This window comes from Flavobacterium petrolei, assembly GCF_003314435.2.
GTDB lineage: Bacteria > Bacteroidota > Bacteroidia > Flavobacteriales > Flavobacteriaceae > Flavobacterium > Flavobacterium petrolei.
On sequence record NZ_QNVY02000003.1, the window covers coordinates 1 to 57,671 of the forward strand.

The following is a 57,671-nucleotide window of genomic DNA, read 5'->3' on the forward strand; positions in this document are numbered from 1 at the left end:
TAGCTGTGCTTACATTGGTAAAGCCTAAAGTAACCGTGATGTCTGTCGCTGATGGGTTACTCAAGCTCACTGGGAAACTCAAGATGCCGCCTTCTGCTATAATCGCATCTCCAATAGTAACTGTTGGTGCATTGTCATTGTCTGTAATAGTTCCCGTTGCCGTATCGGTTGTGGACCCTACTGTTCCTGTAGTACTTGTGATTCCTACTGTGAAGGTTTCTGTAGATTCTGCAATCGGGTCCTCTGTTGTTGCTACTGTTGCTGTAGCCGTGGTAGCGCCCGCTAAGAATGTTACTACTACTGGTGTAGTGGTGTAATCTCCGTTAGCTGTGCTTACATTGGTAAAGCCTAAAGTAACCGTGATGTCTGTAGCCGAAGGGTTACTCAAGCTCACTGGGAAACTCAAGATGCCGCCTTCTGCTATAATCGCATCTCCAATAGTAACTGTTGGCGCACTTTCATCATCCGTAATGGTTACCGTAGCGGTTTGCACACCACTTTCTGTTCCGCCTGTTACTGTAGCGATATCTACAATTACCGTTTCCGATCCTTCGAAAATAATATCATCCGTAGGGTCAACTGTTACTGTTCCTGTGGTGGATCCCGCAGGAATCGTTATTGTGGTTACTCCTGTTGCATAATCTGTTCCGTTGACAGCTGTGCCTGTATAAGCCAAGGTAATAACTGTAGCTGTTGTACTTGGGTGGCTCAACGTGGCAGTGATGATCGCTGAAGTAACTGCGTTTTCCGCAATACTTGTAGTTCCTGTTAAGCTTACCGTTGGCGCACTTTCATCATCCGTAATGGTTACCGTAGCGGTTTGCACACCACTTTCTGTTCCGCCTGTTACTGTAGCGATATCTACAATTACCGTTTCCGATCCTTCGAAGATAATATCATCCGTAGGGTCAACTGTTACTGTTCCTGTGGTGGATCCCGCAGGAATCGTTATTGTGGTTACTCCTGTTGCATAATCTGTTCCGTTGACAGCTGTGCCTGTATAAGCCAAGGTAATAACTGTAGCTGTTGTACTTGGGTGGCTCAACGTGGCAGTGATGATCGCTGAAGTAACTGCGTTTTCCGCAATACTTGTAGTTCCTGTTAAGCTTACCGTTGGCGCACTTTCATCATCCGTAATGGTTACCGTAGCGGTTTGTGTGCCTAATTCAGTTGCACAGCCACCTGAAACAATAGTAATATCAGCAATGACAGTTTCTGGCCCTTCAAATATACTATCATCCGTCGGGTTAATTGTAACTGTTCCTGTGGTTGATCCTGCTGGTATTGTAATTGTTGTATTACTTGCAGTATAATCTGAATTGATCGTTGCTGTTCCTGTGTAAGAAATAGTAACTAAAACATCAGTAAACGTTGGTGTCGATAAAGTTGCTGTTAAGTTAACTCCAGTACCAGAATTTTCATTAATTGAAGTCGTACCTATTAAGGTTACAGTTGGAGCATTTACAGCTACCGTTGACGTTGATGTCAATGGTCGACTACAAGTTCCATTACTTACATTAGTAAGATTTAAAGTAGTATTTGATGTTACTGATGGTATTGTAATAGTGACTGTTCCTCCTGATCCAATTGTTGCAGTTCCAGATGCTGCACCTGTATAATTTACAGTATTTCCTGCCATTCCAGTTATAGTGAAAATTGCATCAGCACCAGAACAAATTGGACTATTAGAAGTTAGTGTTGCTGCAACTGGTAAAGCATTTACCGTTACCGTTGAAGTTGCTGTTAATGGACGACTACAAGTACCATTACTTACGTTAGTAAGATTTAAAGTTGTATTTGAAGTTACACCAGTTACAGTAACATTAACTGTTCCACCTGTCCCAATAGTTGCTGTTCCAGATGCTGCACCTGTATAATTTACAGTATTTCCTGCCGCTCCAGTTATAGTGAAAATTGCATCAGCACCAGAACAAATAGGACTATTAGAAGTTAGTGTTGCTGCAACTGGTAAAGCATTTACCGTTACCGTTGCAGTTGCTGTTAATGGACGACTACAAGTACCATTACTTACGTTAGTAAGATTTAAAGTTGTATTTGAAGTTACACCAGTTACAGTAACATTAACTGTTCCACCTGAACCAATAGTTGCTGTTCCAGATGCTGCACCTGTATAAGTTACAGTATTTCCTGCCGTTCCAGTAATAGTGAAAATTGCATCAGCACCAGAACAAATAGGACTATTAGAAGTTAGTGTTGCTGCAACTGGTAAAGCATTTACCGTTACCGTTGCAGTTGCTGTTAATGGACGACTACAAGTACCATTACTTACGTTAGTAAGATTTAAAGTTGTATTTGAAGTTACACCAGTTACAGTAACATTAACTGTTCCACCTGATCCTATTGTCACAGTTCCTGATTGGGCTCCTGTGTATGTAACTGTATTATCCGCTGTTCCAGTAATTGTAAAGACTGCATTTGAGCCTGAACAAATAGGACTATTAGAGGTCAGAGTTGCTGCAACAGGTAATGAATTTGGCGTGGTACTGGCACTAGTTGAGTTATTAGCAGTATTAGAATCATTAGACGAACTTATTGTAGCAACGTTATTATAATTTCCTGATGCATTAACTCGAGCTGTTATTACTAAAGTAGCGCTTTGTGAATTATTTAGGCTCCCAATAGCCCAATTACCACTTGAATTAGTATAAGTACCAATACTAGGTGTTGCGGAAACAAAATTATATCCTGTTGGTAACAAATCTAGAACGGAAACCCCAGTTGCATTACTAGGACCATTATTTGTTGCAGTAATTGTAAAAACAACATTCGAAGATATACATGGACTGGAAATATTAACAGTTTTTGTTACAGAAACATCACCACAAATGTTTACCGGTACAGGCGAAGATTCTGCTATAGCGCCACACGATAAAGTTGATGAAACAGAATAACTTCCAGTTGTAGTTGTTGTATAAGTGTTTGAATTAGCCCCCGGGATAGGATTACCATCTAAAAACCATTGGTAGGGTTCAAAACCCGGTGTTGTTGACAGGATTGCACTGGTAGAGCAGCTGGATCCTGTATCAGGCACTACAGTAGGAGTTTCAGGAAGTTCAGTGAAACTTGAAAATATTGCGGCCATTGAAGAACCATTGCCCTGCTGTACTATCCCAACAGTCATTTTAGCTAAACTTTGAATGCTAATAAAATTCGGATTGGTAATTTGAGTATTGGTGAAATCAATTAAATACCAAGTAGAAGTACCTAACTGTCTTCTAACTCCCGCTATAGTTTCTATATTGACTCCATTGACATTCACCAATGCCGTAGCGCTTGGTAGAAGTATGTATCCAAAATAGTTCATACTTCCGTTATTGTAATTTAAAAATTTAGAAGTCTCAATAAAATTAGATCCACCACATTGGGATACAGGTGCAACATTTGTAACATCAACTTCACAACCCTCAGCGGTACCAGAGTAAACAGCAACTTTTTTGTTACTAACAATTCTAGATGCGGAAAAAGCTGCACCAGTTCCGTGTTTGTAAGTATAAAAACCTCCAGCGAGAGCAATATTAACAGGTAAAGTGCTTGATAAAACGCCTGTTTCTGTAAATTGTTCAATTGTTAAAACTGTATTTGCTTCCGTAGCAACAACTGTAGTTTGTTCTGCTGTTGAATTACCCCGGCCTTTATAAATTATGTATTCCTTTCCTAAATTTGATATTGGAGCAACTTGATCTAAAGTACCGTCACCACAAGCCTCGGGAGCATCAATTTTAAAACCAGTATTGACTACTGCTGGTCCAGATGTTTCAACTAATGAACCTAAAACACTTTCAAACAAATAACTTTGTCCAGCATTTAAAGTCACAACTGTGACTCCATTTATTTTAACAGAAGTGTTATTGTTTATTGCCATAACACTATAAACTGGTACTTGTACTGGATCAGTTGGTTTACTTTTGATAATGTTTCTGTAATATCCAACTCTAAAACTTATACCTAGACCTGCATCACCAAAACTGGTTAATGCGGCGTTTCCTTTGATATAATCAGCATCAGCACCACTTACTTGGTCTGACGCAATATTTCTTACATTCACCGATACGGGAGCTGTAGCGGTAATGTTTAGTCCAATTGCAGGTAATGCAACATTAAGTGCATGATATTTTAAACCTGCAAAAACAGGTTTGCCAACAAATCGATATGCAACTGGAGTTCCTTTTACAGTGCTCAATGTAACTATTAAAGTTCCATCACTTTTTTTAACAGCAACTGAAACTGCCGAAGTGGATTCCGTTGAAATAACGATTTCATTTGCATCACTGAAGTAATTCCACGGAGCTGGAGCGATATAATGTTGCTTATAATACTGCGCATGAGTACTCTGAAACGCAATTATTAGAAAAAATACAAAAAAGAAATTCTTTACAGAGGTAAAATTTATCATGTATATTTGGGTATTAGAAAATAGTATTATTAATATTTTATTTACGAAAAAAAATAGTGTTTAGTTTTTTAATCTGTCTAATTTATTGGACAACTTAAAAGCACTAAATTCTTTTGTGGATAAATATTGATGGTTTGGCAATAAGTAAAAATAGTCACGGCTAATTCGTTAGAGAATTTATGACAAATTTGTATGGAGTACAAATAGAACAAAGTTATAGTATCAAAAAATTTGTTTAAAATAAAGGTAAAATAAGACACTGTAAAAGAGATAATAAAAGTAAAGTTCTTCATATATTGAATTTTATATTTTAAATCTGTTTTGTAAACTTAATTATCACTTACAATAATTAATTGTTAAGGATTACAAAAAAAAATCCAAAATCAATGTTTAATTACACAATACCCTGCAAATGTAAGTATTTATACAATTACTAGTGATAACCCCAAAAAAAAAAAGACTAAATAAGAGCTTTATTCGACAAAATGTATTATTTATTCGTTATAAAACACCATTTTAAAGCCTCAAATTGCTAATTGAAGTAAAAATATAGGACGATTTATTAATTTACAGGCTATTAATCCCATATAAAAGCACAAAAAACTGACTCTTTATCGCTAAGTAGTCAGTTTTTTTTATAGTATTAAACTTGTAAATAATATGTTAATATGGCGTACCTTCTATGGATTAAGCTTACTATTTTTTCGGCTAAAACCAAAATAAACCACCAATCCAATCAAAAGCCAAATTCCAAAATAAATCCAATTCCAAACACTTAATTCTGCCATCATATACAAACAACAAATCAAGCCTAATAATGGAATTAATGATAAATTTGATTTAAAAGACCAAACTGATAATCCAGCTAAAACAATTAGGAAAATCCACATTGGAATTTTATGTTTAAACAAACTAAAACCACTTTCATACTTCACAGCGTCTGCAATTGGCAAACCAGCTATAATACTGGAATATTTTGCATCATCTTGGTATTGACTTAATAAAAGCTCTAAGTCAGGAGTTTCATCTGTGCTGTTTTTCGCATCGATACGTACTAAATACTCGTATACTTTTTGAGTTTCTTCTTTGTTTAACGATGTGATAATATCCGATGAACTGTTGATCTGTGTTTCATTAGTAATAAAATCCATAGTCGCTTTTTCATTGTAACCAAAAGCAAATACTAATCCAATAATAATGAAAACTGGCAATATGTATTTTGAATTTACATAAGGAGTTTTGAATTTCCCACGAGGGATATCAGTTCTGTTTTGTAACACTAAAACTCCGGCACAAACCAATACAAAGGCGAATAAAGTTCCAATACTGCACAAATCCGTAACTAGTGTTAAATTCAAAAACAAAGCCGGCACTGCTACAACAAAACCCGTTACGATTGTAGCGTAGGAAGGCGTTTTATATTTTGGATGCACTTTTGAGAAACGTTTTGGCAACAAACCATCACGACTCATACTCATCCAGATACGCGGTTGTCCCATTTGGAAAACCAATAAAACACTAGCCATAGCCACAACTGCACTTACCGCAATAATTCCCGACATCCATTTCAGATCTAATTTTTCAAATACAAAAGCCAATGGATCACCTACATTCAATAGGTCATAAGAAACCATTCCAGTTAAAACTAACGCAATTGCAATATATAAAATGGTACATATAATTATGGCCCACATCATTCCTCTTGGTAAATCGCGTTGTGGATCCTTACATTCTTCTGCTGTTGTTGAAATAGCATCAAAACCGATGTAAGCAAAAAACACTGCTGAAACTCCTTTTAAAACTCCTGTAACACCATTAGGTGCAAATGGATCCCAATTAGCAGTATCTACATAGAAAACACCAACAGCAATTACTAAAAGAACGATACATAATTTGACAACAACCATGATATTACTCGCATTTCGAGACTCTTTCATCCCGCGGTAAATTAATGCTGTGATTAAAACGATAATTAATAATGCTGGAAGATCTGCTACAAAATGAAATGAACCAATAACAGGTGAAGTTGTCCAGGCGGTATAAGCATCTTGCAAAGCAGGACTTAAGTTGGCATATTCTTTTCCTCCTTGCATTAGTGCCGTGGCATCATCAAATCCTCTGGAAGCAGACAAGAAATCCATCTGAACCCATTGCGGCAAATGAAGACCACCACTCTCCAGTAAACTTGTAAAATAATCACTCCACGATATGGCAACCGTTATATTACCAACCGAATATTCCATAATCAAAGCCCAACCAATAATCCACGCTATAATTTCGCCAAAAGCAACATAAGAATATGTATAAGCACTTCCGGAAACGGGAACCATCGAGGCAAATTCAGCATAAGCAAAAGCAGCAAAACTACACGCAATAGCAGTGAATAAGAATAAAAAGATAACCGCAGGGCCTCCATCAGCACTTGCTTTTCCAATGGTACTAAAAATACCTGCCCCTACAATTGCAGCGATTCCAAAAGCAGTCAAATCTCGTGCAGTCAAGTGTTTTCCTAGGACATTGTGTCCATCAGCATTATTTTTTTCAACTTGTTTTAATATATCTTGTACTGTTTTTTTTCTAAATAAACCTTTTAACGCCATATTGTAAATTTTATCATTAAAAATTAATATACTGTAAATTATATGTTTTTATGTTAGATATTATGCAAATAATCTTCAAAAATCAAAAGTATAAAACAAATTGAACTAATGCCGTTTCTCCAACTATTTTTTTTTATTATTTTTTAAAACCTTTAAAATGATTTATTTATTGATTTAAAAAGTCAAATAAATCAATTTCAGCACTATAAAAAATAAATTCAATAAAACTAAAAAACATTTTTCCGCTTCTGATAAATGTCTTCATTTTTTACTGACTATTTCAAACAGCTCCTTAAAATGGTCACCGGATGCAATGCTTTTCTACTCGTTCCATCAAAAATCTGGTGGCGACAACTGGTTCCCGCAGCAGCAATAGCCGTCGTCGGTTCAGTCGCTCTAATTTTTGGAAACAACGTATCTTCTCCCATTTGCATGCTGATTTCATAATGTTCTTTTTCATATCCAAAAGATCCTGCCATACCGCAACATCCCGAATTATAAATAGTAACCGAACTGTTTTTGGGTACATTCAACATCGCAAAAGTCGCTTCCATCGTACTCAATGACTTTTGATGGCAATGTCCGTGAATTTTTATTGTTTTCTTTTCTTCAGAAAATTGCTCTGCATTGATTTTACCTTTTGTAATTTCATTTTTGAAAAACTCTTCAATCGTAAATACATTTTTGGCTAATTTTTCGGCACCTTCTTTATCGTCAGCCAATCGAATGTATTCGTCCCTAAAGGTCAATATTGCCGAAGGTTCTATTCCTATCAAAGGGAAATCAGCAGTACTATAATTCGAGAAAATTTCAACATTTATATTCGCAATTGCTTTTGCTTCTTCTAGAAAACCTTTCGAGATAAAAGCTCTCCCACTTTCTTCATGATCTACCAGAATCACTTCATAACCTAATGCTGTCAATAATTCATATGCATCAATTCCAACCGAAACGTCATAATAATTAGTGAATTCATCACAAAACAAACATACTTTTCCGTTGACAAAAGAATCACTTGGCGCCTGATTCCAATTTTTCTCGTACCACTTTCTAAAAGTCTTTGGAGCCAAAAGTGGTACTTCTCTTTTGGAAGCAATTCCCATGCTATTTTTTACCAAAGGCAAATTCACCATAAAATTCGTAAACTTTGGAGTGATACTTCCCAATCCATTCAGTTTAGCATTAAAAGCAAATATTTTATTGCGCCATGAAAATCCATTTGCTTTTTGATATTGGTACAAAAACTCCGATTTCAAAGCCGCTACATCCACATTACTGGGACATTCGCTGGCACAAGCTTTGCAACTTACGCACAACTCAAATACTTTATACAATTCTTCGTGGTCGAATTTGTTGTCTTTCTCTGAATGTGTAAGGTATTCCCGCAGCGCATTAGCTCTGGCGCGAGTCGTATCTTTTTCATTTCGGGTAGCACGGTAACTGGGACACAAAGTTCCGCCAGCCGAAGGTAATTTTCTACAATCACCGGAGCCATTGCATTTTTCCGCGGCACGCAAAATTCCCATACTATCCGAAAAATCCTGAATTGTTTGTATTTCCGGTTCCACTCTGCCCGCTTCCACCCGAAGATTCTCATCCATTTTGAAAGCATTTACAATTTTACCTACATTCAAAATAGTGTTAGGATCAAAGGCATGTTTGATTCTTTTTAATAATTCATAATTCTTATCCCCAATCATAAAAGGCAAAAACTCACCACGCACAATTCCGTCTCCGTGCTCTCCACTCAAGGATCCTCTGTATTTTTTGACCAAAATAGCAACTTCGGTTGCGATGTTTCTAAATTGGTGCAATCCCTCTGTTGTTTTTAAGTTTAAAACTGGTCGCAAATGCAATTCTCCGGCACCTGCATGTGCATAATAAATCGCGCTCTGACCGTGGCGTTCCATCATGGCGGAGAATTCGGCAATATAATTGGGTAAATCACTCAACTCAACTGCGGTATCTTCAATAGAATCCGCCGCTTTATTATCACCAACAATACTTCCTAAAAGTCCAAGACCTGCTTTTCGCAACTCGTTAATTTTATCAATATCTGCTCCGTAAATTTTGGGCAAAGCATACCCAAAATTGTTTCTTTCCAAATCGGCTATTAAATCATTAGCTTGTCTTTCGGCATCTTCCAGACTGCTATGCGACGCCACTTCGAGCATGATAACTGCTTTTGGTTCCCCTTGAATAAAAAATCTGTTTTTAGCTTGCTCTCTGTTGGTTTTGGTACAATTCAATATTGTATCATCCATCATTTCGCAGGTATACAAATGATGTTTCATCGCTGTAACTACAGCTTCCAAACTTTCCTGAATCGTATGAAAATGAGCCACCACCATAACATTATATGTTGGCGGTACATGATCTGCTTTTAACGTAATTTCCGTGGTAAAAGCTAGCGTTCCTTCGCTTCCGCAAAGGAGTTTCCCTAAATTTATAGTATTTTCGGTTCCTCCAAAAAGTTCTGATTTCAATAATAAATCAATTGCGTATCCCGTATTTCGTCTGTGGATTTCAGGTTTTGGAAATTCTTTTATAATCTCTTTTTGGTTTTCTGTATTCGAAAGTTCCTCATAAATGGTTTTGTAAATAGAACTTTCAAGCGTGTTTCCTTTTGTTTTTTCAATGAATTCCGCCGAAGTCAGTTCTTTAAATACTGCCAAAGTCCCATCACTCAAAATCGCTTTGATTTCCACTATTTTATCGCGGGTCACTCCGTACCTAATAGAAGTAGTTCCCGACGAATTATTGCCTACCATCCCTCCTATCATACAGCGATTTGAGGTTGAAGTATTGGGGCCAAAAAATAATCCGTGTTCTTTTAAATACAAATTCAGTTCATCCCGAATTACTCCCGGCTGCACGGTAACCGTTTTTTTTGCAGAATCAAAAGCGACAATCTTAGTAAAATGTTTTGAAACGTCTACAATTATTCCATTACCTACTGTTTGACCAGCTAAGGAAGTTCCAGCAGTTCTGGGCGTAATTGAAATTTTATTTTTTGCTGCAAAGCGAATAATTTTAACAATATCATCCTCTGATTTTGGAATCGCTACAGCAACTGGCATAATTCGATACGCGGAAGCATCTGTGGCATACAGTGTTTTATGGAGATCATCATATAAAAGTGTTCCTTCTAATGACTGAGATAATTGTTCTAACTGAGGCGTGATTGACATGTAGTGAAGTAAATTGCTGTTGTGCTTACAAATATAAAATATCGTACCAAATAAATAACTGATTTAAGTATTAAAACCCATTGATGGATTTAAAATATTCGACTTTTAATAGCAGCCAGTGGTTTTCAAAAAAAATTTATAAGCACATGTTACCACTTTCAATAAAGTAATCAAAGAGATAAAAAGGTACAAAAAAAGAATAAATATGTTTTCAATAATTAATTTTAAAGTCATAAAATCGATTGAAATTCACAACGTAATCTAAAATAATTTTCAAGAAAAAATTAAGAAGTACTTGTGACTGCTCTATGATTTAATATGCCAATAAACACTAAACATTAAGCAAAATAAATCCTTGTAACGAATTCAAATTCAAATCGCTATGTGACATTTATCACATACTATAATTAATACTAAAATAATTATTTTCTTATGATAATTGTCACTTTAGATTAAATATGTGCCCCCTAATTTTGCCCTATCAATAATTAAAAAAACACATGATTATGAAAATCGAACAAATTTATACCGGATGTATTGCTCACGCAGCCTATTATTTAGAAAGTAACGGAGAAGCGGCCATTTTTGATCCGTTACGCGAAGTGCAACCTTACATTGATAGAGCATTTAAAGACAATGCCAAAATTAAGTACATTTTTCTGACTCATTTCCACGCTGATTTTGTTTCAGGACATTTGGATTTAGCCAATAAAACAAATGCAAAAATTGTCTATGGCCCAACAGCAAAACCGGCTTATGAAATTATTACTGCCCAAGACGGACAAATTTTTGAAATTGGAAATTACAAAGTGAAAGTGATTCATACACCGGGACACACCATGGAAAGTACTACTTTTCTGTTGATTGATGAAAACGGAAAAGAACATGGAATTATAACCGGCGACACCTTGTTTATTGGGGATGTAGGGCGCCCGGATTTAGCGCAACATGTTGTTGCTGATCTAACACAAGACAAATTAGCACGTCATTTATACCATTCGCTGCGAACTAAAATAATGCCTTTATCTGATGATTTAATCGTTTATCCTAACCACGGTGCAGGTTCAGCTTGCGGAAAAATGATGAGCAAAGAAACTACGGATACTTTGGGCAACCAAAAGAAAACCAATTACGCCTTGAACCCGAAGATGACCGAAGACGAGTTTGTTACTGCTGTATTGACCGGATTAACGAATCCTCCAGCCTATTTCCCTGCCAATGTGTTGCTGAATATAAATGGTTATGACAGTTTGGATGCGATACTAAAAAAAGCAAAAACACCATTAAATCCAACCGAATTTGAAGTTGTGGCAAATGAAACCAGAGCTTTAGTATTAGATACACGTGACGCATCTGAATTTGCTAAAGGATTTATTCCGAACAGTATTAACATTGGTTTAGATGGAAGTTTTGCAATGTGGGTGGGAGAAATGATTGCTGATATTAAACAAGAAATCTTATTAGTCACAGAAATTGGTAAGGAAGAAGAAAGTATGGTGCGCCTTTCGCGTATAGGGTACGATCATACTATTGGCTACTTGAACGGTGGAATTACTTCTTGGAAAAAGGCAGGTTTTGAATTGGATACGGTAAATAGAATTACGGCCAAACAACTGGAAGACACTGTTGATTTTGATGCAACACTAATTTTTGATGTCAGAAAGAAAAGCGAATTTTTATCGGAACATCTTATTGGAGCAATAAATGTTCCCTTAAACGAAATTAACAATCACTTGGCAGAATTTCCAAAAGACAAAAAATTTATTTTGCATTGTGCCGGTGGATATCGCAGTATGATTGCTGCCTCAATTTTAAAACAACGTGGATGGGATAATTTTGTTGACGTCATTGGTGGATTTGCCGAAATCAAAAACACCAATCTTTTAACATCTGATTATGTTTGTCCAACGACATTACTGTAAATAATTCAAAGGTTTTTAAATCAAAAGAGATTTCCTGAAAATGGCAATCTCTTTTTTTGTTATGTGATATAAGTTACCATACCTACAAAATGCGTGAGCTACTTTTGAAAAAATAATTGAAAGTAACATGAGAAATACAATCCTGACAATTGCAATTTTAAGTATGACAATAGGTTGTAAGAAAGAAGAAACTGCAACCCCGATTCCAGAAAAAAAAACACCAACAGAACAACTAATTTCCGGAAATCAACGTTTTATTGAAGAAAAATCTATTCATCCGCATCAAGACAAAAAAACAGTGCTAAAAAACCAAAATGAACAACATCCTTTTGCAGTAGTACTATCTTGTTCTGACAGTAGAGTTTCTCCTGAAGTATTATTTGACCAAGGATTAGGCGATCTTTTCGTCATTAGAAATGCAGGAAACTTAATTTCAGATATTGACATGGGAAGTATTGAGTATGCCGTAGAACATCTTGATGTGAAATTAATTATTGTTTTAGGTCACACAGAATGTGGTGCCATTAAAGCCTATATCGAAGATAAAGATAATTTATATAAAAAACATTTGAATCACATTGATGATATTGTAGCCACTCTTGCCGAGGAAAAAGAAGAACAGGCCGAAGAAAAAAAAATGCCGAAGGAAAAAAATTTATTGGGTTCTATAAATGCTAACATTGAACATTCAAGCAGGCTTATTCAGGAAAATTCTATTATAAAAGAGCACAAAACTAAAATTATTTCCATGCGCTATGATGTGCATACAGGCAAAATAATTCAGTTATAAACTGCTATGTAACATTAGTCACCAAATTTAAAGAATTCATGCATTAATTTTGTCCTATAAATTAGAAACTTAAAAATAAACGATATGTATTTTCAACACATTTACGACAAAAGTCTTGCTCAGGCAAGTTATTTTATTGGCTGTCAAAAAGCAGGAGTAGCCGCAGTTATCGATCCTAAAAGGGATGTAGATACCTATCTTGAAATTGCCAAACAGAACAATATGAAAATTACTCATATTTTAGAAACACACATTCATGCTGATTTCCTTGCAGGTTCCAGAGAGCTAGCCGCTTTGACTGGAGCAGAAATGTATCTTTCAGCGGAAGGCGGACCCGATTGGAAGTATGAATTTCCTCATGTTGACGTAAAAGATGGTGATGTTCTAAAAGTAGGAAACTTAAAAATAGAAGTAGTTCACACACCAGGACATACTCCGGAAAGCATCAGTTTTCTGTTAACAGATACGCCTGCCAGCGAAGAGCCTGTCATGTTGTTCACTGGTGATTTTGTATTTGTCGGTGATGTAGGAAGACCTGATTTGCTAGAAAAAGCCGCAGGAATCAAAGGAACGCAGGACATTGGTGCCAAACAAATGTATCAATCTATCACTAAATTTGATGCATTACCTGAATACATTCAAGTTTGGCCTGGTCATGGTGCAGGTTCAGCTTGTGGAAAAGCATTAGGAGCTGTACCAAGCACGACTGTGGGTTATGAAAAAATAAGAAACTGGGCTTTTCAACATAAAAATGATGAAGCTGGTTTTGTAAAATATTTATTGGAAGACCAACCGGAACCACCGAAGTATTTTGCAATGATGAAAAAACTGAATAAAGTAGATCGTCCGCTGCTTACTGCTGTTCCTAAATTGAAAAAATTAGATTACACTGAATTATCCGCGGATTTAGCCAAAGGCACTAAATTGATAGATGCCAGAGATAAAACAGAATTTTCTAAAGGATTTATTCCGGGAAGTATCAATATTCAGGGGAACAATTCTTTTGCTACTTGGGCAGGATGGTTTCTTACGTATGAAGAACCTTTTATCTTGCTTGCCGATGAGTCACAATTGGATGATTTGACCAGAAAACTAATGAGAATAGGACTAGACAATATTCAAGGCTACGTTCCTTCTACAAAAATATGGGAAGAAAATGGCGGTTCTTTAGAAACTGTAAATCAAATTTCATTAGAAGAATTTAAAACGCTACAACAAGAAAAAGACGTTCAGGTGGTTGACCTGCGTGGCGCTGCTGAATACAATGCAGGTCACATAAAAGGAGCTGACAATGTATTTGTAGGAACTTTAGTAAATAATTTAAACAAAATAAGTAAAGATAAAAAAGTGCTAATCCATTGCCAGGGTGGCGATAGAGCAGCAATCGCTTATTCATTATTAGCGCGAAATGGTTATAAAAATGTTCTCAATTACTCTCCAGGAATGAATGAATGGGTGAGCCAAAACAATCCAATTGAATACTAAAAAAAGAATTATGTTCGCAATTTTTAAAAATCTGTTTTCAAAAAAAGACAACACACAAATGGAAAAATTAATAAAAGAAGGTGCGTTCCTTGTAGATGTTCGCACACCAGCAGAATTCGCGGAAGGTCATGTAAAAGGATCTACCAACACTCCTTTGGATCAAGTTGCGAGTCAATTAGCAAAATTTAAAGGAAAAGAGCAAATTATTGTTTTCTGCCGAAGTGGGAATCGCAGTGGTCAAGCCAAAATGATTTTAGAACAAAATGGCTTCAAAAATGTGATCAATGGTGGTACTTGGCAAGATGTCAACGAAGCAATAAGCAAATAAACAGCAGTTGTTTTAAAAAATAGTGTGTGCAGTTTAAAACAAGAAAAGTATTTGTTTTAAACTGCACACTTATTTAATAGGCAATCAGAATTAGAGGACGATAAAGATACTTTGATTTTCCTGTAATTATTAAATACTGGAAAAACAGTTGATTTTTTAAATTGATTTAAATAAAGAAGTAAATTTGATAGTCATCTAAAAATTAGGAATAACAGACATTTTGAAAAAAATCAGAAAAATAACATACTATGGAAGAGAAAAAACCAGCAAACAAAGACTTAATTTTAAGAGAGAAATTAGCTTTGCAACGAACAACATTGGCTAATCAATCTACTTTTCTTGCCTTCTTGAGAACGGCCATGTATTTTTTGATTGCAGGCTTGAGTTTGAGAAATCTATTAAAAATTGAAAATAGTTTACTGATTGAAATCGCACTTTTCGTCACTTCATTTATCATTTTTGTTTTTGGAACGGTGAACTATTTTAAACATAAAAAATCAATTGCAGAAAATAAAAAACACATTGGTGATTATCAGTTGGAATATTACAAATTGTAAGCACCTATTCATTAAGGGCTAACTTCTATTCCAAACAGTCATTTTAATTCCTAAAAAAATCAATTGAAAACAAATACAACGAAACTTGGGCTGAAAGAAAATTGGAAACAGTTTACTATTTTGGTAATCGTCAACGCGTTTGTTGGTGGAATGATAGGAATGGAACGAACTATTATTCCAAAATTTGCTGAGATTGAATTTGGTATTGCTTCAAAAACGGCTATTCTCTCTTTTATCATTGCATTTGGAATCACGAAAGCCATTACCAATTATTTTACAGGCAAACTGGCGAATCGTTTTGGCAGAAAAAATTTGCTTTTATTTGGTTGGATTCTGGCCATACCGATTCCTTTTATTTTGATATATGCTGAATCTTGGAATTGGGTGATTTTTGCCAATATTCTTTTGGGCATCAGCCAAGGGCTCACTTGGAGCAGCACGGTAGTGATGAAAATTGATTTGGTGGGAGAAAAAGATCGTGGTCTAGCAATGGGACTCAATGAGTTTGCCGGATATTTTGCCGTTGGATTAGTTGCTTTTCTGTCTGGCTATATCGCTCAAAAATATGGTATTACGCCCTACCCTTTTTACTTGGGAATTGGAATTTCAATAATTGGTTTTTTGTTAACCTTATTTTTTGTGAAAGATACCCGAGTATTTGTACACCAAGAAAACACGACCAATACAACTGAAAAATTAGATAATATTTTTCTGGAAACCACTTTCAAAAACAAAACATTAAGCGCCATAACGCAAGCAGGATTAGTCAATAACCTAAATGATGGTATGATTTGGGGACTTTTGCCTATTGTGTTGCTTTCTTTGAATTATGATTCTCAGAATGTTGGAATTATAACTGCTATTTACCCAACAGTTTGGGGTTTTGGACAATTAGTAACCGGAAAAATGTCTGATGTTTATTCGAAAAAAAAGATGCTGTTTTGGGGAATGTTACTGCAGGGAATAGCAATACTTTTTATTCCTTTTGCGACAGCTTTCTATCAATTGGCTGCCATTTCAGCATTTTTAGGTTTGGGAACGGCTTTGGTTTATCCTACTTTTTTATCAGCAATTGCACAAGCGACAAATCTCCATCAAAGAGCTGAAAGCATTGGTACATTCAGACTTTGGAGAGATTTAGGATATGCAATAGGAGCAATTATTTCAGGAATAACAGCTGATTTATTTGGTGTAAATTATGCCATTATTCTGATTGGTGTCATCACCATTGTATCGTCACTGATTATTAAAATCCGCATGCCGAAAAACACTTAATAAAACAATAAATAGCTAAAATAGAATCGAAAATAATCTCTTTTTAGAGAATAACAATTAAAAAAATGGAATCCAAAAAATCAAAAAAATCGACTATTCAAAATATTATTTTTATCGTCTTGATAGCACTTCTTTTGTTTAGTCCTTTAGGCACTTTTGTAAAAGTACACTTAAACCGATTAATTGCTTTTTCGCCTAAAACTATAGCCGTAACAGATCAAAAAATGCTTTCCAGTTATCAATGGCAATTAAAAGACGCCACCGGAAAGACTGTGTCATTAGAAGCATACAAAGGAAAAATAGTATTCATTAATTTCTGGGCAACATGGTGTCCGCCTTGTATTGCCGAGATGCCGAGTATTCAAAAATTATATGTTGATTATCAAGATAAAATGGTCTTTTTGTTTGTGACAACGGATTCTTTCGAAAAAGCAAATGCTTTTATGATTAAAGAAAACCTGACGCTTCCTATCTATCAATCACTAAGCAATCCTCCTTTAGAAATGGAATCTTCAACCATTCCGGCAACCTATCTTATTGATCAATCCGGAAATGTAATTGTGGCCAAAATTGGAACTGCGGATTGGAACAGTGATTCGTTCCGAGAAAAGCTAGATGAGTTATTAAAAAAATAATAGCGATGGAAAACGTAATTTCTGTATCGGTCAAAATCAATAAAAAAGATAATAAACAGTCATAAAACTTTAATTACAAATTAATTTTTTACATAATTATTAAAAGTATTTGAAAAATCAGATACTTTTTTTTGGTTAAATTTTAATACGATCTTATCCATTTAAATCGTAAATTACTGATTACTAATTAATTAAAATTATTTCAAATTGTTTCAATTATATTAATATTTTTTCCTTGTGTGACAAAAGTAACATAACTACTCATTTATAAATATAATCTTTGCATTGATAAAAAAATTAAATATGGAAATTTTAGAATTAATCAGAGAGCCTTGGCCTTGGTATATTGCCGGCCCATTAGTTGGACTTACAGTTCCGGCTTTGTTAATCATTGGAAACAAATCATTTGGTATCAGCGCCTCATTACGTCATACTTGCGCCATGTGCTTACCGGCAAACATTAAATTTTTTAAATACGATTGGAAAAAAGAAATCTGGAATATGTTTTTCGTTTTTGGTATTTTATTAGGTGGTGTAATCGCATACAGCTTTTTATCTAATCCAAATCCAATCATCATTGATGGAAATCTAAAAGCCGAATTGGCAGGTTACGGCATAACTGAAATTTACGGAATGTTGCCCGAGCAATTATTCTCATGGGAAAGTTTATTTACACTCAAAGGATTTTTTATGATGGTCGTTGGTGGCTTTTTCATTGGTTTTGGTTCTCGTTATGCAGGAGGTTGTACTAGTGGTCATGCGATTTCCGGTTTGTCTAATTTACAAATGCCATCATTGATTGCAACATGTTGCTTCTTCATTGGCGGATTGATTATGGCAAACATTATTTTACCATTTATTCTTTCACTTTAAATTACGAATTATGAACATTAAAGATCAAAATACAGATTTCGAAACGCGTTCCTTGGATACAGTTTGTATCAACGAGAGCCAATTGGAACACAAATGGTACCACAATTTAAAATACTTAGTCATTGGTATTTTATTCGGTATTGTTTTCATCAAAGCAGAAATTATCAGTTGGTATCGCATTCAGGAAATGTTTCGCTTCCAATCTTTCCACATGTATGGCGTTATTGGAAGTGCCGTTGTGGTGGGAATAATTTCCGTTTTCCTGATTAAAAAATTCAATATTAAAACCATTTACGGTGAGAAAATTGAGTTCCACGACAAAACCTTCAACAAAGGACAGATTTATGGTGGACTCATCTTTGGATTGGGCTGGGCAGTAACCGGAGCTTGTCCTGGACCGCTGTTTGCACAAATTGGAACGGGTGCAACCGTAATGATTGTAACCCTATTTTTTGCAATAGTAGGAACTTGGGTTTATGGATATTTTAGAGATAAACTGCCTCATTAATACATTTATGATTCCAGAAAAACAAAATATCGTCCAATTTAAATCGCTTGTAAAAAGACTGATTTATCTCTTTATGACTATTATTTTCTTAGTCATGGGGTTGTTCTTGGTTATGTTTTTCAATTCATCCATCACCTCTTGGTTTCAAAATAGTCATTCAAACCTCGATTCCCTTTATATCGATGCTAAGAAAAAAGTGATGGTGCAAAATGAAACGGCAAAATTCTGGAAGCCAGCTGATATCAATTTGATTGCAGATGCCACTTTAAAACAAGAAGTCGAATATGGCAAAGATTTAATTGCGCATACGGCAAAATATTTGGGTCCAAATGGCAGTGTGAAACAAATCACGAATGGGATGAATTGCAACAATTGCCATCTGGATGCAGGTACAAAACCTTGGGGAAACAATTATGGTTCCGTCTATTCTATGTATCCAAAAATGAGAGCGCGTAGCGGACAAGTGGAAAATCTCTACAAAAGAGTCAACGATTGTATGGAAAGAAGCTTGAACGGCCAGCCACTCACAAAAGACGACAGGGAAATGAAGGCCATGATAGCATATATCGAATACATTGGTAGTAATGTCCCAAAAGGAAAAGAAGCAAATGCGGCTGGAATGTATGATTTGGAGTATTTAGATCGTGCGGCTGATCCTGCCAAAGGAAAAACACTGTATGACGCCAAATGTGCGAGTTGCCATCAAGTGAATGGCGAAGGAATTTTGGCAGTAGATAAAAAGGAATATACGTATCCACCACTTTGGGGCAAAAATTCATATAATAGCGGTGCAGGACTTTTTAGAATAAGTCGTTTTGCTGGGTACATAAAATACAATATGCCTTTAGGAGCATCTTATGAAAATCCTCAATTATCAGATGAAGAATCGTGGGATATTGCGGCTTATGTGGAAAGTCTGGACAGACCATCGAAAGATTTAAGGCAAGATTGGCCCGATATTTCGAAAAAACCGGTGGATCATCCTTTTGGGCCTTTTTCAGATTCGTTTACGGAAATGCAACATAAATTCGGACCTTTCAAACCTATTAAAGAAGCAAAAAAGAAAAAAGAAAATTAACGACTTAAAACCAAATTATGAAAAACCTCACGCTTTCATTTATTCTTGTATTTAGCATGATTTCAATTGCTGCATTCGCTCAAAAAAAACCGAATAACCACAAAATTGTGTTCCAGTTTACCAATGCTGTTGACACTTTACAACAAAAAGCAATTGTAAACCAATTAAAAAACTTAACAACGCATTGGCCTAATGCAAAATACGAAGTAGTGATTCACAGCATGGGTTTACCATTTGTAATGTCTGCAAAATCAAAGCAAATTGACGCGATAAAAGAACTTCGAGCTAAAGGTGTTCGCTTTTTAGTGTGCGAAAATACAATGAAAAGTCAAAAAGTATCTAAAGACCAAATCATTTCGGAAGTAGAATATGTACCTGTGGGAATTGCCGAAATTGTAGAAAAACAAAAACAAGGCTGGACGTACATCAAAGGCGGATTCTAAAATAGGAATAAAACTATATTTTGCATCTAGCGACACAATTTAACCGTAGTTTTTGCTGTAAAATTTGCTATAAATCTAAAAAACTAAAACCATGAGCAATAACCGAAGAGATTTCCTTAAATCAGTTGGGACTTTAGGTTTGGGTGCTGCCATTATTTCGCCTATTTCCGCTATTGCAAATACAACTCTGACGGACGAAATAAACTTAGATGCCGCAATCGACCAAAGCAAACCTCAAGCCATTTCTATTCTTCAAACTACCGATGTACATTGCCAGATTCATCCGCATGATGAGTTGTTTTGGGAAAATGACAAAGTAGTTTTTAGAAAAACGGGCGGCTATGCCTATATGGCAACGATGCTAAAAAAGCTAAAAAAGAAAAACCCAAATACCTATATTATTGATACTGGCGATATGTTTCAGGGCAGCGAGTTAAGCGTCGAAACTACCGGTGAAGCTTTTGTTCCCATTTTAAATGCGTTGAATTACGACTTGTATCTTCCGGGAAATTGGGAAGTAATTTACGGAAAAAGAAAAATGCAAACCTTAATGGGTTCTCTCGATGCTCCAAAAATCTGTACCAATATGTACCACGATTTAGGCGAAGGGAAACGAGGCGAACTTATTTTTCAACCCTATACAATTTGGCATATTGCAGGAGCAAAAATTGGTTTTCTAGGCTACACCGATCCTTTGGTGCCATTGCGACAAAGTCCAAATTACAGCAAAGGAATTTTATATACCAATCCCGAAGAAAATCTGGCTCATTATGTAGATGTGCTTAGAAATCAAGAACAATGCAGTTATGTGATCATAATTGCACATCTGGGTTTATCACAACAAATAGCATTGGCAAACCGACCGGAATGTGAAGGTGTCAATTATATTTTAGGAGGCGACACGCACGAAAGAGTTCGAAAACCTATTGTTTGCAAATATTCAAAAGTGGTTGAACCGGGAGCTTTCGGTTCGTTTATTGGGAAATTAGATTTGACAATTTTAAACGGAAAAGTGATTGAAGACAACTATGAACTGCTGGAAGTTGATTCGCCAGAAATAAAACCGGATGCTGCAATTGAAAAATTATTAATAGAAAAAGAATCTGTTTATCAGGAACGAATCAATACGATTATTGGTTACAGCACGATTCCTTTATACCGCTATTTTGTGGTAGAAAATCCAATTGACACGATGATTTTAAATGCTTTACACTGGAAATTTCCAGATATAGACATTAATCTTTCGAATGGATTTCGCTTTTGTCCGCCAAAAACGACTCCAGATCAAACCGGAAATATTCCCATCACAAACGGATTTATTTTTGATATGTTACCCGTAGACAGCACTGTGCGAACTGCAAAAGTAACCGGCAAGCAACTGAAAAACTGGCTAGAAAAAGAATTAAATAATGTTTTTGCCGAAGATGCTTCAAAACGTTTTGGTGGTTGGGTCGTAAAGTTCAAGGGAATGGAAGTGCGTTTTAATGCTTTTGCAGAAATGGATAAAAGAGTACAAAGTATAACCGTGAAAAATATACCATTAGATCCTGAAAAAATGTATTCCATAATGGCCTGTGAACGCGACGGCGATCCTGTAGACATGCTTTGCAGAATGAAAGGCGTGATGGATGCCAAAAACACTAATGCAACTTTACATTCAGTGATGAAAGATTATTTAAAACAAAATTCTCCTGTTACGCCTACTCCTCAAAAAAATGCGATAATTCTGGATGCTCCAGAGACGCTGTTATCCCAAGTTACTGGTGTCGATTACACTTTTAGATAAATAGTAAGCAGGAAAGTCAAAAATTAATAAAGTCGAATGCCTAAAACATTCGGCTTTTTTTGGGTCAATGTGATAAAAGTTACTTCCCATTTAGATGATTGAGATTATTTTTGTTGCAAATCTAAACGTACAAAAATGAAAAAATTTTTCGTTGTAATTTATATACTTGCTTCCCTACTTTTTACCATAGATACCAAAGCACAACATCAGGAAATTTCAGAAAAGCCAACGGTTTGGAAAGAAAAAAGTAATGAAAGAATTGATTCCACATCGATTTTACATGCTTTCAAAAATGGAAACTTCAGTGGTCATTTTCGTTATTTTTTCATGGCTACCAACAATGAAAGTGGCTTATCTGATTATCATGCGAATGCACTTGGCGGAGGCGTAAAATTTGAGACAGCTAAATTTCATAATTTTCAATTTGGCGTGAGCGGTTATTATATTTTTAATATTGGTTCTTCTGATTTTACTCAAAAAGATCCTGTTACTAATGCGTCCAATCGATATGAAGTAGCACTTTTTGACATTCAAAACCCATCAAACAAAGACAATCTAAGTCGGTTAGAAGAATTATATTTAAAATACAATTATAAAAATTCGACTATAACTCTCGGAAAACAACTGCTCAATACGTCCTTTATTAACCTGCAAGACGGCAGAATGCGTCCAACGGAAGTAAACGGAATTTGGTTAGATTATAATGAAATCAAAAAGACTAAAATCAATTTGGGCTATCTCTACGGAATTTCACCACGAAGCACACTGAAATATTTTGAAGTGGGAGAATCCATCGGAATTTATCCAACTGGCGTGAATCCTGATGGAACGAAATCTGATTATGTGGGGAATCTGGACAGTGACGGAATTTTTATTGTAGGTATACAAAATGAATCCATAAAAAACCTAAAAGCACTTTTATGGAATCAGTATGCGGAAAACATTTTCAATTCGGCATTGTTCCAAATGGATTATACATACCCTTTAAATCAAAACTCAAAATTACTTTTCGGTTTTCAGACGATATACCAAAACGCGCTGAATTTTGGTGGAAATGAAGATCCCAGCAAAACCTATTTTGAAAGAAATGGCAATTCTCAAACTTTTGGTGGAAGATTAGGCTGGCAAAATAAAAAAATAGAAATTACTTTAAACTACAACCGAATAACTGCCAAAGGAAGGTATTTAATGCCTCGCGAATGGGGACGAGACCCGTTTTACACCTTTATGCCTAGAGAACGGAATGAAGGGTTTGGAGATTTACATGCCGTCATGACCAAAATACAATATACGAATCCTAAAAAGACATTCAAATCGAATCTCGCAGTAGGATATTTTGATTTACCGGATGTAAAAAACGTTGCATTAAATAAATACGGTTTGACTTCTTATGTGCAATCCAATGCTGATGTTCGGTACCAATTTCAAGGGATGTTAAAAGGTTTTGATGCACAATTATTGTATGTACACAAGTTCAATGTGGGAGAAAATTACGGGAATAAAAATTATATTTTCAATAAAACGAATATGAGCAATATCAACTTTATACTCAATTTCAATTTTTGAGATGCTCCTTTTTTAATCCAAATGATAAAACTTCATTATCAAATAATTTAGAAGCAAATACAATAGCGTTCCTACCACTGCAAATGTGATAAAAAAGCTAATCAGGTTCAAAACAATATTAGGAATAAACTTCAATCGAGGATGCGTGATTAAAGGTTCCCTGTGCAGTCTCTCATGAATACTTTCCTTCGCTATTTTTATTTTCTTTTTGATAATCGGATTGTTTTTAAGGACAAATTAAGTCCTGAATTAAAATAAAATCATGCAGTTTATTTAGTACCCTAAAGTAGGTAATTAATTTTAGAATAGGATATTTAGGAGTGAAAAATAATAGCGACTTATTTTTATTTCATCTATTTAGCATGAAAATTTAAATCCTTTCTTTCATTAGCTACAGGGATCTGACCCATCGCACGTTCTGCAATTGCTGTAATAGAAAGTGATGGATTAACTCCTGGATTTGCAGATATCATAGAACCGTCAATGATCAACATATTTTGATAACCAAAAACTTCATTATTTTTATCAATTACTCCCTCAAAACGGTCTTTCCCCATCACAGCACCACCCAATACATGAGCAGTTGACGGGATTCCTGCTACGGATTCCAAAACAAATGAAGTTGCTTTCCCATTGATTATTTTACTATACTTCTCTGTTAAAGCAATAGACTCCGGAATATAAGCGGACGGTTTTAATCCGGTACCTATTGTCGATGACATTCCGCCAAAAAAGTTGTTTTTGAATTTTAAAGTACTGTCTATTGATTGCATAAACAATAAAACAGTAGTGCTTTTTGACCAACTGTTTACCCAATAAATTTTGAAATAGGACAATGGATATTTTACTACTTGCTGTGTCATGTTTACCATTCGTTCAATTGTATTTTTTCCATTAGACAAAGGCAAATGAAGCAATTTCCAAAAACCCGATCCTTCTGAATACCTCACAATTTCCAAATGGCTGTTGTCATCCGTGTGCAACAGGCTGCCTATAGCTACTCCTTTTGATAAATTTTTAGTTTTGTCCAAAGAGGAAACACTGATTAGCGTTTCATTATTGGTTCGTATATCAGCACCCAATTTATCTGATAATAGCGGAAGTGATTTTGTCTTTAGTTTGAGCAGTAATTTAATAGTACCCAATACGCCTCCTGAAAAAATCACTCCTTTTGAAGTAAATTCTTTTCTGGATCCAAAAAATTTAGTACTTGATTTTACAGCGACTTTGTAGCCTGAAGTCCCGTCTTTATCCTCAATTGGTAAAACATCATACACCTCGTTTTTAGCAAGGATTTCAGCGCCATTATTTTGTGCCAGATACAAATAATTTTTATCAAGTGTATTTTTAGCATTATGTCTGCAACCCGTCATGCAACCTCCACAAAAATTACATCCAGCTCTTTCAGGACCTTTTCCCTCAAAATAGGGATCCTTTACGTTCACCCCTTCTTTTCCAAAGAAAACTGCAACATCAGGATGTTCAAATTGATCTTCTTTCCCTATTTCTTTTGCCAATTCCTTCAATGCAAGATCACCGTCAAACAATCTGGGATTTCTGGATGCACCAAGCATGGTGAGTGCTTTTTGATAAAATGGTTTCAACTCGGTTTCCCAATCTTCTAATTCGCTCCAACTTCCTGATTTAAAAAATGCCGATTTTGGTATAGGTAAAGTATTCCCATACACGAGCGAACCGCCGCCAACTCCCGTTCCCGATATAATTACAATATGCCTGAAAATACTCATTTTCATGATACCAAAGAAACGCAACGAAGGCATCCACAACCATTTTCTGAGATTCCAATTGGTTTTGGCAAAATCTTCCGATTTGTACCATTTGCCTTTTTCAATTACTAAAACTTTATATCCTTTTTCAGAAAGTCGTAAAGCACTGACTGAACCTCCAAATCCGCTTCCTATTATTATGTAATCAAAATCGTATTGCATCTTTTTTATGTTATATCCCAAAAATAAGTAATTATTTTGAATAATATGCATGCATAGTAAAAGGTGCGCAACGATTATTTTGACAATAAAAAATCAACTTTTTGTTTCTCCAAAACAAAAAAAGAAGAGCATTTCAGATTTGAAATACTCTTCTTTTTTATAATCAAAATTAAACCCATTTAATTTACGCTACGAAGTAGGACTACATTTTGAGTTAGCCACTTATATTCCTTTAATATTACCTTTATTTTTCAAGAAAATGACTTCAATTATTTTGCTGGTCATCTCTTTCTCAATTTCTAATTGATTGGATAAAACTTCAATTACGTTTTTTTCTTCTTTTTCCAATGTTCCGTCCGCGAGTAAAACTTCCAATGCAAGAGCAAATACGGTTTCTTTATCTTCTCCTTTAATCCATTCGGAACAAGCCGAAATATATTTTAATTGTCCTAGTTCCGCTCGTACATTAAATGCTTTTCTGTAAAGAGGTGCAATATCAATTCCGATAAATTTCTGTTTTGAAGACAAAACTCTGGATAATGTTGCCGTTTCCGAGTCGGTGATTTGATTATCGGCAGAAATACAAGAGTATAAAATGCCAACCCAAGCTTCAAACTCAGAATTCACCGTATTTTGACTACTATTATTATTTTCAAATGAACTCATGTTTTTTATTTTTGGTTAAAGTTAGTGCTAACAATCCTGATATTTGCTAGGTTTTAGTAATACATTGTGATTTAACAATTATAAATTAATTGCAGATTTTAAAAATTGAGGTCCGGAAAAATAATTATAATTTCAGTAAATTTAAAAATATTTAAGAGATAACGCAGCACCTAGAGGTTTCTTTTGGCAAACAACAATTTAATATAGTCTTAACATTATGAAGCTGCTAAAAAGAGGCGTTATTACTATAAATTCCTTAAATTTAGCATATTCAAAGACAATTACCATTATAAATTTTATCTATTAAAAATCAAATCAGGTAAGGATTCTTTGTGGTAAATTCGCTTTAAGAAAATAAAAAATAATTATACTATGGAAAATAACACAAACCCAACATCCTACAATGTCAATGGAGAAAGCAAATGCCCATTTTCTGGTGCAGTTGCTCCAAAGCAAAGTGCGGGTGCCGGTCCAAGTAACCGCGACTGGTGGCCAAACCAGTTGAAATTAAACATTTTACGCCAACATTCTTCCCTATCCAATCCGATGGGAGAAAGTTTTGATTATGCTGAAGAATTTAAATCATTGGATTTAGACACTTTGAAAAGAGATATATTCGAAATGATGACTACCTCTCAGGAATGGTGGCCGGCAGATTATGGTCATTATGGCCCGTTCTTTATTCGAATGGCTTGGCACAGTGCAGGAACGTATCGAATTGCTGATGGTCGTGGTGGAGCAGGTTTTGGAACGCAACGTTTTGCACCCTTGAACAGCTGGCCAGATAATGCAAATTTAGATAAGGCAAGGTTATTATTATGGCCAATCAAACAAAAATACGGTAAGAAAATCTCTTGGGCCGATTTAATGATTCTAACCGGTAACTGTGCCCTTGAGTCGGCTGGATTAGAAACATTTGGTTTCGCCGGTGGTCGCGCCGATGTTTGGGAACCAGCTGAAGATATTTATTGGGGTTCTGAACGCGAATGGTTAGCACTTAGCAACACACAAAATAGCCGTTACTCAGGAGATCGTGAACTAGAAAACCCTTTAGCAGCAGTGCAAATGGGACTTATATATGTAAACCCAGAAGGTCCGGACGGAAATCCTGATCCATTATTGGCAGCGCGTGATATTCGGGAGACTTTTGCCCGTATGGCGATGAATGATCAAGAAACTGTTGCCCTTATTGCCGGAGGACACACATTGGGGAAAACACATGGTGCTGCTGACCCAAATAAATACGTTGGTTCAGAACCTGCAGGAGCAGGTATCGAAGAGCAAAGTAAAGGTTGGAAAAACAGTTATGGAAAAGGTAATGCCGAAGATACAATTACCAGTGGTCTTGAAGGTGCATGGACAACTACCCCAACAAAATGGAGCAATAACTATTTCGAAAACTTATTTGGTTTCGAATGGGAATTGACCAAAAGTCCAGCTGGTGCCCACCAATGGAAACCAGTAGGAGACGCAGGTGCTGGTACTGTTCCAGACGCACATGATCCTTCAAGAAGTCACCAACCTTTTATGTTGACTACTGATTTATCTTTAAGAGTAGATCCGGTATACGAGAAAATTTCAAGACACTTTTTTGAAAATCCAGCCGAATTTAATGATGCATTCGCAAGAGCTTGGTTCAAATTGACCCACAGAGATATGGGACCAAAAGCTCGTTATTTAGGACCAGAAGTTCCTAGTGAAGAATTAATTTGGCAAGATCCAGTTCCAGCAGTAACCAATCCGTTGATTGACGAACACGATATTGCTACACTAAAAGTTTCCATTCTTGCTTCTGGATTGTCTGTATCCGAATTAGTTTCTACTGCTTGGGCATCGGCATCTACGTTCCGTGGATCTGATAAACGTGGTGGTGCAAATGGTGCTCGTATTCGTTTAGAACCGCAAAAAGATTGGAAAATAAATAATCCTTCTCAATTAGAGAAAGTATTGGCAACGCTTGAGAACATCCAAAAAGAGTTCAACAACGCAAACTTTGGCGGTAAGCAAGTTTCCATTGCAGATTTAATTGTTTTAGGTGGGAGCGCCGGAATTGAACAAGCTGCTAAAAATGCTGATTTTGAAGTAAATGTACCTTTTACTCCAGGAAGAACGGATGCGTCACAAGAACAAACAGATGTAGAATCATTTGCAGTTCTTGAACCTCAGGCTGATGGTTTCCGTAATTATGTGAAGACAAAATATACGGTATCAGCTGAAGAAATGTTGATTGACAAAGCGCAATTATTAAACTTATCAGCGCCGGAAATGACCGTTCTAGTAGGTGGACTTCGTGCTTTGAACATGAACTTTGATCAGTCACAAAGTGGAATATTTACAAAACGTCCAGGTGCATTGACTAATGATTTCTTTGTGAATTTATTGGATTTAGGAACTACATGGAAAGCCCTTTCAGAATCTGATGATGCTTTTGTGGGAACTGATCGTAAAACCGGTGCAATAAAATGGGTTGGAACTCGTGTAGATCTTATTTTTGGATCTAATTCAGAACTTAGAGCCATTGCAGAAGTATACGGTTGTTCAGATGCTCAAGAAAAATTTGTAAAAGACTTCGTTTCAGCGTGGACTAAGGTAATGAACCTAGACCGTTTCGATTTAGTTTAATTTTAGATTTATAATTTGTTTAAAAAGGTGGTCTGGCAACAGATCACCTTTTTTGTTTTTTATAGGTTATATAGAATCACCTCAGCAACCTCAACTCGATAAAAAAAGCCATCTCGAAAAAAACGAGATGGCTTTACTTTTCTAATTAAAATAGGTTTACATTGTATAATCTGTATTAACGAAATTAGATTCTTTGCTATTTAATAATTCTTGTAAAATAGCATTATTATAGTCATTGTCTTTCGAAGCTACAAAAGTTCTGATAGAGAACGAACGCAAGGCATCGTGAATACTCAATGTTCCTACAGCTGAATCTTTACGTCCGGTAAACGGATATACATCTGGACCTCTTTGACAAGAGCTGTTTAAGTTTACTCTGCACACTAAATTCACTAAAGTATCAATTAGCGGCGCAATAGTTTTAATGTCTCTTCCAAACAAACTTACTTGTTGGCCATAATTTGATTCCGCCATATCATTCAATGGTTCCTGAATGTCTTTGAAAGTCAGGACTGGTATTACGGGACCAAATTGCTCTTCGTGATACACTCGCATTTCTTTATTTATTGGAAACAAAACTGCAGGAAAAATATAATTTGGAGTATGATTTCCTCCTTTTTCATTAATAATTGTCGCGCCTTTTTTGACCGCATCATCAATTAATTCCTGAATGTAAGCCGGTTTTTCTTTTTCTGGTAACGGAGTCAGCATTACTGATTGGTCCCATGGATTTCCAAAAACAAGCGAATCTACTTTGGCAGCGAAACGTCTGTTGAATTCATCGGCAATAGTTTCGTGGACGTATAAAATTTTCAATGCTGTGCATCGCTGTCCGTTGAATGAAAGCGTTCCTGCAATGCATTCTTGAATAGCCAAATCTAAATCGGCATCCGGTAAAATGATGGCTGGATTCTTAGCTTCTAAACCTAATATCAAACGCAATCTGTTTTTATTTGGATGCTGATCCTGCAAAGCAATCGCTGATTTACTGTTTCCTATCAAAGCCAAAATATCGACTTTTCCAGACTTCATTATTGGCGAAGCAACCTCACGTCCTCTACCGTAAACGATATTGATGGCTCCTTTTGGAAAACTGCTTCTAAAAGCTTCTAACAAAGGTGAAATTAATAATACACCGTGTTTAGCAGGTTTGAAAATAACGGTATTCCCCATAATCAATGCAGGAATCAACAGCGCAAAGGTTTCGTTCAATGGATAATTGTATGGTCCAAGACACAAAACAACTCCTAAAGGTCCACGACGCACCATGGCATTAACGCCTTGACTTTTGGTAAAACGAGAACTATTTCGGTCTAATAATTTATAATCTTCAATGGTGTCATAAATATATTCTACGGTCCTGTCAAATTCTTTTTCGGAATCGCCGAGTGATTTACCAATTTCCCACATCAAAAACTTAACGACTTCGCTGCGCGTCGCTTTCATTTGAGTGACAAAATTCGTCATACATTTGATACGATCAGAAACTTTCATTGTAGGCCATAATCCCTGACCGTTATTGTAAGCAACACTAGCCGCATTGACAGCTTCCAGCGCTTCGGTTTCGCCCATAAATGGAATTGAACCTAATATTGTTGGACCATATTCCTCCGTTGATGAAATCGTCGAAAAAACAGCGGTTGTCTGACCTTCCCATTTTTTCAATTCGCCGTCCACTAAATACGTATCTTGATTTAATAATGTTGTAATCTGAAATACTTCTGGTATTATATTCATACTAAAGGATGTTATATTTATAATTTAAATACATAAAAGAGGCGGTTACCTCTTTCTATTTTATGGTTCTACGACTTCGCCTTCCCACTCTGTAATACCACCAATAAGATTATAAGCATTTTCAAAACCCAGCTGATTCATTATCTCACAGGCTTTTGCGCTTCGCATTCCGGAGCGACAATACACATAATAATTTTTACTTTTGTCCAAAGCTTCAATTTCATTTACAAAATCCTGCCCTCTGTGAATATCGATATTGATGGCATTAGCTATAAACCCTTCATTAAATTCGTCTTCGGTTCTCACGTCTAAAATCACTGCGTTTTCATCAGCTTCAAACTGTGAAACCCAATCTTCTTGTGTTAAATTCATAATAGTGTTTTTTGTAAAAATACAATGTTTTTACCGAACAATAAATGCATCAATTGTTAATTAGATAATAATCTTTAGAAATCGTTTTCGCAAAACATTAACTGTCAATAAACTATAAATTAGGCTTTTATTTTACGAAAAACAGTCTATTAAATCCATAGACAATCCACTAATACTAATCCGTAAATCAAGTACTTGCTACAATTTTTAGTCGCAAAATCACTCTGTTTTTTTGAGTTTTTACACTACTTTTACATTATAAAACATAGAAAAAAACTAAAATGCTTGATCCGATAAAGAAAATATTTCCTTCCTTCTCTACTGAATTAGTAAAAGATGTTGATGCCAATGCTTCCATTCAGTCTTTCAAAGCTGGCGATATCATCATGCGAACCGGACAGTATATCAAAAATACGGTACTGGTAATCAGTGGAAAAATAAAGGTATATCGCGAAGATGAAAATGGCGGTGAGTTTTTTATGTATTATTTGCAACCTGGGCAAGCCTGCGCCATTTCTATGATTTGTGCGACCAAAAATGAAAAAAGCCAAATCATGGCCAAAGTTGTTGAGGATGTCGAGTTGATTATGGTGCCTTTACCTTTGATGGATAAATGGATGATGCAACACCGCAGCTGGTATGAATTTGTTATAGATACGTACAGAAGTCGCTTTGAAGAAGTGCTGGAAGTCATTGACAGTATCGCTTTTAGAGCCATGGACGAACGATTGGAATTTTATTTGAAACGCCATGCCGATGTTTGCGGTTGTAAAGAATTAAAACTTTCCCATCAGGAAATTGCCTCTGAACTGAATACCTCAAGAGAAGTAATTTCCCGTTTGTTAAAAAAAATGGAACAACGCGGCATTGTTTCCTTGCATCGCAATAATATTGAACTTTTAAAATAAATTCTATCAATTCATCGAGAAAATCCATTTTTATAAATGCTGATTTTTCCGGGTGAATTATTCAAAAACTACTATTTTAAATCTGAATACCAATACTTTAAATTTTAATTTATAAAAAATTCACTTTGTAAAATAATCACTAAGCTTCATTTTTGATTATCTTTAGTATTGTTTTTTGGGATTATTTTCAAAATAGAAAAAGTCACTCAATCAACTTTTTTTTTGGTTCCAAAATAAAAGCAATGTAACAATTGTCACTGTTTATCCTAAAAAACAGAAGTACATTTGTACTATAAATTTAAAAAACGCAATCATGCAAATAGAACAAATATATACCGGATGTTTAGCACAAGGTGCTTACTACATTACTTCAAATGGTGAAGCAGCCATTATTGACCCGTTACGCGAAACTCAACCGTATTTGGATCGATTGGAAAGAGACGGCGTAAAATTGAAATACATTTTCGAAACTCATTTCCACGCTGATTTCGTTTCCGGCCATGTCGATTTGAGTCGTCAAACTGGTGCTCCTATCGTTTATGGTCCAAATGCTACCTGTGAATTTGATTGCATTTCTGCAAAAGACGGACAGGAATTCAGCATTGGAAACATCAAAATAAAAGTATTGCACACTCCGGGACATACCATGGAAAGTTCCACTTTTTTATTGATTGACGAAAACGGAAAAGATCATGCTATTTTCTCTGGTGACACTTTGTTTATTGGCGATGTGGGAAGACCGGATTTAGCTCAAAAAGCGGCACACATGACGCAAGAACAATTGGCCGCTACCCTATTCCATTCGTTACGAACAAAAATTATGACTTTGGCAGATGATGTTATTGTTTATCCGGCTCACGGTGCAGGAAGTGCCTGCGGAAAAAACATGAGCAAGGAAACCGTTTCTACCATTGGTGACCAAAAAGCCACTAATTATGCGTTGCGCGCCAATATGACAGAAGCCGAATTTGTACAAGAAGTGACCGAAGGTTTATTGCCACCGCCAGCTTATTTTGGTATGAACGTGGCCATGAACAAAAAAGGATACGATAGTTTTGAGAATGTCTTGGATTTAGGAATGCGTGCTCTTTCTCCTTCAGAATTTGAAGTGGCTGCCGAAGAAACCGGAGCTTTACTATTAGACACTCGAAAAAACGGAGAATTTGCCAAAGGTTTTATTCCGCAATCTGTAAATATTGGGATCGATGGTGATTTTGCTCCTTGGGTAGGCGCATTAATTGCTGATGTGAAACAACCTATTCTGATTATTTGTGAAGTGGGTCAGGAAGAAGAAACTGTTACACGCTTGAGCCGTGTAGGTTTTGACAACTTGATTGGACATTTAACAGGCGGTTTTGATGCTTGGGCAAAAGCCGGAAAAGAGATCGATACTGTAAATAGAATTTCAGCTGAACAATTTTCCAAGGAAGTGAAAATTGGCGAAAGCAAAATAATTGATATTCGTAAAGAAAGTGAATACTGCGCTGAGCATGTTGAGGAATCCTACAGCAAGCCATTAGCGGCTATTAATGAATGGATCAAAGATATTAATCCAAAAGAACATTTTTACTTGCATTGCGCCGGCGGATACCGCAGCATGATTGCAGCTTCGATTCTGCAAGCGCGTGGTTTTAGAAATTTCACCGAAATTGAAGGCGGTTTTAATGCTATTGCAAAAACAGATGTTCCTAAAACGGATTTCGTTTGCCAAAGTAAAGTGTTAAAATAAATTAATTACTAAATAAAGTATACAATGAAAAAAAACATGGGTTCAACAGACAAAATTATCCGCATCGCTATAGCAATACTTATTGCGATATTGTATTTTACCAATACTATCAGCGGTACACTTGCACTTGTTTTAGGAGCATTTGCAGTTATTTTTATAATCACCAGTTTTATCAGTTTTTGCCCATTGTACTCCCCGTTTGGAATTTCAACCCGAAAAAAAATATAACATGTCCGACTTAAAATGTTCTAATACTTCTTGTGATAAACCGCTTGACGCTGCCTATTGGGAGGCGCAATATAAAGCCAAAACCACCGGTTGGGATTTAGGCCAAGTATCACCGCCAATACAAGCGTATGTGGATACGGTTGCTGATAAAAACAGCCGTATTTTGATTCCTGGTTGTGGCAACAGTTATGAAGCAGAATATCTTCTGGAGCAAGGATTTACAAATATTACCGTTATCGATATTGCGCCGACACCAGTTGCCGTTTTAAAAGAAAAATTCAAAAATAATCCTAACATTCAGATTGTCTTGGGAGATTTCTTTGAACATCAAGGAAAATACGATTTGATTATTGAGCAGACTTTTTTCTGTGCTTTACCACCAACGATGCGTCAAAAATACGTTTGGAAAATGCACCAACTTTTGGCTGAAGAAGGAATTTTAGCAGGATTACTTTTCAATAGAACGTTTGAATCTGGACCTCCTTTTGGCGGAAGCAAAGAAGAATATAAAAAGCTGTTTTCAGCTGTTTTTTATTTTATAAAAATGGATTTATGCGATAATTCTATTGCACCAAGAGCGAATTCAGAATTATTTATCGAATTGAAAAAGAAAAGTTTAACATAAAACTAAGGAATGAGAATGAAAAGATCGGTTTTTAAAGTCCTCATAAATCCTCTTTTTTTTGTTCCTCTGTTTTAATAGTAATTTAAAACGTGGGATGTAGTCAATAAAATCAATTAATCTTAAATAGATAAATTGAAACACATAGAAACATAGAAAAAAGAGTTATATAGCCTAATTCATGGATTCACATAACTAAGGTTTCTTTAAAAAAGTGAAACGCCTTCCTAAATATTAAAAATCTATGTTTCTATGTGGTTAAAATTAAACGAAATATATGGTTCTTTATGATAAAACAATCATGAAAAACTAAATTCCCTTTAAAAAAAATGAAAACATTACTATTCACAAATTGGCATATTATGCGCTGGGTTCGCCTTGTGTTTGCCTTATTTTTATTTGCACAAGCCTATATTTTGAAAGAATGGATGTTCATAGGTTTTGGACTATTTTTCTTCATTCAGGTAATTTTTAATTTTGGTTGTGGCGCAAATGGTTGTAGTATTCCTAACACTAAAAAACAATAACGATGAGTAATTTTGATACGATTATACAATCCGAAAAACCAGTTTTAATTGACTTTTTTGCCACCTGGTGCGGCCCATGTAAAATGCTTGGCCCCATTTTGAAAGAAGTAAAAGACAGCTTGGGAGATCGCGTTTCCATCATTAAAATTGATGTGGACAAAAACCAGCAAATCTCCAGTCAATATCAAGTTCGTGGAGTTCCTACAATGATTTTATTTCAAAACGGAAAACAGTTGTGGAGACAGTCCGGCGTGTTGACAAAGGAAGAAATCATTAAAACTATTTTAGAAAAAAGCAATCAATAATGATTGCTTTAAAAATATTTTTTTTTGAGTTTACTTATACTGAAAATCTAGGAAAAATTGAAATATAACTCATTTCTATTTTTGAAGATTCATACATTTATTAAGTTGGAAAAATAAATCTCGACTGTTATTTTTCCTATCTTAGTAATCTATGGAAAACCCTCGTAAATATAGACTTTCTAAATCCGAATCTTTATTTGTAAGAGGTCCCTTGACTCGTTTTAAAAACCTTTTCTTCATTTTTAAAGTGCTCTATAACTTCATCAGAGCTTTTCAGAAAATGCATTTTATCGGACCTTGCGTGACCGTTTTTGGATCGGCACGTTTTGGACCGCAAACAGCACATTATAAAAGCGCTGAACGCATTGGTTCTGAAATAGCAAAATTAGGATTTACAGTAATGACTGGCGGAGGCCCAGGATTGATGGAAGCCGCCAATAAAGGAGCTTACGAAGCAGGAGGTTATTCGGTAGGTTGTAATATTGTCCTTCCTGTGGAACAGAAACCAAATCCTTATCTTCATAAATGGATATACATTCCCTATTTCTTTGTGAGGAAAGTAATTCTGATCAAATATTCCTATGCTTTTGTGGTAATGCCGGGAGGAATTGGGACTTTAGATGAATTATTTGAAGCACTAACTTTAATTCAAAATAAAATAATCAGCGATTTCCCAATTGTTATTTTCGACTCCGTTTATCATCAGGAATTGTGTCATCACATTCAAAAAATGGCAGACAATGAAAGCATCAGCCCTGAAGACATGAAGCTTTTATTCGTGACTGATTCCGTAGAAGAAGTGATGGAACACCTTAAAAAACATGCTATCAAAAAATTTGGTTTAAAAAAACATAAATATAAATCCTTATGGTTACTTGGTTGAAATAAAGCTAATTTGCGTATTGTTTTCATTAAAAATTTCTAATAAAAACAAGATCGTTTATTGCTAATTAAGTCAAAGAAGTTCATTGTGTCCATCAATTATTTTCGCTCAATGTTTTATTTTTCAACCATTTATACAAAACCTCTTCTAAATTACATCTGATAATTGGTTTTGAAACATAATCGTCCATACCGGACTCCAAACATTTTTCTTTTTCTCCTAACATAATTCCAGCCGTCAAAGCAATAATAGGAATATTGTTGTATTTTTTTAAATGTTTGATTTCGGCAGTTGTTTGATATCCATTTTTATGTGGCATCTGAATGTCCATCAAGATCAAATCGAGCTTCTCTTTTTTGTACATTTTAATTGCTTTTTTACCATCAGATGCTTCAAGAATAGTGCATCCCGGAAGTATCGATTTGAGTAATGTTTTTACCAAAAGCATATTGATTCGATTGTCCTCGACCACTAATATTTTTTTATCTGAGAAATTATCGGGAACAATCGTTGTATCTTCAATTGTGACTGTTATTTCATTTACATCGGAGGAAATTTCCTGAAGTGAACTATCTAATTCAACCTCAAAATAAAACTCACTTCCCTGCCCAAATTTACTTTTCAGTTTTAGTTCACTATTCATCAAACCTAAAAGTTGATTTGAAATGGCCAATCCAAGTCCTGTACCGCCAAATTTACGCGTGATAGAACAATCTTCCTGAATAAAAGATTGGAATACTTTTTCTTGATTTTCCTGTTTTATTCCAATGCCGCTATCCTTAACAGAAAAATTTAAAAGACAGCGATTCTCGCCTCCGGAAATTATTTCACTGCTAATATCCAATCGTACAAATCCTGTAGTTGTGAATTTTAATGCGTTTCCAATTAAATTCACTAAAATTTGTTTCAAGCGCACGGAATCAGCGAAAACAAAATTAGGGACAGACTCCTTACTATGTAGAATCAAATCTATTCCCTTTAATTCCGCTTGGTATTTAAACATATCAACAACATGATGCGCCAGTTCAACAAGGTTGATTTCCTCAATATTTAATTCTAATTTTCCGGATTCAATTTTCGAAAAATCTAAAATATTATTGATGATTTCAATTAATATATTTGCTGATTCATGAACGGTATTCATGTATTCCCTCTGGTTTTCGTCCAGATTCGTTCTCATTAATAAATCAGTAAAACCAATAATTCCGTTCAAAGGCGTACGAATTTCGTGACTCATGTTGGTCAAAAAACTGGATTTTGCTTTGTTCGCTGCTTCGGCTTGTTCTTTGGCTTTTATAAGTTCAATTTCCAGTTTTTTTAATTCTGTTATTTCGATGAAACTAATCACTACCTCATCAATTTCATCGCTGATATTAAAAACAGGAAAACCATTTACTAAGAACCATCTCAAGTCTGTGCTATCTGTTTTAATAATTCCAACAATAAAATTATTAATTGGTCTTTTTGTGTGAATAATTTGATTGACTGGAAAATTTTCTGGTGCTAATGATTTATTATCCTCTTTTACAAATTTCCAAATTGGATGGGCAACATCCTCTTCTTTTATTTGTGCCTCACTCAAACCCATCAATTCGGAGGCTTTTGGATTCGAAAAAATGATTGCAGTATCTTTATTGTGTACAATTATTCCAACATCCAGATTGCTTAATAAATCGCGATACCGCTCTTCACTTTCTCGTAAAGCAGATTCAGTTTCTTTCAACTGGGTGATATCTAATATCGTAATTAACGCATGCTCTTTATACTCTAAAACGATTCCTGTCAAATAAACATTTACTGGAGTATTTTCATCCAAAAGCAATTCAACTTCGCAACATTCTTTTACAGTAGACTGAAAAACAGACTCTAAGAATTGATTAAAAACCGGCTTCGTCGCATTCGAAATAAAGAAACCAAATTGACTATTTACCAATTTAGATCTTTCTTTGCGCAGCAATTGTGAACCGGCGAGATTCAGTTCGACAACTGTTCCTGAACTTGTCAATGTAAAGTAGCCAGTAGGCGCAAATTCATATAATTCAGCATATTTTTGCCTAACACTTTCAGCTTCCTCTTTGGCAAGCATCAATTCTTCTTTTTGCATTTCAAGCTCAATCTGATGAACTTCTAATTCATGAATAAGCTTCAGAGTGTCGACTTCTGAAAGTTTAGAACTGTATTTAGATTCTTTACTGCGATGTAATTCTTCTGCTTTTTGTCTGATAATGACGCGGGCTTCGGTTTTATTTTCGATATTTTCCATAAGTACACCTTTTTTAAATACTACTAATTTAATTGTCTGAAATTGGAAATTATACAACCTCTTTTAACTTACATACTATTCTATACTGCTATTTCATGAATAAAAAACTGAATGTTTTTTTGATTTCCAATAAAATATACCGTGCTGATAAATTCGATATTGATTCGCTTATTATTGCTTGTTTCAATTTCCTTGAAAATGGAATGAAATGATTTTTTTTGGCTTAATTCTGTAAAAGTAGACTTGTTTGGTATTAATTTTTTTAGAAATTCAACAGCCCAAACTTCTTTCCCAATAAAATTCTCTTTGGTTTCCCCTATCAAATCTGTAAAAAAAGGATTTATCGCATTGATCTTTCCTGTTTCACCTTCTACGAAAATAATTCCATCTTTCACTGATTCAAAAAGATGCTTGTAACGGGTTTCAGCATTGACTAAAGCCTCCTGAACAAATACACGATCCGAAATGTCACGGATAATACACTGAATGACTTTTTTATTATTGACCAAATAAACGTTACTGACAAACTCAACATTTATTTTTCTTCCTTTCGCGGTTTCGAGCGGCAAATTTTCATAGCGAATAAATTCTTTTTTTTGTAATTCTGAAAATTTGTCTTTATTAGTCACAATGTCTTTGAGTGAACCTATTTCCCAAATTGATTTTTCAATTAACTGTTCGTGAGAATATCCTAACATTCCGACTAAAAAAGGATTCACATCTATTATTTTGCCGGTTTCATAATTCAGAATCAAAATTCCATCTTTGGCTGATTCAAAAAGACGGCGGTATTGATTTTCTAATTTTAGGGATTCCTCTGCTTTTTTGGCTGCGCTAATATCCGTAAATGTGATTACAAGACCATCTATACGATCGTCCAATGTACGATACGGCATAATTCGAACGTAATAATACCTGCCATCAACTGTTGCAACTTCCTTTTGAATAGGTGCCAGCGTTTTGATAACTTCCAATGCATTACTGACCATTTCAGGATATTTCAAGTCGCAGACTAAATCCGTGAAAGGTCTTCCGGTATCTATTGCCCGCAATTTGAATATTTTGGTTACCGGATCAGTAAATCGGCGGATATTTAATTCTTTATCTAAAAAAAGAGTGGCTATTTCAGTACTGTTGAGCAGGTTTTTCATATCATTATTGGCCTGTTCAAAATCGACTAATTTGCTTTGTAATTCGGTATTCACCGTTTGCAATTCTTCATTTAAACTCTGTAATTCTTCCTTTGAAGTAGTCAATTCCTCATTGGTAGATTGTAATTCTTCGTTCGTAGACTGCAGTTCTTCATTCGTGGATTTGAGTTCCTCCTGAGAAGTTTGCATTTCTTCTCTGACGCTGTTCAAATCTTCATTGCTGCGTTTCAGTTCTGTTTCTAATTCTTGTTGTTTAAGAGTCGCACTTTGTTTTCTTGATTTAGAAGTTCCTGAAACGGATTCGATGCTATTTGGAATGTCTGTAAAAACAACCATAATCATCCCTTTTAGTGCATCTGGACTTTCTATTTGTTGCACCGTCAGATTGATAAAATGGAATCCTCCGTTTTCAACTATTTTTATATTATCAATATATGCCGGTTCGAAACTTTGCAACGCTTTTCGGAACGCTCCTGGCAATTCATTACGCAAACCTTCGCGTGCCATTGCATGAACGTTCCAGTTTGCTTTGCCTGCGACAGGTTCTAAATATTTTCCGGTTCTGCCGGTAATGTATATGATATCCCCTTTGCTATTAACAAGTACGCTTGCTGGGGCAAAACGTTGCAGCAAAATTTGATCCGTAAGTGTCTGAATGTTTTCAACGACCTTAGTTTCTTTCATAGTGTCAATGGTTACTCTTTTTGTTTGGGAATAAGAACTTGGAAAATTGGAGAACTCTGGAGAAACTGATTTTGAAATCCGTTTATAAAACTTCAGTTTAGAATCAACTACTTCAAATCCTTTGATGCTGCTTGCAACGGTCTCTGCAGTACCAAGCATCATAATTCCTCCCTGATTGAGGCTATAATTAAATAGCATTATTAATTTATTTTGTAACTCCGGCTCCATGTAAATCAACATATTCCGACAAGTCAATAGGTCTAATTTTGTAAAAGGAGGATCTTTAGTAACATTGTGAGGTGCAAAAACTATCATTTCGCGAATGAACGTATTTACGCGGTATCCGTCATTTTCAAGGGTAAAAAATTTAGTAATCCGTTCTGGAGAAATATCTTTTATTATACTGGAATAAAAAAATCCTTTTCGGGCTTTTTCAATAGACAACAGGTCTAAATCAGTAGCGAAAATTTGTAATTTAATACTTTTAGGAGGTTTTATTTTTGATACTGCTTCTTCAAAAACTATTGCTAGGGAATACGCTTCTTCACCCGTTGAGCAAGCTGGAACCCAGGCGCGCAACGTTTTACCTTCTGGAATATCTTTTAGCATATTCGGAATAATTTCTTCTTTGAGTTTATCCCAAACAGCGGGATCCCTAAAAAAGCTTGTTACACCAATTAATAGTTCTTTGAAAAGCAATTCAATTTCACTTGGATTTTCCTGTAAAAAACGCACATAGGTTTGCATTTTATCAATGTGATGTATTCCTTTTCTTCGTTCAATGCGTCGCAGTAAGGTACTTTTTTTATACATCGAAAAGTCATGCCCGGTTTGATCCCGCAACAAGATAATAATTTTGTCCAGACTGCTTTTGGTTTTGACAAGAAAATCCGATTCTGATTTAATTTCCGGAAAATAACGTAGTAAAGCCATCAGTTTAGCAGGTAATTCCTCGACAGGAGCAACAATATCGGCAATCACTGAATCTATAGCACTGCGAGGCATACTATCAAACTTTGCAGATACAGGATCTTGCACAACTACAATTCCATTTTTTTCTTTAATGGCTTTCAATCCTATACTTCCATCGGAACCCATTCCGGAAAGAACAATACCAATACTTTTTTCCAGCCGATCCAGTGCTAAAGATTTAAAGAAAATATCTATGGGCAATCGCAAGCCACGAGACTCTTTAGGAACAAATAAATGTAGTTTTCCGTTTAATATTGATAAGCTTTTATTGGGTGGAATTACATAAACGCAATTGGGTTTTACTTGTAGTGCATTAGTTGCCTGATAAACTTTCATTGTTGTCATTCTTTGCAATAACTCTGGCATTATTCCAGTATGGGTTGGATCCAAATGCTGAATTACTACGAATCCTATACCACTATTGACGGGCATGTTTTTAAAAAATAACTCAAGTGCTTCCAGCCCACCAGCAGACGCTCCAATACCAATAATTGGAAAATCAGCGGCATCTGCATCCGATACCTTCAACTTTGGTTTCAAATCTAACACCGTACCTTCACCAAGGTTGGCTTGATTATTTTTTATCATTACAAATTTTTAATTTTCAATAACTATTATAAGATGAGTAGGAATGCTCTATCAAATTACTTCTTTTATTTTGAGTATTAATAAATGGCTAATTTAGTACGTTTTTAGCGGTTTGTTCCTTTAAAAAAGACAAAAAAATATCTCTTGCATCACAGAAACTAAATTTAATTTAACAACTGTTTAATAATTCTAAAAAAAGGATTGAAATAAAATATTCATAAAAATAAGCAATTTTCATAAATAGTGTATTTTTTGTAAGGTTTGTATAATTAATTAACTAATAAGTAGTTAATACATGTTAAATTTAGTAAAAAAAATGTGTTTTCACAAGTAAATTACATATTAAAAAAAATGAACAAAATTTTAAATTTTTTACATAAAAAAAGTGCCTAAATCATAAGACACTTTTATTAATCATTAAAATCTATTATTTTTTTTGCAGCCACATAAACAGCATTTGTTCTAAATCTGATTGAATAATTGGCTTAGGTAAATAACCATTCATACCTGCCTCCAAACACTTTTCTTTATCTCCAACCATAATTCCTGCAGTGATTGCAATTATGGGAATATGTTCCGCTCCTTTTAGCTGCCTGATTTCTTTGGTAGCTTGATAACCGTTTTTATTTGGCATCTGAATATCCATTAAAATAACATCCGGTTGCTCTTTTTTATACAATTCTACAGCTTCATTTCCATCTTTTGCTTCAATGATTATGCAATTTGAAATAATTTTTTTGACAAGTGTTCTAGCCAATAGCATATTGATTTTATTGTCTTCTACTATTAAAACCTTTTTATCTTCCAAAACAGTGACTGGAATTATTGCTGCGTTTTGAACTGCATCAGAAATAAGTCGCTCTTTGTTCTTCTTATGATTTGTCTTTTTGAATTTAACAACAAAGTAGAAATCACTTCCATCGCCATGTTTACTAATTAATTGCAACTTACTGTCCATCAATGCTAAAAGCTGATTTGATATTGCCAAACCTAATCCGGTTCCGCCAAATTTACGATTCGTTGAATTGTCTTCCTGAACAAATGAATTGAATATTTTTTCGTTGTTAACTGTTTTTATTCCCACTCCAGTATCTTTTACAGAAAACATAATTGTAGACCATTTCTTTTCGTTTGTCTCTATTTCGGTAATATCCAAACGAATTTCACCAAAATTGGTAAACTTAATTGCATTGCTTAATAGATTCACCAATATTTGTTTCAATCGCACGGAATCTGCCAGAATATATTGTGGAATACTTTTGTTGATATCAAGAATTAAATCTATTTTTTTCAAATCAGCTTGATATTTAAACAAATTAATAACCTGATTTGTTAATTTGAAAAGGTTAATTTCTTCAATATTCAGTTCTAATTTTCCCGATTCAATTTTTGAAAAATCCAACACATCATTAACAATATCCATTAATGAAATTGCGGATTCATTAACGGTTTTCATATATGCGGACTGATTCTTTTTTAGATTTGATTTCATCAACAAATGCGTGAAACCAATTATTCCGTTCAAAGGAGTTCTAATTTCATGACTCATATTAGCTAGGAAATCAGTCTTTGCTTTATTTGCGGATTCAGCTAATTCTTTCGCTTTTACCAGCTCCATTTCCATCACTTTCTGGTCCGAAATATCAATAAAACTGATTACGATTTCATAAATTTCCCCATTTGCATCCATATCGGGATATCCATTTATTAAAAGCCATACCACATCATTACTTATTGGTCGGCATACGCCAAATCTAAAATTTTTGAGTGATTTTTTGGTCGCGATAATTTGGTTTACAGGATATCTTTCATAAGACATCAATGTATTATCTTCATTTAAGAAATTCCATGTTGCATCAAAAGCTGTAATTCCGCGCATTTGATCATCCGTTAATCCCAATAATTCAGCAGCTTTTACATTATTGACCACCACGGAAGTATCCGGTGCATGAACTACTATACCAGCATCCAGATTGTTTAACAAACCGCGGTATCGTTCCTCACTTTTTAGCAATGCCCTATCGGATTTTTTGGCTGCTGTGATATCTCTTGAAAGGCAAATGTAGTGCATTTCATGATCCTGACTTTCTTGCATAGGTGCGATTGAAAGTTCAAACCAATGCAAACCACTTGGTAACTCCAGAGAATATTGTCGGCCTGTTGAATATCCTTTTTCCGAAGCTTCCCGAATAGCGGAAATGCACAAATTTGAAACATCCGGTGGCAATACTTCCGAAAATGTTTTTCCCAGAAATGCTTCCGGAGGAAAAGCTAATAAATCATCCCTACGGGAATGGTAGTTGAAAATTTTACCTTCCATATCCACTTCAAACAACAAATCTGGTAAAGCTCCAATTATGGCTTCCAGTTTTTTATTCATTTTCCTGAAATCATCCTCAGCTTTCTTGCGTTTAGTTACATCTCGAACGATGGCCACAATTCGACCATCAATAATCATTTTCGCAGTAATCTCTACTGAAATTAATGTTCCATCTTTATGCAACATACTGCGCTGAATCAATGTTTTTTCCCCGTCCAATAATTCCTCCATCATTATGGGTCTTGATATTAGCTCCTCTTTTGAATACAAATCCTGTAGATTTTTTGTACACAATTCTTCCTTTGAATAGCCTAACAGCAAACAAGCGCTTTCATTTACTTCAAGTAAATCTCCGGAAACATTATTAATAAAAATAGCATCTGAAGCTTGTTCTACCAAACTGCGATACTTTTCCTCACTATTAATCAATTGCTTCTTTATATTTTTCAACTCAGTTATCTCAGTCAAAGCACCATTTAATCGCTGTGCTTTACCTTTTTCATCTCTAGATATTACACCTCGCCCATATAATATCCCGTAACTGCCATCAGCCTTTTGAAAACGGAATTCATCTGACCATAAATTTGCAATTCCGGCATAAGAATCCTCTAAATTTAAAATCACTCGTTCCCTGTCATCCGGATGCACCTTTGATCGCCAAATAACACTGTTGTTTTCTCCATTAGGTTCAATACTGCCAAAGCCTAAAAGATCTACAAAAGTTTGATTATTCCAACTTACCCCTGTTACTAAATCTACTTCAAAAACTGCATCATTGGTGGCCGCAGCAATCATTTCGAATCGTTCATTTGCTTCTTTGACTTTCTCTTCCGCTTTTTTACGTTCAGTAAGATCAATTCCCATTCCTACCAAGCACCTTTTTCCCTCATAATCAATTACATGAGAACTAATATAATATGGGATTTTATTTTTATTTTTAGTAAAGAATTCAACTTCAATACCAGGTGATTTTCTTTCAAATACTGTTTTTATTCTTGTTTTAACTTTTTGCTTCTCTTCTCCATCAAAAAATTCTATAGGATTCATTTGCCTGATTTCCTCATAATCATACCCAGTTACTTCTTCAAAATTTTTATTCCATTTTAAAAAACTTCCTGATTCATCATAGAGATAAAAAATTCCCGGAAGATTATTGATTATCGAATCCGAAAGATTTTTTTCTCGCAGGATTATCGCTTCTGCATTTTTTCGTTCCGTAATATCAGTGATGGTACCTACGTAACCTACAATTTCATTTTTTATATTTTTTTCAGGTAAAGCCTGTCCCATCACCCAAGCAACAGATCCATCCTGACGCACAAATCGGTATTCAGATAATGAATTTTGTTTGTTGTTTGTGGCAGTTTTCCACCCACTGAACAATGAATTTTTATCTTCCTCATGAACTGCTTTTAACCAACCATTTCCTATAGCTTCCTGAAAAGATAAACCTGAAATTTGACACCAATGTGGATTAACAAACGTGGTATATCCGCTGGCGTCCGTTCTAAAAATTCCTACAGGAGCAACATCAGTAAGCAAGTGATAACGATGTTCACTTTCAATAACTGCTTCCTCAGCCTTTTTTCTCAAAGCCTCTTTTTCAAAAACTTCTAATGCAAAAGACACATCACCCGTTGCCTCCTCTAACAATGCAATTTCTTCCGCGTCAAAAAAGTTTTTTTCATTGGCATAAAAAGAAAAAACGCCAATTACCTTTCCTGATTTTTTTATTGGCACCGCCATTGATGAAAGATAACCTCGTGATAGAGCTTCTTTGCGCCAAGGTTGCATCATTGGATCGTTTTCAATATCATTACAAATAACATATCGTGCTTCCCGCATTGCCGTTCCGGCCGGACCTCTTCCTTCAGGAATATCTTCTATGGAAATGGTTTTAATTATTGACAAATACCCATTATTCTCTCCAGCAATCATCTCCGGAATTAATTTTTTGGTTTTTTTATCGACAGTCCCAATCCAGACCATTCTAAATTTACCTAAATCCACCGCTATTTTACAGGCTTCTTCAAAAAGCGTTTTTTCATCAGTAGTGCGAACAATCATTTGATTAATTTGACTGATGAATAAATAAAGTCGGTTGGCTTTGATCAGTTTTTGATCAGCTCTGATACGTTGCGTAATATCAGTAACAATACCGTGACAAATCACAGTTCCTTCGGGTTCAACTACCGGTAACGAATTTACATCATGCCATACTAATCCTTTTTTAGGATGAAAATAGCGATATTCACATTTTAAAGGAACTAATTTTGATTTTGTTGCAGCAATACTTTGCACCACGAAATCCAAATCATCTGGATGGATCAGTTGAAATATTTTTTCCGCATTATTCTCAATTTCTTTAAAAGTGAAACCATAAATTTCCTCAATAGCCTTGCTGGTATAAGGGTACGAAAGGCTTCCATCCTTATTTTGACGCATCGAATAGATTAATCCTGGTGAAGCGTCTGCAATTTTAGCAAACTTATTTCTTTCACTTAACAAAGTTTCATTTGCTATTTTAGTCTCCGTTATATCTCTTAAATTCGAAATAATTCCTCCTATACTACTATCGTCAATTTTATTATTTAAGATTCCTTGGAGCCAAATATAATTTCCGTTTTTATGCTTAGCCTGAAAAAGTAATTCAATAGGTTTACCAGGATTATCGATTGCTTTTTCGACCATCTGATTCACATAATCTAAATAATCCGGATGAAAATATTCATTTTTTAGAATTTTCTCAAATTCATCATCTGTGTATCCTGTAACACGAGCCGAAGATGGGCTTCGGAAAATAGTATTTATATCTTTATCAAAAACCGTAATAATACCATCATTGTTCTCAACCAAAGCACGGAATCGTTTTTCGCTTTGTTCAATTTTATCCTGAGCAATTTTACTTTCTGTGATATCTCTTAAGTTAGCAATAATCAACCTCACGCCATCTTCACTTAATAAGTTTGTTAGCACTCCTTTTATCCAGATGTAATGTCCCTCTTTATGTTTTACCTGAAACTGAACTGGATTCAGAACTCCCGGATTTTCGAATGTTTCTTTCATCTTCTGATTCACGTAATCAATATAATCCGGATGAAAATACTCTGAATCAGAAATCTCAGCAAATTCTTGTTTTGAATAACCAGTTATGCGTTCTGAGGAGGTACTTCTAAATAATGTTTTTAAATTTTCATCGAGAACGGTGATAATGCCCTCATTATTTTCGACCAACGCTCGGAAATATTTATCATTATTTTCAATCGTTTCTAATGCTTTTTTGCTTTCGGTAATATCTTTAACAAATCCCAAAAAACGATTCTTGGAGAGTTTCACCGCTTCAACAGACCACCATTTGATAGCTCCCTTTTTATGAATTGTTTTAAACTCTTTTTTGGCCGTTCCCTTTTCTAAAAGAATTTGGAATTCCTTATATAATTCTCCTTGTAATTCTTGAGAAGACAAATTCCCAAAGCTCATAGTCAGTAATTCCTTTTTTGAATACCCAGTCAATACTGTTGCGGCATGGTTTACATCTACATAATTCCCTTTTTCATCTAAGACAAAAACTCCGTCAGGTGCGTTTTCTATATACGTCTTAAATTTAGCATTGCCTTCTTCCTCAATTAATTTTAATTTATATTCTACTACAGCTGCTTCTTGCTCTTTGATGGAATCTTCAATAATTTTTTTCTGGGTAATATCTTGTGTATTTCCTCTTAATGCATAAACATTTCCAAAGGTATCAAGCAGCGGAATTACAATTGCATGCAACCACCTATTACTATTATCTGATAAAATGACGTTTTGTTGTACTTCAAATTTTTCTTTATCGGCGATGGATTGATTAATTTTATTCTGAAAAAATGTAGCATCTTCTTCTGAAAAAAGATTCAAAAACTCCTGATATAAATTCTGGTCCATTTTACTCTCGATTCCATAAATCGAATACAATTCCTCAGACCAAATCATTTTTTTATTTAATAGATTGAACTCCCAACTTCCCATTTTTGCAATTTGTTGTGCATGGTTTAATAGGTCTTCTTTCTTAATTAACTTTTCTTGCGTGCTTCTTATCTCAGAAATATCTCTTCCAATTGCATAAATATTTTCTACAGAAATAGCATTCGCTGTCCATTGAATCAGTACGAAATCGCCATTCTTTTTTTTAAATCTGTTCTCAAAATTCGTGGAGGGATTTCCCATTGCAAGACTACCAATCTCGTGCAACGATCTTTCAAGATCATCCGGATGCAGAAGATGGAGAAAGGATTCCTGCAATAATTCTTCTTTTGAATATCCTAGAATTTTGACAAAAGTGGGGTTAATCTCCTTGAAAAAAGCATCTGTTCCCACAATACACACTAAATCATTAGACTCTTCAATAAAAAAATTAAAACTAGACAATGACGCTACTTTTTCTGTTAACCGGTTTACTTCTAATTCTTGCTCCTTTAATTTAAGAAGTAGAGCTTCGTAAGATAGATTGGCTTTATTCATACTGGTTATATTCAAATAATTTTTAAATATAATAAATAATAGTCACAAAATAAATAGGACACTATTTCATAACTATTAAAACCCTTAAAAACAATATTTTAAATATAATTGTATTGCATTCATATTTAAAATCCAAAAAATAAATCAATCCTTTTTACCAATAAACGAGAAAAAACCAAACTTTCATTTCACTTTTTACTCTATTATTCCACCTCTTCTTGGATTCAATACTTGAAAAGAGGATAATTATGGTCTACTTTTTTTATAATCAAAGAAAACATATTACTTAATTTCATTCAATTATTGAAAGATAAATATAATCAACTGGCCACTTTTTAAAAAACAAACAACTGATTTACAATGAATAACAATTTTAAAAGATCTCATTCACCACAGCTTTTTAAAATTTTAACAAAAAATTAATTTACATTTGTATATACAACTATAAATTGTGTTAAATTTGTACCAACAAATTACATATATACAAATATGAAAATTGAAGAAATTTTAAAATCGACTGTTCCAATGGATAATTCTAAAAAAATTATTCTAAACGTTTTATATACTCAAAATGTAATAACAGAAAATTTTAATGAAATATTAAAACCTTACGAAATTTCGGGAGAACAATACAACGTACTTCGAATATTAAGAGGACAAAAAGGAAATCCGGCAAATATGTGGACCATTCAAGAACGAATGTTAGCCAAAACCAGTAATACAACGCGATTAGTAGATAAATTGTTATTGAAAGAATTAGTCACTCGGAAAGTATGTCCTGAAAACAGACGAAAAATAGAAGTGTTAATTACACAAAAAGGATTGGAAGTTTTAGCAGCATTAGATCCAAAAGTGATTGCTCACGAGCAATTTTTTTCAAAAAATCTAAATTCACAAGAAATAGACCAGTTAAATCAATTATTAGAGAAATATAGAAACCAATAAATAGTCAATACATTATGAGTACTTTTTTAGAAAATCAAAATTGGAGATACGCAACGAAAAAATTCGATGCAACAAAAAAAATAACTGCCGAAGATTTAAATACTTTAAAAGAAGCAATTCGATTGAGTTCTTCATCTTATGGATTGCAACCGTATAAGGTTATTATTGTTGAAAATCCAGAATTGAGAGCAAATATTCAACCGGCAGCTTGGGGACAATCACAAATTGTTGAAGCTTCACATTTAATCATTTTTGCTAATGAAACAAATCTTGATGATTTAGCTATAGATGATTATATCAAAAATATAAGTCAAACCAGAAATACTCCAATTGAAGCTTTAGCTGGTTATGGGGATTTTATGAAATCTAAAATTATTTCTCTTTCTGATGAAGAAAAAAATATTTGGACAGCAAAACAAACCTATTTAGCATTAGGAAACTTATTGAACGTAGCAGCAGAACTTAAGATTGATACTACTCCGATGGAAGGTTTTGTTCCTGCTCAAGTAAATGAAATATTAGGGCTTGACAAATTAGGTCTAAATGCTACTTTAATTGCAACTCTGGGTTACAGACATGATGAGGATGCAACTCAACATTACAAAAAAGTCAGAAAATCAAACGAAGACTTATTCATTACATTATAAATTACTAATTCAAAATCAAATATTAATTCAAATCAAATTTAAACAAATGAAAAATTTCAAATCAATCGCATTAGCATTAGTAGTAGTTTTATCTACATTATCCGTAACAGCACAGACTAAAAAAATCAACACTGCTGGAAGTACTATCAACTGGACAGGGAAAAAAGTAACTGGACAACATGAAGGAACTATCAACATTAAAGATGGTGCTTTAGTTTTCAAAGGAAAAAAATTAGTTGGTGGTACATTCAATGTAGACATGAATTCAATCGTAGTTACTGATTTGAAAGCAGGTCAAGGTAAAGAAAAACTAGAAGGTCACTTGAAAGCTGACGACTTTTTTGGAACGGATAAATTCGCTATGGCAACTTTAGTTTTCAAAAAAGTAGTTACGAAATCTCCAAATTTGTATACTGTAACAGGAGATTTAACTATTAAAGGAATCACTAAACCAGTAACTTTTGATCTTGCAACAACAGCAAACACAGCTACAACGAATGTTGTAATTGACAGAACAAAATACGATATTAAATATGGTTCTGGAAGTTTCTTTGACAGCTTAGGAGACAAAGCTATCAATGATGATTTCACTTTAGCTGTAGCTTTGAAATTCTAATTTCATCTCATCAATACTATTTTAAAACCGTAACAAACAATTGCTGCGACTTTAAATCAATTAATAATCAAGCCCTTGTGTAAAACAAGGGCTTTTTTTATTTAAAATTTAATGTAAAACAACAGAATGAGTTTGGTTTAGAAATAATTGAATTTTAGATTAAAATCTTGAATTTGTAGGGCTATCAAAAATTTACATAATACATCCTATTGTAACATATCGTTAATATTCTATGCTTATTCAGTTAACACAACCTGCTTAATTTTGAAAAATAAATAAATGATAAACCTCCCAAAATGAATAATATGTTTTTTGTTGACCAAAAAACGTAATGTAAATCTTTAGAAATAAATACCTTTCAAATATTTCATTAACAAAATTTAATTATGAAAAAAATAATACTTATTCCAATACTCTGTTTGATCAATAGCATGACACTAAATGCTCAACAAATAAAAGGTATTATCGGAGACACAAATTGGATGGGTAATTGGACTAATTTTAGACCTACAGCTGCAGAGTACCCTGAGACTACAAACATTTTGACTGGTACAATTAATAGTGACCTTACACTATATAAGAAAAACACGTACTTATTAACAGGTGTTGTATACATCACAAATAATGCTGTATTAACCATTGAACCAGGAACTGTAATTCGTGGCGATGTAGAAACATGTGGCACTCTGGTAATATCAAAAGGCTCTAAAATAATGGCAGAAGGCGAACAAACAGACCCTATTGTTTTCACTTCCAATAGAGAAATTTCTACCAGAAAACCTGGAGATTGGGGAGGTATTATTATAATGGGGGACGCTCCCATCAATAAAACTGGAGGAGTAGGATTTTTGGACTTTAATATAGACCCAATGGCAAACCATTATGGAGGACAAAATCAGGATAGCAATTCCGGGATATTAAAATATGTCCGTATCGAATTCTCCGGAAGGAAACTTAATGCTCTCAAAGAACTTAATGGCTTATCATTAGCAGGCGTTGGTAGAAAAACTAAATTTAATTTTATTCAAATCAGTTATTCCAATGATGATTCTTATGAGTGTTATGGCGGAGATGTAAATTTTGAGAATATTATTTCATTCAAAGCTACTGATGATGATTTTGATTTTACGCAAGGTGCACAATGCAATATTAGCAATAGTCTTGCCATTCGTTATCCGTTTTCATCCGATATTTCTGGTTCGAGATGCTTTGAAATCGACTCTTTTGATAAAATTGAAAATGCAGATGTAACCAAAAAAATGACCAAAATAACAGCTACAAATATTACTTTGGCAAATTTAGAAGAAAACAATCAAGGATTAGTTCGAGAAGCCATTTACATTAAAGACAACAGTTATTTTAGTTTAAATAACAGTGTTGTTTCAGGATTTAAAAATTGCATTTTATTAGAAGGTAAAATAGCTAATATTTCAGCTAATTTGGCAAAAATTAATTTACAAACAGTACTTATTAATAACTGTGATGGAGGTATTCAAAGTGAAATACCAACTAATGATTCGGAAATAAAAAATTGGTATAGCAGTGAATCCTTTTCTATTGAATACTCTAAAACAAGTCATACAGCATTATTCAAGGAGTCTAACCCTAAAAAAACTTTTGATTTTAGGCTAAAAGTCGACCCAATAGTCGTCAGTGACAATTAAAGACTAAAGTCTTTCAAATTTTGAATGACCGAATTACTCTATTTTATTAATCGTAACATTCAGGATTGCTTTTTTTAAGGTTAGTATGTTTTTTTTGAGGTCATATTTTTTTTAAATTCAAACCTATAGATTTATTTAACAAAAATTCTTCGCTTTTAATGTTTTTTAACGCATTTTATATTTGAATAATCGAATTTCATTTCTATATTTGTGGCAACAAAATAAAACATGAAAACAATTTTAAACAATACTTGGTGGTGGAACAATTTACGTCAGTCGTCGTGAACTAAGCTCCTATAGTATTATTAAAACTATAAAATATAAAAGGCTTGTCATCACGACAGGCCTTTTTTTTGTGCCAATTTTACCAGTAAAACACAACATTAAAAACATAGCAATTGAAATCATTTAACTTAAATACCAATTACAAGCAAATCCTTGCAGATACCATTACCCCGGTGAGTGTGTATTTCAAAATTCGGGATAAATTCCCAAATAGTTTGCTACTGGAAAGCAGCGATTATCATGGAAATGACAATAGTTTCTCCTATATCTGTTGTAATCCGATTGCTTCCATCAAAATAGAAAATGAAATTATTCACAACACTTTCCCTGATGGGAGTTCTGAGAAAATTTCAATCGATGCCACTACCAATATTCCGGAAGTAATTCAAGAATTTTCGGGTCAGTTTAAATCCGAGAAGAACGATTTTAAATTCATCAATAATGGACTTTTTGGATATATTTCGTACGATGCGGTTCGGTATTTCGAAAAAGTAAACATTGCCAAAAAAGAAAACAGCAATACCATTCCTGATGTGTATTATGCCGTATACCAAAACATCATTGCCATCAATCATTTCAAAAATGAAGCGTATATTTTCTGTCACAGCTTAGACGGAAGAAACAACATTTCGGAAATCGAACAATTATTACAATCCAGAAATATTGCCTCTTATAAATTTTCGAAAGAAGGCGAAGGTTTTTCAAATCTGACGGATGAAGAATTCAAGCATAATGTGGTTTTGGCCAAAAAGCATTGTTTTAGAGGTGATGTGTTCCAATTGGTATTATCCCGCAGGTTTACACAAGGCTTCAAAGGCGATGAATTCAATGTCTACAGAGCGTTAAGAAGCATTAATCCTTCGCCGTATTTATTCTTTTTTGACTATGGCGATTTCAAAATATTTGGTTCTTCACCTGAAGCTCAAATTATTGTCAAAAACCGTAAAGCCGAAATTCATCCTATCGCAGGAACTTTCAAACGTACGGGAGATGACGAAAAAGATGCGATTCTTGCGAAAGAATTATCCATAGATAAAAAAGAAAACAGTGAGCATGTGATGTTAGTGGATTTAGCTAGAAATGATTTAAGCAGAAACGGTCATCATGTCAATGTGGAGAAATACAGAGAAGTACAGTTTTTCTCTCATGTCATTCACTTGGTTTCAAAAGTAACGGGACATTTGCATGAAAATGCGACAACGATGCAAGTGGTAGCCGATACTTTTCCAGCAGGAACATTGAGCGGCGCACCAAAACACAGAGCGATGCAACTCATTGAAGAGTATGAAAAAACGAATCGTAATTTTTATGGAGGCGCTATTGGTTTTATGGATTTTGAAGGTAATTTTAATCACGCCATTATGATTCGAACTTTCCTTAGTAAAAACCATCAATTGCATTCTCAAGCAGGAGCAGGAATTGTTGCCAGTTCTGATGAAGAGAGCGAAATGCAGGAAGTATACAACAAGTTAAGGGCGCTGAATGCGGCGTTGGATTTAGCGGAGACAATATAAAATAATTTAAAGATTCAATAATTTAAGAATTTAAAGATTGCTGAAACACTAGAATTTTTCAATCTTTAAAACTTTTAATTTTTCAATAATAAAATGAAAAAAATACTAGTCATAGACAATTACGATAGTTTCACTTATAATCTAGTGCACTATCTCGAAGATTTAGATTGTGAAGTAACCGTTTATAGAAACGATGAATTTGACATCGATGAAATTGCAGTTTTCGATAAAATTCTTCTTTCTCCTGGACCTGGAATACCGGACGAAGCAGGATTATTGAAAGAAGTGATTCAAAAATACGGGGCGACCAAAAGTATTTTTGGCGTATGCTTAGGTCAACAAGCTATTGGAGAAGTATACGGAGGAACGCTTTCTAACTTAGACAAAGTGTATCATGGTGTGGCTACCAATGTGAAAACCGTTGTTGATGATGAACTTTTATTTGAAGGATTAGGAAACGAATTTGAAGTGGGACGTTACCATTCATGGGTGGTTGATCCTAATTTGCCAGATGTTCTAGAAGCGACTTCTTTTGACGAAAACGGCCAAGTAATGTCCTTGCGCCACAAAACGTATGATGTGCGCGGTGTACAATTTCATCCCGAAAGTGTTTTAACTCCAAATGGGAAAAAGATATTAGAGAATTGGGTGAAAAACTAGTCATAAAGTCAAATATCATAATGTCGAAAGACTTTAAGACTTTCAACTTTCAACTTTAAGACATATATAAAAATGAAAAATATATTAAACAGATTAATCAATCACGAAATGCTTTCGGCTGCAGAAGCAAAAAATGTATTGGTTAATATATCAAACGGGAGTTACAACACGAGCCAAATTGCTTCTTTTCTAACCGTTTACATGATGCGCAGTATAAGCATAGATGAACTTTCCGGTTTCCGTGAAGCATTATTAGAATTGTGTATTCGCGTGGATTTATCCGCATATAATACTATTGATTTATGCGGAACCGGTGGTGATGGAAAAGATACTTTCAATATTTCAACACTGGCTTCATTTGTAGCTGCCGGTGCAGGAATAAAAGTGGCAAAGCACGGAAATTACGGAGTTTCTTCTATCTCTGGATCTAGTAATGTAATGGAGAAACTAGGAATCAAGTTCAGTAATGATACTGATTTCTTGGAAAGATGTATCGACAAAGCAGGAATTTGTGTTTTACACGCACCATTATTTCATCCTGCAATGAAAAATGTGGGACCAATTAGAAAAGAATTGGGCGTAAAAACCTTTTTCAATATGTTGGGACCAATGGTAAATCCATCATTTCCACAAAATCAGTTGGTTGGTGTTTTCAACTTAGAACTGGCCAGAATGTATGCGTATTTGTATCAAAACACGAATACTAATTTCACCATCCTGCATTCGCTTGACGGTTATGACGAAGTTTCGTTGACAGGTCCTACAAAAACAATTACCAGTTCCATGGAAGGAATGCTAAATCCGGAAGATTTTGGTGTTCGCCTTTTGCTGCAAAGCGAAATCGAAGGCGGAACAACCATCGAAGAATCGGCACAAATGTTTACAGATATTATTTCGGGAAAAGGAAACGAGGCCCAGAATAATGTGGTTTGTGCCAATGCAGCCATGGCAATTGCAACCGTTACAAAATGTTCTCCTTTAGAAGGATTTCAAATAGCGAAAGAAAGTTTATTATCCGGAAAAGGACTTGTAGCTTTGAAAAAATTGAAAGATTTAAGCAAATAAAATAGTTTAAAGTTTAAGGTTTAAAGTTGTTGGAATTTCGAACAACTTGAAACTTGAAACAAAGAAAACTTGAAACAAAAAAATAAATGAACATTTTAGATAAAATCATAGTTGACAAAAAAAGAGAAGTCATCCTCAAGAAATCCATTATTCCTGTTTCACAATTGGAAGCTTCAGTTTTCTTCGAAAAAAGGACTATTTCTTTGAGCGATAATTTAAGAAACAGCAACTCAGGAATCATTGCAGAACACAAACGCCGTTCCCCTTCCAAAGCAGAAATCAACTACAGCTTTACGGTTGAAGAAGTTACCAAAGGATATGAAAATGCTGGTGCTTGTGGTATTTCAGTATTGACAGATGGAAAATATTTTGGTGGCTCATTAGACGATTTACTTTTGGCAAGAGCCGCAGTAAATATTCCATTATTGAGAAAAGAATTTATTGTAGATGAATACCAAATCTTAGAAGCAAAAGCCCACGGAGCCGATTTAATTTTGCTTATCGCAGCAGTTTTGACAAGAGAGGAAATCAAATCCTTATCGGAATTTTCTAAAAGTTTAGGGTTAGAAGTTTTACTGGAAGTACACAATCAGGAAGAACTGGAAAAATCGATTATGCCAACATTAGATATGATTGGTGTGAACAATAGAAACCTAAAAACATTTGAAGTGAGTTTGGATTTCAGCAAGCAATTGGCAGCACAAATTCCAGATGATTTTGTAAAAGTTTCTGAAAGCGGAATTTCATCAGTAGAAGCCATCAACGAACTAAAACCTTTTGGTTACAAAGGATTTTTAATTGGAGAAAACTTTATGAAAACGGATAATGCCGGTAAAGCAGCAATGGAATTTATATCAAAACTATAAAGATGAAACTCAAAATCTGTGGCATGAAATATCCCGATAATATTCTCGAAGTAGGTTCGCTCCTACCCGATTATATGGGATTTATTTTCTGGGAGAAATCGGCTCGATATTTTGATGGTATTATTCCACAATTACCAAAATCAATCAAGAAAGTAGGCGTTTTTGTCAATGAAACTGGAGAAATAATTTTAGCGAAAGTCCAAAAATACGATTTGCAAGCCATTCAATTACATGGAAATGAATCAGTTGAATTCTGTCAGGATTTGAAAAATAAAATAGAGAATCCAATTGAAATCATAAAAGTATTCTCTGTCGATGATGATTTTGATTTTGAAGTATTAAAACCATTTGAAAACGTTTGTGACTATTTTCTTTTTGACACCAAAGGAAAATTACCAGGAGGAAACGGAACCACGTTCGATTGGAAAGTTTTAGAAAAGTATCCTTCGAGCAAACCGTTTTTTCTGAGCGGCGGAATCGGAATTGAGGAAATGGATGCCGTGAAAGAAATAGCAAAAACAAATTTACCGCTGTATGCCATTGATGTAAACAGTAAATTTGAAATAGAACCGGGATTAAAAAACATAGAAAAATTAGATAGTTTCAAGAATAACTTGAAAACTTTAAACTTATAAACTTTAAACAAAATGAGTTACAACGTCAACGAAAAAGGCTATTACGGAGAATTTGGAGGCGCTTTCATTCCTGAAATGTTATATCCAAATGTGGAAGAATTACGCCAAAATTATTTAAAAATTACAGCAGAGCCTGAGTTTCAAGCTGAATTTGATGCTTTGCTAAAAGAATATGTAGGTCGTCCTACGCCGCTTTATTTTGCCAAGCGATTATCTGAGCAATACAATACTAAAATCTACCTGAAAAGAGAAGATTTATGCCACACTGGTGCCCACAAAGTGAACAACACCATTGGG

General features: G+C 34.7%; 41 protein-coding genes (1 of these 41 running past the window's edge). 31 read left to right on the forward strand and 10 right to left on the reverse strand.

The features are described 5' to 3' along the window. The 3 genes from DR871_RS09480 to DR871_RS09490 form a co-directional block, all read right to left on the reverse strand. The coding region (locus DR871_RS09480) for a Calx-beta domain-containing protein (protein WP_129752537.1) at positions 1-4,414 on the reverse strand (4,414 nt) is incomplete at its 3' end. A 680-nt stretch (positions 4,415-5,094) separates the two neighbouring features. Then, positions 5,095-7,014: an amino acid permease gene (locus tag DR871_RS09485; protein ID WP_113666077.1), complete on the reverse strand. Its 1,920-nt coding sequence runs from the start codon at positions 7,012-7,014 to the stop codon at positions 5,095-5,097. A gap of 275 nt (positions 7,015-7,289) precedes the next feature. Then, the gene (locus tag DR871_RS09490; RefSeq protein WP_113666078.1) at positions 7,290-10,205 is read right to left on the reverse strand and encodes an FAD-binding and (Fe-S)-binding domain-containing protein; all 2,916 of its coding nucleotides are present in this window, start codon (positions 10,203-10,205) and stop codon (positions 7,290-7,292) included. A 506-nt stretch (positions 10,206-10,711) separates the two neighbouring features. On the opposite strand from DR871_RS09490, the gene DR871_RS09495 reads away from it, so the two are divergent. The 13 genes from DR871_RS09495 (at position 10,712) to DR871_RS09555 (ending at position 23,451) form a co-directional block, all read left to right on the forward strand. Next, positions 10,712-12,127 carry an MBL fold metallo-hydrolase gene (locus DR871_RS09495; protein WP_113666079.1) on the forward strand — a complete coding sequence of 472 codons (1,416 nt, stop codon included), beginning with the start codon at positions 10,712-10,714 and terminating at the stop codon, positions 12,125-12,127. Positions 12,128-12,254: 127 nt separating this feature from the next. Further along, positions 12,255-12,917 carry a carbonic anhydrase gene (locus DR871_RS09500; protein ID WP_113666080.1) on the forward strand — a complete coding sequence of 221 codons (663 nt, stop codon included), beginning with the start codon at positions 12,255-12,257 and terminating at the stop codon, positions 12,915-12,917. An 84-nt stretch (positions 12,918-13,001) separates the two neighbouring features. Continuing rightward, positions 13,002-14,402: an MBL fold metallo-hydrolase gene (locus DR871_RS09505; RefSeq protein WP_113666081.1), complete on the forward strand. Its 1,401-nt coding sequence runs from the start codon at positions 13,002-13,004 to the stop codon at positions 14,400-14,402. A gap of 58 nt (positions 14,403-14,460) precedes the next feature. Further along, the gene (locus DR871_RS09510; RefSeq protein ID WP_317125681.1) at positions 14,461-14,730 is read left to right on the forward strand and encodes a rhodanese-like domain-containing protein; all 270 of its coding nucleotides are present in this window, start codon (positions 14,461-14,463) and stop codon (positions 14,728-14,730) included. 248 nt (positions 14,731-14,978) lie between these two features. Next, the gene (locus DR871_RS09515; RefSeq protein ID WP_113666083.1) at positions 14,979-15,287 is read left to right on the forward strand and encodes a DUF202 domain-containing protein; all 309 of its coding nucleotides are present in this window, start codon (positions 14,979-14,981) and stop codon (positions 15,285-15,287) included. 63 nt (positions 15,288-15,350) lie between these two features. Continuing rightward, positions 15,351-16,562, forward strand: a complete 1,212-nt coding sequence (locus DR871_RS09520) for an MFS transporter (RefSeq protein WP_242497095.1) — start codon at positions 15,351-15,353, stop codon at positions 16,560-16,562. 65 nt (positions 16,563-16,627) lie between these two features. Then, on the forward strand, positions 16,628-17,197 hold the full coding sequence (locus DR871_RS09525) for a TlpA family protein disulfide reductase (protein WP_113666084.1): 570 nt from the start codon (positions 16,628-16,630) through the stop codon (positions 17,195-17,197). A gap of 303 nt (positions 17,198-17,500) precedes the next feature. After that, positions 17,501-18,070: a YeeE/YedE family protein gene (locus DR871_RS09530; protein WP_394345634.1), complete on the forward strand. Its 570-nt coding sequence runs from the start codon at positions 17,501-17,503 to the stop codon at positions 18,068-18,070. A gap of 10 nt (positions 18,071-18,080) precedes the next feature. Then, positions 18,081-18,578, forward strand: coding sequence for a DUF6691 family protein (locus tag DR871_RS09535; protein WP_072944174.1), 498 nt, complete (start codon positions 18,081-18,083; stop codon positions 18,576-18,578). 73 nt (positions 18,579-18,651) lie between these two features. Continuing rightward, positions 18,652-19,656 (forward strand): c-type cytochrome, encoded by a 1,005-nt coding sequence (locus tag DR871_RS09540; protein ID WP_113666479.1) that lies wholly within the window; start codon positions 18,652-18,654, stop codon positions 19,654-19,656. A gap of 17 nt (positions 19,657-19,673) precedes the next feature. Further along, positions 19,674-20,099 (forward strand): DsrE family protein, encoded by a 426-nt coding sequence (locus tag DR871_RS09545; protein ID WP_113666085.1) that lies wholly within the window; start codon positions 19,674-19,676, stop codon positions 20,097-20,099. A 91-nt stretch (positions 20,100-20,190) separates the two neighbouring features. Next, positions 20,191-21,885, forward strand: coding sequence for a bifunctional metallophosphatase/5'-nucleotidase (locus tag DR871_RS09550; protein ID WP_113666086.1), 1,695 nt, complete (start codon positions 20,191-20,193; stop codon positions 21,883-21,885). A gap of 135 nt (positions 21,886-22,020) precedes the next feature. Continuing rightward, positions 22,021-23,451 carry an OprD family outer membrane porin gene (locus DR871_RS09555; protein WP_113666087.1) on the forward strand — a complete coding sequence of 477 codons (1,431 nt, stop codon included), beginning with the start codon at positions 22,021-22,023 and terminating at the stop codon, positions 23,449-23,451. Positions 23,452-23,804: 353 nt separating this feature from the next. Here DR871_RS09555 and DR871_RS09560 read toward each other — a convergent pair whose 3' ends face one another. Both DR871_RS09560 and DR871_RS09565 read right to left on the reverse strand, forming a co-directional pair. Then, positions 23,805-25,400 (reverse strand): GMC oxidoreductase, encoded by a 1,596-nt coding sequence (locus DR871_RS09560; protein WP_113666088.1) that lies wholly within the window; start codon positions 25,398-25,400, stop codon positions 23,805-23,807. Between the two features lie 222 nt (positions 25,401-25,622). Then, positions 25,623-26,066, reverse strand: a complete 444-nt coding sequence (locus DR871_RS09565; protein WP_113666089.1) for a tellurite resistance TerB family protein — start codon at positions 26,064-26,066, stop codon at positions 25,623-25,625. A gap of 372 nt (positions 26,067-26,438) precedes the next feature. Here DR871_RS09565 and katG point away from each other — a divergent pair, with 372 nt between their 5' ends. Then, positions 26,439-28,688: a catalase/peroxidase HPI gene (katG, locus tag DR871_RS09570; protein WP_113666090.1), complete on the forward strand. Its 2,250-nt coding sequence runs from the start codon at positions 26,439-26,441 to the stop codon at positions 28,686-28,688. Positions 28,689-28,844: 156 nt separating this feature from the next. Here the strand turns inward: katG and DR871_RS09575 are convergent, their stop codons facing one another. After that, the gene (locus tag DR871_RS09575) at positions 28,845-30,425 is read right to left on the reverse strand and encodes an NADP-dependent glyceraldehyde-3-phosphate dehydrogenase (RefSeq protein WP_113666091.1); all 1,581 of its coding nucleotides are present in this window, start codon (positions 30,423-30,425) and stop codon (positions 28,845-28,847) included. A gap of 60 nt (positions 30,426-30,485) precedes the next feature. Continuing rightward, positions 30,486-30,797 carry a rhodanese-like domain-containing protein gene (locus DR871_RS09580; RefSeq protein ID WP_113666092.1) on the reverse strand — a complete coding sequence of 104 codons (312 nt, stop codon included), beginning with the start codon at positions 30,795-30,797 and terminating at the stop codon, positions 30,486-30,488. A 281-nt stretch (positions 30,798-31,078) separates the two neighbouring features. Between DR871_RS09580 and DR871_RS09585 the strand changes: the two genes are divergently transcribed. The 7 genes from DR871_RS09585 (at position 31,079) to DR871_RS09615 (ending at position 35,999) form a co-directional block, all read left to right on the forward strand. Then, the gene (locus DR871_RS09585) at positions 31,079-31,705 is read left to right on the forward strand and encodes a Crp/Fnr family transcriptional regulator (protein ID WP_113635512.1); all 627 of its coding nucleotides are present in this window, start codon (positions 31,079-31,081) and stop codon (positions 31,703-31,705) included. A 313-nt stretch (positions 31,706-32,018) separates the two neighbouring features. Next, positions 32,019-33,434: an MBL fold metallo-hydrolase gene (locus DR871_RS09590; RefSeq protein WP_113666093.1), complete on the forward strand. Its 1,416-nt coding sequence runs from the start codon at positions 32,019-32,021 to the stop codon at positions 33,432-33,434. Between the two features lie 24 nt (positions 33,435-33,458). Continuing rightward, the gene (locus tag DR871_RS09595) at positions 33,459-33,662 is read left to right on the forward strand and encodes a YgaP family membrane protein (RefSeq protein ID WP_113666094.1); all 204 of its coding nucleotides are present in this window, start codon (positions 33,459-33,461) and stop codon (positions 33,660-33,662) included. Between the two features lies 1 nt (position 33,663). After that, positions 33,664-34,287: a methyltransferase domain-containing protein gene (locus DR871_RS09600; protein ID WP_113666480.1), complete on the forward strand. Its 624-nt coding sequence runs from the start codon at positions 33,664-33,666 to the stop codon at positions 34,285-34,287. Between the two features lie 326 nt (positions 34,288-34,613). After that, a complete protein-coding gene (locus DR871_RS09605; protein ID WP_113666095.1) occupies positions 34,614-34,811 on the forward strand; it encodes a hypothetical protein in 198 nt (65 codons plus the stop codon). Positions 34,812-34,813: 2 nt separating this feature from the next. Next, entirely contained in the window at positions 34,814-35,116 is a 303-nt protein-coding gene (gene trxA / locus DR871_RS09610) for a thioredoxin (protein ID WP_113635503.1), read from the forward strand. A gap of 151 nt (positions 35,117-35,267) precedes the next feature. Then, positions 35,268-35,999 carry an LOG family protein gene (locus DR871_RS09615; protein ID WP_113666096.1) on the forward strand — a complete coding sequence of 244 codons (732 nt, stop codon included), beginning with the start codon at positions 35,268-35,270 and terminating at the stop codon, positions 35,997-35,999. A 94-nt stretch (positions 36,000-36,093) separates the two neighbouring features. Here the strand turns inward: DR871_RS09615 and DR871_RS09620 are convergent, their stop codons facing one another. The 3 genes from DR871_RS09620 to DR871_RS09630 all read right to left on the reverse strand — a co-directional run bounded on the left by DR871_RS09620 (position 36,094) and on the right by DR871_RS09630 (position 48,477). Then, positions 36,094-38,262 carry a PAS domain-containing hybrid sensor histidine kinase/response regulator gene (locus DR871_RS09620; RefSeq protein ID WP_113666097.1) on the reverse strand — a complete coding sequence of 723 codons (2,169 nt, stop codon included), beginning with the start codon at positions 38,260-38,262 and terminating at the stop codon, positions 36,094-36,096. A gap of 80 nt (positions 38,263-38,342) precedes the next feature. Beyond that, the gene (locus DR871_RS09625; RefSeq protein WP_113666098.1) at positions 38,343-41,657 is read right to left on the reverse strand and encodes a chemotaxis protein CheB; all 3,315 of its coding nucleotides are present in this window, start codon (positions 41,655-41,657) and stop codon (positions 38,343-38,345) included. A 427-nt stretch (positions 41,658-42,084) separates the two neighbouring features. Further along, positions 42,085-48,477, reverse strand: coding sequence for a PAS domain S-box protein (locus DR871_RS09630; protein WP_113666099.1), 6,393 nt, complete (start codon positions 48,475-48,477; stop codon positions 42,085-42,087). 489 nt (positions 48,478-48,966) lie between these two features. On the opposite strand from DR871_RS09630, the gene DR871_RS09635 reads away from it, so the two are divergent. From DR871_RS09635 to trpB, 10 genes are all read left to right on the forward strand, one after another. Beyond that, the gene (locus DR871_RS09635; protein ID WP_113666100.1) at positions 48,967-49,422 is read left to right on the forward strand and encodes a MarR family winged helix-turn-helix transcriptional regulator; all 456 of its coding nucleotides are present in this window, start codon (positions 48,967-48,969) and stop codon (positions 49,420-49,422) included. 14 nt (positions 49,423-49,436) lie between these two features. Further along, complete coding sequence (locus DR871_RS09640; RefSeq protein WP_113666101.1) at positions 49,437-50,069, forward strand: NAD(P)H-dependent oxidoreductase; 633 nt, start codon at positions 49,437-49,439, stop codon at positions 50,067-50,069. Between the two features lie 46 nt (positions 50,070-50,115). Then, positions 50,116-50,685 carry a YceI family protein gene (locus tag DR871_RS09645; RefSeq protein ID WP_113666481.1) on the forward strand — a complete coding sequence of 190 codons (570 nt, stop codon included), beginning with the start codon at positions 50,116-50,118 and terminating at the stop codon, positions 50,683-50,685. A 386-nt stretch (positions 50,686-51,071) separates the two neighbouring features. Next, on the forward strand, positions 51,072-52,349 hold the full coding sequence (locus DR871_RS09650) for a hypothetical protein (protein ID WP_113666102.1): 1,278 nt from the start codon (positions 51,072-51,074) through the stop codon (positions 52,347-52,349). A 398-nt stretch (positions 52,350-52,747) separates the two neighbouring features. After that, positions 52,748-54,148 carry an anthranilate synthase component I family protein gene (locus tag DR871_RS09655; RefSeq protein ID WP_113666103.1) on the forward strand — a complete coding sequence of 467 codons (1,401 nt, stop codon included), beginning with the start codon at positions 52,748-52,750 and terminating at the stop codon, positions 54,146-54,148. Between the two features lie 93 nt (positions 54,149-54,241). Further along, a complete protein-coding gene (locus DR871_RS09660; RefSeq protein ID WP_113666104.1) occupies positions 54,242-54,808 on the forward strand; it encodes an anthranilate synthase component II in 567 nt (188 codons plus the stop codon). 72 nt (positions 54,809-54,880) lie between these two features. Next, positions 54,881-55,873 (forward strand): anthranilate phosphoribosyltransferase, encoded by a 993-nt coding sequence (gene trpD, locus DR871_RS09665; protein ID WP_113666105.1) that lies wholly within the window; start codon positions 54,881-54,883, stop codon positions 55,871-55,873. An 86-nt stretch (positions 55,874-55,959) separates the two neighbouring features. Beyond that, positions 55,960-56,739: an indole-3-glycerol phosphate synthase TrpC gene (gene trpC, locus DR871_RS09670; protein WP_113666106.1), complete on the forward strand. Its 780-nt coding sequence runs from the start codon at positions 55,960-55,962 to the stop codon at positions 56,737-56,739. Between the two features lie 2 nt (positions 56,740-56,741). Further along, positions 56,742-57,374, forward strand: coding sequence for a phosphoribosylanthranilate isomerase (locus DR871_RS09675; RefSeq protein ID WP_113666107.1), 633 nt, complete (start codon positions 56,742-56,744; stop codon positions 57,372-57,374). Positions 57,375-57,386: 12 nt separating this feature from the next. Further along, positions 57,387-57,671: the 5' portion of a tryptophan synthase subunit beta gene (gene trpB / locus DR871_RS09680; protein ID WP_113666108.1), read on the forward strand. The gene runs 897 nt beyond the window's last position; 285 of the gene's 1,182 nt are visible here — the first part of the coding sequence; the start codon lies at positions 57,387-57,389; the stop codon falls past the right edge of the window.

Bases quoted from the DNA above. Each gene is read 5' to 3' on its own strand.
- DR871_RS09485 (WP_113666077.1), bottom strand. From the start codon at position 7,014: ATGGCGTTAAAAGGTTTATTTAGAAAAAAAACAGTACAAGATATATTA.
- DR871_RS09595 (WP_113666094.1), top strand. From the start codon at position 33,459: ATGAAAAAAAACATGGGTTCAACAGACAAAATTATCCGCATCGCTATA.
- DR871_RS09585 (WP_113635512.1), top strand. From the start codon at position 31,079: ATGCTTGATCCGATAAAGAAAATATTTCCTTCCTTCTCTACTGAATTA.
- DR871_RS09625 (WP_113666098.1), bottom strand. From the start codon at position 41,657: ATGATAAAAAATAATCAAGCCAACCTTGGTGAAGGTACGGTGTTAGAT.
- trxA (WP_113635503.1), top strand. From the start codon at position 34,814: ATGAGTAATTTTGATACGATTATACAATCCGAAAAACCAGTTTTAATT.
- DR871_RS09495 (WP_113666079.1), top strand. From the start codon at position 10,712: ATGAAAATCGAACAAATTTATACCGGATGTATTGCTCACGCAGCCTAT.
- DR871_RS09500 (WP_113666080.1), top strand. From the start codon at position 12,255: ATGAGAAATACAATCCTGACAATTGCAATTTTAAGTATGACAATAGGT.
- DR871_RS09660 (WP_113666104.1), top strand. From the start codon at position 54,242: ATGAAAAAAATACTAGTCATAGACAATTACGATAGTTTCACTTATAAT.
- DR871_RS09635 (WP_113666100.1), top strand. From the start codon at position 48,967: ATGAAAATTGAAGAAATTTTAAAATCGACTGTTCCAATGGATAATTCT.
- DR871_RS09540 (WP_113666479.1), top strand. From the start codon at position 18,652: ATGACTATTATTTTCTTAGTCATGGGGTTGTTCTTGGTTATGTTTTTC.
- DR871_RS09650 (WP_113666102.1), top strand. From the start codon at position 51,072: ATGAAAAAAATAATACTTATTCCAATACTCTGTTTGATCAATAGCATG.
- DR871_RS09535 (WP_072944174.1), top strand. From the start codon at position 18,081: ATGAACATTAAAGATCAAAATACAGATTTCGAAACGCGTTCCTTGGAT.
- DR871_RS09645 (WP_113666481.1), top strand. From the start codon at position 50,116: ATGAAAAATTTCAAATCAATCGCATTAGCATTAGTAGTAGTTTTATCT.
- DR871_RS09600 (WP_113666480.1), top strand. From the start codon at position 33,664: ATGTCCGACTTAAAATGTTCTAATACTTCTTGTGATAAACCGCTTGAC.
- DR871_RS09515 (WP_113666083.1), top strand. From the start codon at position 14,979: ATGGAAGAGAAAAAACCAGCAAACAAAGACTTAATTTTAAGAGAGAAA.
- DR871_RS09490 (WP_113666078.1), bottom strand. From the start codon at position 10,205: ATGTCAATCACGCCTCAGTTAGAACAATTATCTCAGTCATTAGAAGGA.
- DR871_RS09630 (WP_113666099.1), bottom strand. From the start codon at position 48,477: ATGAATAAAGCCAATCTATCTTACGAAGCTCTACTTCTTAAATTAAAG.
- DR871_RS09545 (WP_113666085.1), top strand. From the start codon at position 19,674: ATGAAAAACCTCACGCTTTCATTTATTCTTGTATTTAGCATGATTTCA.
- DR871_RS09565 (WP_113666089.1), bottom strand. From the start codon at position 26,066: ATGAGTTCATTTGAAAATAATAATAGTAGTCAAAATACGGTGAATTCT.
- DR871_RS09560 (WP_113666088.1), bottom strand. From the start codon at position 25,400: ATGCAATACGATTTTGATTACATAATAATAGGAAGCGGATTTGGAGGT.
- DR871_RS09505 (WP_113666081.1), top strand. From the start codon at position 13,002: ATGTATTTTCAACACATTTACGACAAAAGTCTTGCTCAGGCAAGTTAT.
- DR871_RS09605 (WP_113666095.1), top strand. From the start codon at position 34,614: ATGAAAACATTACTATTCACAAATTGGCATATTATGCGCTGGGTTCGC.
- DR871_RS09620 (WP_113666097.1), bottom strand. From the start codon at position 38,262: ATGGAAAATATCGAAAATAAAACCGAAGCCCGCGTCATTATCAGACAA.
- DR871_RS09575 (WP_113666091.1), bottom strand. From the start codon at position 30,425: ATGAATATAATACCAGAAGTATTTCAGATTACAACATTATTAAATCAA.
- DR871_RS09640 (WP_113666101.1), top strand. From the start codon at position 49,437: ATGAGTACTTTTTTAGAAAATCAAAATTGGAGATACGCAACGAAAAAA.
- DR871_RS09555 (WP_113666087.1), top strand. From the start codon at position 22,021: ATGAAAAAATTTTTCGTTGTAATTTATATACTTGCTTCCCTACTTTTT.
- DR871_RS09580 (WP_113666092.1), bottom strand. From the start codon at position 30,797: ATGAATTTAACACAAGAAGATTGGGTTTCACAGTTTGAAGCTGATGAA.
- DR871_RS09530 (WP_394345634.1), top strand. From the start codon at position 17,501: ATGGAAATTTTAGAATTAATCAGAGAGCCTTGGCCTTGGTATATTGCC.
- DR871_RS09590 (WP_113666093.1), top strand. From the start codon at position 32,019: ATGCAAATAGAACAAATATATACCGGATGTTTAGCACAAGGTGCTTAC.
- DR871_RS09525 (WP_113666084.1), top strand. From the start codon at position 16,628: ATGGAATCCAAAAAATCAAAAAAATCGACTATTCAAAATATTATTTTT.
- katG (WP_113666090.1), top strand. From the start codon at position 26,439: ATGGAAAATAACACAAACCCAACATCCTACAATGTCAATGGAGAAAGC.
- DR871_RS09675 (WP_113666107.1), top strand. From the start codon at position 56,742: ATGAAACTCAAAATCTGTGGCATGAAATATCCCGATAATATTCTCGAA.
- trpD (WP_113666105.1), top strand. From the start codon at position 54,881: ATGAAAAATATATTAAACAGATTAATCAATCACGAAATGCTTTCGGCT.
- DR871_RS09510 (WP_317125681.1), top strand. From the start codon at position 14,461: ATGGAAAAATTAATAAAAGAAGGTGCGTTCCTTGTAGATGTTCGCACA.
- DR871_RS09615 (WP_113666096.1), top strand. From the start codon at position 35,268: ATGGAAAACCCTCGTAAATATAGACTTTCTAAATCCGAATCTTTATTT.
- trpC (WP_113666106.1), top strand. From the start codon at position 55,960: ATGAACATTTTAGATAAAATCATAGTTGACAAAAAAAGAGAAGTCATC.
- DR871_RS09550 (WP_113666086.1), top strand. From the start codon at position 20,191: ATGAGCAATAACCGAAGAGATTTCCTTAAATCAGTTGGGACTTTAGGT.